Source organism: Guptibacillus hwajinpoensis (genome assembly GCF_020171785.1).
Taxonomy (GTDB): domain Bacteria; phylum Bacillota; class Bacilli; order Bacillales; family Guptibacillaceae; genus Guptibacillus; species Guptibacillus sedimenti.
Map to the genome: position 1 here is coordinate 461,374 of NZ_JAIVAE010000003.1, position 57,671 is coordinate 519,044.

58 protein-coding genes, 1 pseudogene, 1 riboswitch and 2 other annotated features (2 of these 62 only partly in view) are annotated in these 57,671 nt (G+C 39.3%); of the genes and pseudogenes, 21 read left to right on the plus strand and 38 right to left on the minus strand.

Annotated elements, in window-relative coordinates; genetic code table 11:
- From LCL91_RS22210 to LCL91_RS06385, 5 genes are all read right to left on the minus strand, one after another.
- Positions 1-1,008 carry the 5' portion of an FUSC family protein gene (locus tag LCL91_RS22210; RefSeq protein ID WP_224880963.1) on the minus strand. Its footprint begins 1,227 nt before the window's first position, so only the first 1,008 of its 2,235 coding nucleotides appear in the window; its start codon is at positions 1,006-1,008; the stop codon falls past the left edge of the window.
- A 198-nt stretch (positions 1,009-1,206) separates the two neighbouring features.
- A complete protein-coding gene (locus LCL91_RS06370) occupies positions 1,207-2,736 on the minus strand; it encodes a glycine betaine uptake BCCT transporter (RefSeq protein ID WP_224880965.1) in 1,530 nt (509 codons plus the stop codon).
- Between the two features lie 257 nt (positions 2,737-2,993).
- Positions 2,994-3,755 (minus strand): anti-sigma factor, encoded by a 762-nt coding sequence (locus LCL91_RS06375; RefSeq protein ID WP_224880967.1) that lies wholly within the window; start codon positions 3,753-3,755, stop codon positions 2,994-2,996.
- Positions 3,739-4,311 (minus strand): RNA polymerase sigma factor, encoded by a 573-nt coding sequence (locus LCL91_RS06380; protein WP_224880969.1) that lies wholly within the window; start codon positions 4,309-4,311, stop codon positions 3,739-3,741. Before LCL91_RS06380 ends, LCL91_RS06375 begins: the two co-directional genes overlap by 17 nt.
- A gap of 186 nt (positions 4,312-4,497) precedes the next feature.
- Complete coding sequence (locus tag LCL91_RS06385) at positions 4,498-4,743, minus strand: HPr family phosphocarrier protein (RefSeq protein ID WP_224880971.1); 246 nt, start codon at positions 4,741-4,743, stop codon at positions 4,498-4,500.
- Between the two features lie 195 nt (positions 4,744-4,938).
- Here LCL91_RS06385 and fabL point away from each other — a divergent pair, with 195 nt between their 5' ends.
- Positions 4,939-5,694 carry an enoyl-[acyl-carrier-protein] reductase FabL gene (gene fabL, locus LCL91_RS06390; RefSeq protein ID WP_224880973.1) on the plus strand — a complete coding sequence of 252 codons (756 nt, stop codon included), beginning with the start codon at positions 4,939-4,941 and terminating at the stop codon, positions 5,692-5,694.
- A 76-nt stretch (positions 5,695-5,770) separates the two neighbouring features.
- Here fabL and LCL91_RS06395 read toward each other — a convergent pair whose 3' ends face one another.
- Positions 5,771-6,685: a phosphatidate cytidylyltransferase gene (locus tag LCL91_RS06395; protein WP_224881237.1), complete on the minus strand. Its 915-nt coding sequence runs from the start codon at positions 6,683-6,685 to the stop codon at positions 5,771-5,773.
- Between the two features lie 73 nt (positions 6,686-6,758).
- Between LCL91_RS06395 and LCL91_RS06400 the strand changes: the two genes are divergently transcribed.
- On the plus strand, positions 6,759-7,310 hold the full coding sequence (locus tag LCL91_RS06400; RefSeq protein WP_224880975.1) for a hypothetical protein: 552 nt from the start codon (positions 6,759-6,761) through the stop codon (positions 7,308-7,310).
- A gap of 99 nt (positions 7,311-7,409) precedes the next feature.
- Here the strand turns inward: LCL91_RS06400 and LCL91_RS06405 are convergent, their stop codons facing one another.
- The 3 genes from LCL91_RS06405 to LCL91_RS06415 form a co-directional block, all read right to left on the minus strand.
- Positions 7,410-8,339, minus strand: coding sequence for a manganese-dependent inorganic pyrophosphatase (locus LCL91_RS06405; protein WP_165996479.1), 930 nt, complete (start codon positions 8,337-8,339; stop codon positions 7,410-7,412).
- A gap of 143 nt (positions 8,340-8,482) precedes the next feature.
- A complete protein-coding gene (locus tag LCL91_RS06410) occupies positions 8,483-9,127 on the minus strand; it encodes an SDR family oxidoreductase (protein WP_224880977.1) in 645 nt (214 codons plus the stop codon).
- 61 nt (positions 9,128-9,188) lie between these two features.
- Positions 9,189-10,364, minus strand: a complete 1,176-nt coding sequence (locus LCL91_RS06415; RefSeq protein WP_224880979.1) for an MFS transporter — start codon at positions 10,362-10,364, stop codon at positions 9,189-9,191.
- A 152-nt stretch (positions 10,365-10,516) separates the two neighbouring features.
- Here LCL91_RS06415 and LCL91_RS06420 point away from each other — a divergent pair, with 152 nt between their 5' ends.
- Positions 10,517-11,275 carry a TrmB family transcriptional regulator gene (locus tag LCL91_RS06420; RefSeq protein WP_224880982.1) on the plus strand — a complete coding sequence of 253 codons (759 nt, stop codon included), beginning with the start codon at positions 10,517-10,519 and terminating at the stop codon, positions 11,273-11,275.
- A 147-nt stretch (positions 11,276-11,422) separates the two neighbouring features.
- On the opposite strand, the gene LCL91_RS06425 is transcribed toward LCL91_RS06420, so the two are convergent.
- Positions 11,423-11,728 (minus strand): AbrB/MazE/SpoVT family DNA-binding domain-containing protein, encoded by a 306-nt coding sequence (locus LCL91_RS06425; protein WP_224880986.1) that lies wholly within the window; start codon positions 11,726-11,728, stop codon positions 11,423-11,425.
- Positions 11,729-11,997: 269 nt separating this feature from the next.
- On the opposite strand from LCL91_RS06425, the gene LCL91_RS06430 reads away from it, so the two are divergent.
- On the plus strand, positions 11,998-12,450 hold the full coding sequence (locus LCL91_RS06430; RefSeq protein WP_224880988.1) for a MarR family winged helix-turn-helix transcriptional regulator: 453 nt from the start codon (positions 11,998-12,000) through the stop codon (positions 12,448-12,450).
- On the plus strand, positions 12,447-15,092 hold the full coding sequence (locus tag LCL91_RS06435) for an MMPL family transporter (RefSeq protein ID WP_224880990.1): 2,646 nt from the start codon (positions 12,447-12,449) through the stop codon (positions 15,090-15,092). Before LCL91_RS06430 ends, LCL91_RS06435 begins: the two co-directional genes overlap by 4 nt.
- Positions 15,093-15,155: 63 nt before the next feature.
- Here the strand turns inward: LCL91_RS06435 and LCL91_RS06440 are convergent, their stop codons facing one another.
- From LCL91_RS06440 to LCL91_RS06455, 4 genes are all read right to left on the minus strand, one after another.
- Positions 15,156-16,085, minus strand: coding sequence for an aminoglycoside phosphotransferase family protein (locus tag LCL91_RS06440; RefSeq protein WP_224880992.1), 930 nt, complete (start codon positions 16,083-16,085; stop codon positions 15,156-15,158).
- 15 nt (positions 16,086-16,100) lie between these two features.
- Complete coding sequence (locus tag LCL91_RS06445; protein WP_224880994.1) at positions 16,101-17,474, minus strand: hypothetical protein; 1,374 nt, start codon at positions 17,472-17,474, stop codon at positions 16,101-16,103.
- 317 nt (positions 17,475-17,791) lie between these two features.
- Complete coding sequence (locus LCL91_RS06450; protein ID WP_224880996.1) at positions 17,792-18,256, minus strand: NUDIX domain-containing protein; 465 nt, start codon at positions 18,254-18,256, stop codon at positions 17,792-17,794.
- Positions 18,257-18,271: 15 nt separating this feature from the next.
- On the minus strand, positions 18,272-18,829 hold the full coding sequence (locus LCL91_RS06455; protein ID WP_255639918.1) for a M15 family metallopeptidase: 558 nt from the start codon (positions 18,827-18,829) through the stop codon (positions 18,272-18,274).
- 235 nt (positions 18,830-19,064) lie between these two features.
- Here LCL91_RS06455 and LCL91_RS06460 point away from each other — a divergent pair, with 235 nt between their 5' ends.
- Positions 19,065-19,340, plus strand: coding sequence for a hypothetical protein (locus tag LCL91_RS06460; RefSeq protein ID WP_224880999.1), 276 nt, complete (start codon positions 19,065-19,067; stop codon positions 19,338-19,340).
- Here the strand turns inward: LCL91_RS06460 and LCL91_RS06465 are convergent.
- Positions 19,329-20,039: pseudogene (locus tag LCL91_RS06465) on the minus strand (nucleotidyltransferase domain-containing protein). The gene LCL91_RS06460 and the pseudogene LCL91_RS06465 sit on opposite strands and share 12 nt — an antisense overlap.
- Positions 20,040-20,402: 363 nt before the next feature.
- A complete protein-coding gene (locus tag LCL91_RS06470; protein WP_224881001.1) occupies positions 20,403-21,275 on the minus strand; it encodes an HAD family hydrolase in 873 nt (290 codons plus the stop codon).
- Between the two features lie 1,461 nt (positions 21,276-22,736).
- Between LCL91_RS06470 and LCL91_RS06475 the strand changes: the two genes are divergently transcribed.
- On the plus strand, positions 22,737-23,273 hold the full coding sequence (locus tag LCL91_RS06475; protein ID WP_224881003.1) for a topology modulation protein: 537 nt from the start codon (positions 22,737-22,739) through the stop codon (positions 23,271-23,273).
- A gap of 87 nt (positions 23,274-23,360) precedes the next feature.
- Positions 23,361-23,822: a hypothetical protein gene (locus LCL91_RS06480; RefSeq protein ID WP_098444103.1), complete on the plus strand. Its 462-nt coding sequence runs from the start codon at positions 23,361-23,363 to the stop codon at positions 23,820-23,822.
- A gap of 40 nt (positions 23,823-23,862) precedes the next feature.
- On the opposite strand, the gene LCL91_RS06485 is transcribed toward LCL91_RS06480, so the two are convergent.
- From LCL91_RS06485 to LCL91_RS06495, 3 genes are read right to left on the minus strand one after another with little or no spacing between them, the layout of a single operon-like run.
- A complete protein-coding gene (locus tag LCL91_RS06485) occupies positions 23,863-24,294 on the minus strand; it encodes a GNAT family N-acetyltransferase (protein ID WP_224881006.1) in 432 nt (143 codons plus the stop codon).
- Positions 24,291-25,526 carry an MFS transporter gene (locus tag LCL91_RS06490; protein ID WP_224881008.1) on the minus strand — a complete coding sequence of 412 codons (1,236 nt, stop codon included), beginning with the start codon at positions 25,524-25,526 and terminating at the stop codon, positions 24,291-24,293. The genes LCL91_RS06485 and LCL91_RS06490 overlap by 4 nt, the downstream gene beginning before the upstream one ends.
- A gap of 29 nt (positions 25,527-25,555) precedes the next feature.
- Complete coding sequence (locus tag LCL91_RS06495) at positions 25,556-27,184, minus strand: SLC13 family permease (protein WP_224881010.1); 1,629 nt, start codon at positions 27,182-27,184, stop codon at positions 25,556-25,558.
- Positions 27,185-27,470: 286 nt separating this feature from the next.
- Here LCL91_RS06495 and LCL91_RS06500 point away from each other — a divergent pair, with 286 nt between their 5' ends.
- On the plus strand, positions 27,471-28,148 hold the full coding sequence (locus LCL91_RS06500) for a hypothetical protein (protein ID WP_224881012.1): 678 nt from the start codon (positions 27,471-27,473) through the stop codon (positions 28,146-28,148).
- A 68-nt stretch (positions 28,149-28,216) separates the two neighbouring features.
- Here LCL91_RS06500 and LCL91_RS06505 read toward each other — a convergent pair whose 3' ends face one another.
- From LCL91_RS06505 to LCL91_RS06520, 4 genes are all read right to left on the minus strand, one after another.
- Positions 28,217-29,524, minus strand: a complete 1,308-nt coding sequence (locus tag LCL91_RS06505; protein ID WP_224881015.1) for a Na+/H+ antiporter NhaC family protein — start codon at positions 29,522-29,524, stop codon at positions 28,217-28,219.
- 65 nt (positions 29,525-29,589) lie between these two features.
- Positions 29,590-29,693: riboswitch (SAM riboswitch) on the minus strand.
- Positions 29,694-29,863: 170 nt separating this feature from the next.
- Positions 29,864-30,703 (minus strand): alpha/beta fold hydrolase, encoded by an 840-nt coding sequence (locus LCL91_RS06510; protein WP_224881017.1) that lies wholly within the window; start codon positions 30,701-30,703, stop codon positions 29,864-29,866.
- A gap of 149 nt (positions 30,704-30,852) precedes the next feature.
- Positions 30,853-31,182 (minus strand): YolD-like family protein, encoded by a 330-nt coding sequence (locus LCL91_RS06515; RefSeq protein ID WP_224881018.1) that lies wholly within the window; start codon positions 31,180-31,182, stop codon positions 30,853-30,855.
- A 13-nt stretch (positions 31,183-31,195) separates the two neighbouring features.
- The gene (locus LCL91_RS06520) at positions 31,196-32,473 is read right to left on the minus strand and encodes a DNA polymerase thumb domain-containing protein (protein ID WP_224881241.1); all 1,278 of its coding nucleotides are present in this window, start codon (positions 32,471-32,473) and stop codon (positions 31,196-31,198) included.
- Positions 32,474-32,760: 287 nt separating this feature from the next.
- On the opposite strand from LCL91_RS06520, the gene LCL91_RS06525 reads away from it, so the two are divergent.
- Together LCL91_RS06525 and LCL91_RS06530 are read left to right on the plus strand one after the other, a co-directional pair.
- Entirely contained in the window at positions 32,761-34,413 is a 1,653-nt protein-coding gene (locus tag LCL91_RS06525; protein WP_425589661.1) for a M4 family metallopeptidase, read from the plus strand.
- 112 nt (positions 34,414-34,525) lie between these two features.
- Positions 34,526-35,329 carry an SDR family NAD(P)-dependent oxidoreductase gene (locus LCL91_RS06530; RefSeq protein ID WP_224881021.1) on the plus strand — a complete coding sequence of 268 codons (804 nt, stop codon included), beginning with the start codon at positions 34,526-34,528 and terminating at the stop codon, positions 35,327-35,329.
- Positions 35,330-35,414: 85 nt separating this feature from the next.
- Here LCL91_RS06530 and LCL91_RS06535 read toward each other — a convergent pair whose 3' ends face one another.
- From LCL91_RS06535 to LCL91_RS06560, 6 genes are all read right to left on the minus strand, one after another.
- Positions 35,415-35,975 (minus strand): GNAT family N-acetyltransferase, encoded by a 561-nt coding sequence (locus tag LCL91_RS06535; protein ID WP_224881023.1) that lies wholly within the window; start codon positions 35,973-35,975, stop codon positions 35,415-35,417.
- Between the two features lie 110 nt (positions 35,976-36,085).
- Complete coding sequence (locus LCL91_RS06540; RefSeq protein WP_098444115.1) at positions 36,086-36,433, minus strand: DUF805 domain-containing protein; 348 nt, start codon at positions 36,431-36,433, stop codon at positions 36,086-36,088.
- A 108-nt stretch (positions 36,434-36,541) separates the two neighbouring features.
- Positions 36,542-37,078 carry a GNAT family N-acetyltransferase gene (locus LCL91_RS06545; RefSeq protein ID WP_224881025.1) on the minus strand — a complete coding sequence of 179 codons (537 nt, stop codon included), beginning with the start codon at positions 37,076-37,078 and terminating at the stop codon, positions 36,542-36,544.
- Between the two features lie 50 nt (positions 37,079-37,128).
- The gene (locus LCL91_RS06550) at positions 37,129-37,767 is read right to left on the minus strand and encodes an NUDIX hydrolase (protein WP_224881028.1); all 639 of its coding nucleotides are present in this window, start codon (positions 37,765-37,767) and stop codon (positions 37,129-37,131) included.
- Positions 37,768-37,945: 178 nt separating this feature from the next.
- Positions 37,946-38,737 carry an SDR family NAD(P)-dependent oxidoreductase gene (locus tag LCL91_RS06555; protein ID WP_224881030.1) on the minus strand — a complete coding sequence of 264 codons (792 nt, stop codon included), beginning with the start codon at positions 38,735-38,737 and terminating at the stop codon, positions 37,946-37,948.
- Between the two features lie 12 nt (positions 38,738-38,749).
- Positions 38,750-39,715, minus strand: coding sequence for an MBL fold metallo-hydrolase (locus LCL91_RS06560; RefSeq protein WP_224881032.1), 966 nt, complete (start codon positions 39,713-39,715; stop codon positions 38,750-38,752).
- A 158-nt stretch (positions 39,716-39,873) separates the two neighbouring features.
- Positions 39,874-40,086, plus strand: a binding site (T-box leader).
- Between the two features lie 37 nt (positions 40,087-40,123).
- On the opposite strand from LCL91_RS06560, the gene proC reads away from it, so the two are divergent.
- Positions 40,124-40,957: a pyrroline-5-carboxylate reductase gene (proC, locus tag LCL91_RS06565; protein WP_224881034.1), complete on the plus strand. Its 834-nt coding sequence runs from the start codon at positions 40,124-40,126 to the stop codon at positions 40,955-40,957.
- 52 nt (positions 40,958-41,009) lie between these two features.
- On the opposite strand, the gene LCL91_RS06570 is transcribed toward proC, so the two are convergent.
- Positions 41,010-41,273 carry an HPr family phosphocarrier protein gene (locus LCL91_RS06570; RefSeq protein ID WP_098444121.1) on the minus strand — a complete coding sequence of 88 codons (264 nt, stop codon included), beginning with the start codon at positions 41,271-41,273 and terminating at the stop codon, positions 41,010-41,012.
- 261 nt (positions 41,274-41,534) lie between these two features.
- Between LCL91_RS06570 and LCL91_RS06575 the strand changes: the two genes are divergently transcribed.
- Entirely contained in the window at positions 41,535-41,843 is a 309-nt protein-coding gene (locus LCL91_RS06575) for a MerR family transcriptional regulator (RefSeq protein ID WP_098444122.1), read from the plus strand.
- A gap of 108 nt (positions 41,844-41,951) precedes the next feature.
- Positions 41,952-42,338 carry a DUF302 domain-containing protein gene (locus tag LCL91_RS06580; RefSeq protein WP_224881036.1) on the plus strand — a complete coding sequence of 129 codons (387 nt, stop codon included), beginning with the start codon at positions 41,952-41,954 and terminating at the stop codon, positions 42,336-42,338.
- Between the two features lie 320 nt (positions 42,339-42,658).
- On the opposite strand, the gene LCL91_RS06585 is transcribed toward LCL91_RS06580, so the two are convergent.
- Positions 42,659-42,970: an MGMT family protein gene (locus tag LCL91_RS06585; RefSeq protein ID WP_224881038.1), complete on the minus strand. Its 312-nt coding sequence runs from the start codon at positions 42,968-42,970 to the stop codon at positions 42,659-42,661.
- 141 nt (positions 42,971-43,111) lie between these two features.
- Between LCL91_RS06585 and LCL91_RS06590 the strand changes: the two genes are divergently transcribed.
- A complete protein-coding gene (locus tag LCL91_RS06590; RefSeq protein ID WP_224881040.1) occupies positions 43,112-44,758 on the plus strand; it encodes a BCCT family transporter in 1,647 nt (548 codons plus the stop codon).
- An 83-nt stretch (positions 44,759-44,841) separates the two neighbouring features.
- Positions 44,842-45,044: a binding site (T-box leader), on the plus strand.
- Between the two features lie 71 nt (positions 45,045-45,115).
- Positions 45,116-46,459: a sodium-dependent transporter gene (locus tag LCL91_RS06595; protein ID WP_224881042.1), complete on the plus strand. Its 1,344-nt coding sequence runs from the start codon at positions 45,116-45,118 to the stop codon at positions 46,457-46,459.
- Between the two features lie 40 nt (positions 46,460-46,499).
- On the opposite strand, the gene LCL91_RS06600 is transcribed toward LCL91_RS06595, so the two are convergent.
- Together LCL91_RS06600 and cls are read right to left on the minus strand one after the other, a co-directional pair.
- The gene (locus LCL91_RS06600) at positions 46,500-48,545 is read right to left on the minus strand and encodes a peptidoglycan D,D-transpeptidase FtsI family protein (protein ID WP_224881044.1); all 2,046 of its coding nucleotides are present in this window, start codon (positions 48,543-48,545) and stop codon (positions 46,500-46,502) included.
- 221 nt (positions 48,546-48,766) lie between these two features.
- On the minus strand, positions 48,767-50,212 hold the full coding sequence (gene cls, locus LCL91_RS06605) for a cardiolipin synthase (protein WP_224881045.1): 1,446 nt from the start codon (positions 50,210-50,212) through the stop codon (positions 48,767-48,769).
- A gap of 213 nt (positions 50,213-50,425) precedes the next feature.
- Between cls and LCL91_RS06610 the strand changes: the two genes are divergently transcribed.
- The gene (locus tag LCL91_RS06610) at positions 50,426-50,563 is read left to right on the plus strand and encodes a hypothetical protein (RefSeq protein ID WP_224881047.1); all 138 of its coding nucleotides are present in this window, start codon (positions 50,426-50,428) and stop codon (positions 50,561-50,563) included.
- Positions 50,564-50,740: 177 nt separating this feature from the next.
- Positions 50,741-51,376 (plus strand): FMN-dependent NADH-azoreductase, encoded by a 636-nt coding sequence (locus tag LCL91_RS06615; protein ID WP_224881049.1) that lies wholly within the window; start codon positions 50,741-50,743, stop codon positions 51,374-51,376.
- Between the two features lie 48 nt (positions 51,377-51,424).
- Here LCL91_RS06615 and LCL91_RS06620 read toward each other — a convergent pair whose 3' ends face one another.
- The 3 genes from LCL91_RS06620 to LCL91_RS06630 form a co-directional block, all read right to left on the minus strand.
- Positions 51,425-51,631, minus strand: coding sequence for a cation transporter (locus LCL91_RS06620; RefSeq protein ID WP_098444130.1), 207 nt, complete (start codon positions 51,629-51,631; stop codon positions 51,425-51,427).
- A gap of 102 nt (positions 51,632-51,733) precedes the next feature.
- Entirely contained in the window at positions 51,734-52,129 is a 396-nt protein-coding gene (locus LCL91_RS06625; RefSeq protein ID WP_224881051.1) for a DoxX family protein, read from the minus strand.
- 70 nt (positions 52,130-52,199) lie between these two features.
- The gene (locus LCL91_RS06630) at positions 52,200-53,816 is read right to left on the minus strand and encodes a M20/M25/M40 family metallo-hydrolase (protein ID WP_425589662.1); all 1,617 of its coding nucleotides are present in this window, start codon (positions 53,814-53,816) and stop codon (positions 52,200-52,202) included.
- A 225-nt stretch (positions 53,817-54,041) separates the two neighbouring features.
- Here LCL91_RS06630 and LCL91_RS06635 point away from each other — a divergent pair, with 225 nt between their 5' ends.
- Entirely contained in the window at positions 54,042-54,827 is a 786-nt protein-coding gene (locus LCL91_RS06635; RefSeq protein ID WP_224881053.1) for a glycerophosphodiester phosphodiesterase, read from the plus strand.
- A gap of 74 nt (positions 54,828-54,901) precedes the next feature.
- Positions 54,902-55,921, plus strand: coding sequence for an NADPH dehydrogenase NamA (gene namA / locus LCL91_RS06640; RefSeq protein ID WP_224881055.1), 1,020 nt, complete (start codon positions 54,902-54,904; stop codon positions 55,919-55,921).
- A 33-nt stretch (positions 55,922-55,954) separates the two neighbouring features.
- On the opposite strand, the gene rnz is transcribed toward namA, so the two are convergent.
- Positions 55,955-56,887, minus strand: a complete 933-nt coding sequence (rnz, locus tag LCL91_RS06645; RefSeq protein WP_224881057.1) for a ribonuclease Z — start codon at positions 56,885-56,887, stop codon at positions 55,955-55,957.
- A gap of 90 nt (positions 56,888-56,977) precedes the next feature.
- Between rnz and LCL91_RS06650 the strand changes: the two genes are divergently transcribed.
- Positions 56,978-57,574: a CPBP family intramembrane glutamic endopeptidase gene (locus LCL91_RS06650; protein WP_224881060.1), complete on the plus strand. Its 597-nt coding sequence runs from the start codon at positions 56,978-56,980 to the stop codon at positions 57,572-57,574.
- Here LCL91_RS06650 and LCL91_RS06655 read toward each other — a convergent pair.
- On the minus strand, positions 57,542-57,671 hold the end of the coding sequence (locus tag LCL91_RS06655; protein WP_224881062.1) for a DUF4129 domain-containing protein. It continues 1,091 nt past the right edge of the window; only the last 130 of its 1,221 coding nucleotides appear in the window; its start codon lies off the right edge, out of view — the gene reads right to left on this strand; the stop codon is at positions 57,542-57,544. The two genes, LCL91_RS06650 and LCL91_RS06655, sit on opposite strands and share 33 nt — an antisense overlap.

Genomic DNA, 57,671 nt, shown 5'->3' on the forward strand with positions numbered 1-57,671 from the left:
ATCTTTATTTTGATGATCGGAATCCCTCAGTTCAATTAACTGATTTTTAAGCTCTTCTATTACGTTCTCTGTTTGCTTTAAGTTTCCGACAATGTCATGACTTCGCAACACTTCCGCATCTCGGACCGATTCTACCAGTTGATACAGCAGCTTTCTAACTTCATTATGCTCTAGCGCGTGAAGTTCTTTCATTCTTTTAACTGCTGGATAAAGAGTTTCAATTAACATCTCAGCATCGAATACGTACATTCTTAATTGCTCTGCGTCTATACCTGGCCATACTTCTCCTGGATCTGTCGTTGTTAATTGGCTAGAAATGACCTGGGCATATTCATTTAACTTTTTGACATCACGTTTTAATAGAAGTGCCCGATAGCGATTTGGAGTAGGATCTGCAATTGCATCAAGAACAAGATCAAGCGTAAGGTTTGTTTGGATGTGGAAAGAGTTCATACTGCGACTTAGTTGTCTTTTCGGTTTGTTTTTGAAAAGGATAAAATGATACAGATAAGAAAACCCGCCACCTACCAGTATCCCGATAATAAATCCAGCCAAATCAGATGGCTGAAGATTTAAAAGGGTAGAAAAATAAATCGATAAAAAGGCAATCATAAAGATACCAAAATACCGAAAACCATAATGCTGTAAATAGTAAGCAAAAAAGATCACGAGCAAAAACAATCCATCTGTCATAAAGGGGATTGAACTAAGATAAGTTCGCACAGTTAACCAGATCATACTTGAAATAACTAGCAAAAGCGCAGTGATTTTTTTCTTTTTATCTGTGTCATCATTCACAAGCAATAATGATAAAAGACTCACGACACCTGCAAGAATTGCCGGTGTAAACGACATTTCGAGTATTGCCGTCAACCATAGCATGAACATAACAGATGTAAAAACACTAATTGTAATTCTCGCTGCTTGATGTAACCTTGTCCTGCCGGGGTCTGCAGCAGCTAAACGAGCCCACCAGCTTTTTATAATCGATTTTTTATTTTTAGTCACCATAAGTTAATCATATCGAAAATACTTTCGTTCTGCCAACTATGAGTATCGAATCTTTACTTTTTTCTTCTTTTAGCTAGTTGGTCTTATCGCCTTGACCACTTGCTATGCCCCCTTTTTGATCAATAAGGAGGCTATGTTTTTGTTACTAGTGTGTAATAGAAAAACCTTTGAAGAAAACTCTTCAAAGCTTTTTCGTTAAACTGTTTTTAAATCTTTCTTCGCTTTCACTTTCTTATCCGTAGTCTTCTGCTTTCTAGGAACTTCTTCATTAAAAGATTTAAGCATTCCCCAACACGTAAATAGAAGGATGATGGTTAGTGGAAAGGCACTGACAATAATCGCCGTTTGCATGCTCTCAAGACCACCTGTCACCATTAAAACGACTGCAGAGGCAGATAAGATGAAACCCCAGCTGAATTTCACGAAATTTGGAGGATTTAAGCTTCCATTCGTCGTTTGCATACCTAAAACAAACGTTGCGGAATCAGCTGATGTGATAAAGAAGGTAGAGATTAACAATAACGTTACAACGGTTAAAATGCTTCCCAAAGGAAGTTGCTCATATAAATAAAACAAACCAGTTTCAAGACTTTGACCTGCTATATCGGTTCCCTGTGTAAAATCAAAGAATATGCCCGAGCCACCGAAAATACCAAACCAAAATGCACAAACAACCGTAGGTACAACCGTAACAGCGACCATAAACTCTCTAATCGTCCGTCCTTTTGAAACCCTGGCGATAAACGTTCCTACAAACGGTGACCAGGCAATCCACCACGCCCAATAAAAGATCGTCCAGTTCTGAATCCATGATTCATTCTCCGCGTTCATCGGTGCTAATCTCATTCCCATTGCAAATATGTTTTGTACATATTCACCAAACGTGGTCACAAAAAGATCTAATACAAATTTTGTTGGACCTAGAATGACAAAAAGAATAAGAAGGACGACAGCAAGAGCCATGTTGGCATTACTTAAATATTTGATTCCTTTTTTAATACCTGTCCCAGCTGAAATTGTAAAGAGAACCGTAATAATAGCGATAATAATCAATTGTATTGTAAAGTTATTCGGGATATTAGTTAAATAGCTCAACCCTCCGTTGATTTGCTGAGCACCAAGTCCTAACGAAGCAGCTACACCAAATATTGTTGCAAAAACGGCTACGACATCAACCGTAATCCCGATCGGACCTTTCACTTTATCGCCTATAAGTGGATAAAGAGTGGCACTCATTAATCCAGGCGCCCCCTTACGAAATTTGTAATACGCTAACGCTAAAGCAATCGTAGCGTAAATGGCCCATGCATGGAATCCCCAATGTAAATATGTATAGCGAAGGGCCAGGTGTGCGGATTCAACCGTTCCTCCTTCACCATATGGCGGGGTAGAAAAGTGGGACATCGGTTCTGATACTCCAAAGAACAATAGCCCTATTCCCATCCCGGCGCTAAAGAGCATGGCAAACCAGGTAAGTCTACTGTATTCAGGCTTATCAGTATCTTTTCCTAACTTGATATGCCCGAACCTGCTAAAAATTAAATAAATGGCAAATACTAAAAAGAATGTTGCAGCAAGCTGATAAAACCATCCAAACTGATCTAAAAAGAAATTTTGAGATACCGTCATAACCTGGTCTAGATTGCCTGGAGAGATCACACCCCAACTGACAAAAGCCATTGCAATTGCAATTCCAATCCAAAAAACTTTTGTAACTTTGTTCATTTTGTCCACTCCTATTAATGTTTATGTGGATCTAAAAAATATTTCGAAATAATAACCACATGTTTTTTATCATAAGCATAAACGAGAGTATTTTCAAATTTTTATAAGAATTTAGTATAATATACCCCGTTCGTGTTTACTACAAACAATTGTGTGTTTCCACGTATGTTGTATTCTCTTACGAATATCAATTAACACCTTCCTTCCCTATTTTTCTCAATAAAAAAGCAGAGGCGACCGCCTCTGCTTTTTGGAAATTATAAACCTGAACTTAATACGATTTTTCCTTTAGGTGTTTCACTTTTACTATCCGGCTCCAGTGTAATTGCAACAGCATCCCATTCGTGCTCTCCCTCATATTCAACCTGGTAGGCAACTTCACCTTTACCTTCTTGATTTGGGGTAAAGAAACCAGCTCGATAAGGCTTATCATCTTCAAGCAACCAAACTTGGTACACTTGATCACCTTCTGTTTCTGCCACGTCGTTAACCTCAACCACTAAATTCATTTTTCCATCTTCATTCATTAGAGCAGCAGAGCCTGCCGATGCTTCTGCTTCAGAAGGCTGTAATTGAACCGCTTTGATCAAGGAGGAGATTTCTTCTGGCTGTGTAGCCTCATCTTCACCTTCATTTACGAATGTATAAACATTTCCTGCTAGAGAAAGAAATAGAGCTGCTGCTAAAGCTGGGGCTACCCACTTTTTTTGTTTTGACTTTCTCTCTGTTTGGAGATCGGTTACGTTATTTTTTTCTTCAACTGAAAGACTTTCATTTGTAATATCATTTGATTCAACCATATCACTTTCAAAAACGCTTGCCAGAACGCGTTCTTTCATTCCGGCAGGCGGCTCTTCCGGGATGGAGAGATAAGGAAGGTCACCTGTCAATTCTTCCAGCTCCTTTAACTCCTCTCTGCACTCTTCACATGATAAGAGATGAGCTTCGAACTGATCTCTTTCTTCGTTTGATAAGGTTCCATTAAAATAATCGAGCAGTTGTTCACAATTTCCTTTCATCTGAGACCCCTCCTTTCTCACCGAGACTGGTTTTTAAATGTTTTAACGCTAGCCGAATTCGGCCTTTCACAGTACCCAGCGGGAGGTCGAACTCTTCCGAAATTTTTTTATGGGTCATGCCTTTAAAATAAAACATTTCAATTATTTTCTTTTGATCACCTTTTAGTTTAGACACAGCTGTACGAAGTATCTGACCTCTTTCTTTCCACTCAACCTGGTCCTCCACTGATGCTTCATCACTATGCAATGCGTCACGTTCATCTAATTCAAAGTCTGGCTCTTTCGACTGCTTACGTAAGAGATCAATAGCTGTATGTCTCGTCATTGTCAGTAGCCATGACGAAAACTTTCCTTTCTCTTCACTATACTGAGCCTTTCCTTTCCATAGCTTAATAAATACTTCTTGCATCACTTCTTCAGCAAGTCCTCCATCTTTTACAATTCGGTATGAGAAAGAATATAAAAGTTTTTCATATCGATCGTAAAGAGACGAGAGAGCTTTTTTATCCTTTGCCTGAACCTTGTCATACAGCTCGGCATCGTTAAGTTCTCTCATATCATTCTCCTTTTCATTAAAACTGACGCTAGCCTGAAGAGGCAGAAAAGCTTATGTATAGCTAACGTTACTCAGTCTACTTTAGATGTGTTTTTTTGAAAAAATTTCTTAGAACGCATGAAACCGTTTAATAAATCAACAAAAAAATTAGACTCTCCCCTTTAAAAAAGCCTTCCAATGGAAGGCTCACGCTTCTTCAAATAACCCTAGTGAAAGGAATGCATCTTTAACGGCTGATGACTGACCACCTTTAACATCCAATTCGAGCGTCTGATCAGGTTGTAATGAAAGCGCTAGGACACCTAGAAGACTTTTGGCATCGACTACCCAATGTTCTTTTTTCAATAAGATCGTTTCCTCAAAACGACTTGCAGAATTCACAAGTTGACTAGCAGTTTCAGCAAAAACTGGTTTTAACACTTTTAACTTCATCTCCGCTCTCCTCCCACTTACTCGTAATTCTTTATCTAATTCGAATTATAACATAACTGTCCGTGTCGATAATCTTTAAGCTTTTTAGAGTGCTATTTCGAGATCAATCTACCCGCTTTTTCATTTGCGAAACTTTTCACTTGATGCATGTTCCTGTATGATAGGAATGATTAGATAAAAAAGAGGTGACGTAAGATGGCGAATAAGGTAGCACTTATAACAGGAGGCACACGTGGCATTGGCAAAGCAATTGCTCGGAAATTTGCTTCTGAAGGATACAACCTTGTACTTAACTTTATGAGAAAGAAAAAAGATGCTGAACAAACGAAACGAGAATTAGAAGAAAAATACGGCATTACTGTACATATTGTTAAAGCAAATGTTGGTGAGGTGAAGCAAATTACTGCTCTCTTTCATGAAACAGAAGAAACCTTTGGCCGACTAGATGTTTTCGTTAATAATGCCGCATCAGGTGTATTAAGACCGCTTATGGAGATTGAAGAAAGCCATTGGGACTGGACACAAAACATCAATGCAAAGGCTTATTTATTTGCTGCACAAGAAGCAGCTAAAATAATGGAGAAAAATGGTGGAGGAGCGATTGTAGCCCTTTCAAGTCTAGGATCTATTCGAGCACTTCCAAACTATGTTGCCGTTGGTGTATCGAAGGCATCCGTTGAAGCAATCACACGATACTTAGCGGTTGAGCTATCACCAAAAGGGATTGTCGTGAATGCTGTGTCGGGCGGAGCGGTTGATACAGACGCACTGAAACACTTCCCGAATCGAGAAGAATTACTAGATTCAGCTAAGAAAAGAAATCCAGCAGGACGCCTTGTTGACCCAACAGACATGGCCAATACTACTTACTTTTTAACAACTCCAGAAGCAAGTATGATTCGTGGCCAAACCATTATTGTGGATGGTGGACTATCTTTACTTGGTGAATAATGAGGTGAAAGACAGCGGTCGTTCCGCTGTCTTTTTATGGTTATGTACATCCTAGGCTACAATTGCACGAGTATAGTTACATAAAATCGAAAAAGTAACGAATCACGTGAAAGAAAACAGGCGAAGTATAGGCAAGGCTGTCTACCCTACTCAAATAACTCTCTTTTAAAGCTTTCGATTTTTTGCTATCTCCTAGTAGCAGGTCGCGTTTCAAAACTGAGATGGTTAAACTTCCAAGAAAACCAGCAACGCTAATTAATACCCCACAAAAAACGCCGAACAATGAATCAAACGGTGTTAAATATGGAAATAGTGTATAAGCAAACGCAGTTGTTGTGAGTAACGAACAGAAAAAACCTTCTAACGTAATGTAAGGATTTGATGAAGGTACAACTTTTCTCTTTCCTGCATATAGCGATACCACATAATGAACCACATCATTTATTTGAGTTAAAAGAACTAGGAACAAAACGAGATTTGCTCCATATAGAGGAGAAGCAATCTGGAAATAAGCTAGATGACTTAAACCAAAAACCATCAGCATTAAGCCCCATTGCGTCGAACTTACTGATCTCAGAAATCCGAGTGTACCCTTTCCAACTATACGAGGCAGTGGAAGTAATAAGAAAACGTATACGGGAATAAAAACGATGAACATACCATACCAATCAATGAATATCCAGTAAAATTGAATAGGCACCGCCACATATGACCATAAAAAAATTCTTCGATCAGCTTTTCTTGTTTTCATCATAGAGAAGTATTCTTTCAGCGCAAAGAAACTTAGAACCATTAACGAAAACAGAGAAACGACTGGGTTAAATAATGTGGCCAAACAAAAAACTCCATACATCCCCCACCATGTTTTCACTTTTATTGTAAGCCCCGTAAAATCCTTTTCAGGTTGTTTTTTTCTCACAATAATAAAAATCGTCTGTGCACATATCAAAGCAAACAATATAACGGTCAGAGTCCATACTGTACTTTCCAGAAAGGCACCTCCTTACCATGATTGAAATGTTATGTATAATGAAAGAAAACGTCAAAATAATGAGGAGGCGATTATGACTCAAAAAGTATACATTTTACTTTCTGATACAGGAACTCTCTTTACAAAATCGATCAAAACATATACCAAAGCTCCATATAATCATGCCTCTCTTGCATTCGATGATCAATTGCATGATATGTATAGCTTTGGAAGAAAAAAACCGAATAACCCTCTAAAAGGCGGGTTTGTAAAAGAAAATGTCCTCACAGGAACATACCGCCGATATCCAAACACAACATGTGTGATTTACGAATTAAATGTTACCGAACGTGATGTAATTAAAATGAAGCGGTTACTAACAATCTTCATTAAAAATAAACAACGGTTTCTTTACAACATTCTTGGTGTTCTCGGTGTCTCAATGAATGAACCTATTGAGTTTAGTAATTCTTACTTTTGTTCGCAGTTCGTAGCTGAAGTCCTTCATCGATCAGGCATTGAACTTTGGGATAAGCTCCCAGCCCTTGTTACGCCTGACGATTTTCGAAAATGCGAACGGCTCTCCCTCATTTACGAAGGAAAACTATTTGATTATGAACCTATTAAAAAGCAATTATTGAAGTAATCTCACTCTTTATCAGTTTCCTTATATGGGTAATTTTTACACATTTATTTATTAATAAGGACAGATTCCGATAGAATCTGTCCTCGCTTGGAGCGTATATTACGATGTAAACGTTTCTGTTAAAACAGGTACAATTTGTTTTTTACGAGAAACAACACCTTCAAGTACTGCCAGATTTTCGATTAACGTTACGTTAAACGCCTTTTCTACTTGTCCAGCTTGCTTTCCTAATGCAAGAACTGTGGAGTTGTTTGTCAAAATGTCTGTTACTACAAGAAGGAATAGATCGAGCTCTTTTGCTTCAATCGTTCTTCTCATCTCTTCTTCCACCACGTCCTGACGTGCAAGTACATCGAGAGTATCAACAACATTTACCTGAGCTACTTCAACCTTAGCAGGTCCCATTCCAAATTCTTTTGCATCGAGTGAAATGAGTTCTGCTGGCGTTTTGCTGCTCATATCTGCCCCAGCCTTAAGCATTTCAAGACCGTAAGTTTCTGCATCAACGCCTGCAATTCCTGCCAGCTCACGAGCTGCAGCGATATCCTCCTCCGTACATGTTGGTGATTTAAAAAGAAGAGAGTCAGAGATAATCGCAGAAAGCATAAGACCCGCTATATTTTTATCAATCTGAATGTTGTTTTCTTTATATAGCTTGTTAAGGATTGTCGCCGTACAACCAACCGGTTCTGCGCGATAATAAACAGGATCAGCTGTCTCAAAGTTTGCGATTCGGTGATGATCAATTACTTCTAAAATTCGTACTCTTTCGATGTCTTCAGCACTTTGTTGACGTTCATTATGGTCAACAAGAATAACTGTACTCGCTTCGTTAGAAACCGTTTGAACCATACGAGGAGCTTCAACATTGAATTGATCTAATGCATACTGTGTTTCACCATTAACTGCACCAAGACGGACAGGCTCTACATCCATACCTAGTTTACTTTTTAAGTCTGCATAAACAAGTGCAGAAGTGATCGTATCTGTGTCAGGATTTTTATGTCCAAAAATCAATACTTTTTCCATTGTTCGACTCCTTTTGAATGAAAAGATTTATGTACTCAATACATATTGTAAAGATCTCTTCCTATAAACTCAATATTATTTCATATTATTCTAACAAGAAAAGTAAGGAAACGGATCCCCACTTAGGAGAATCCGTTCTTATCTTATAAAGAATCAATCGCTTTACTAATCTCATCATCTCCTGAAATGAGGTCAAACGAGCGACGAATCGTATTCTCTTTTGTAAGTGAAGAAACCACCACTTGAGCTACATCTTCACGCGAGATTGACCCGCTACCGAGGTTTTCAGCAATTGATACCTTCCCTCTTCCTGGTTCATTTAATAGTCCACCTGGACGAACAATTGTATAGTCTAATTTACTCACTTCTAACAATTTGTCTGCGTAATGTTTGGCTGCATAGTACGGCAGGAGTGACTCATGCCAATTTTCTCGATTGTGCGCCTGAAGTGCACTAATCATAACATACCGTTTAACCCCTATCTTTTCAGCAGCTTCTATCGTTTTTACAGCTCCATCTAAATCCACTAATAGCGTTTTATCTGATCCCGTACTCCCACCTGAACCTGCGGCAAAAATTACCGCGTCGCTCCCTTTCATAGCTTCAGAAATAACTTCAACTGAGTCTTCAAGACTTGCCACTACAGATTCAATTCCCCTATTGGCTAATTCATCTGCCTGCTCTTGTTTTCGAACCATTGCTTTCAAGGAATGGTCCTTGTTGCTATGAAGAAGATTAACAATATTTTGGCCAACCTGGCCGTTTGCTCCAATAACGAGTACATTCATCATAAAACGCTCCTTTCGAACAATCTATGCCCATTATTTCAAACCCTTTTTACTATCGCAACTAACTAGCTTGCTTTTTCAACAGGGACGACACGGTCCGACGATCTCTTGTCATAGAAAATACCGCTGAAGCTAACGCTAGTAGTATAAACATTCCTCCAACTGTTGCGTTCATTTCCACTGTGTATTTTTCAATAGCATAGGCACCAACAGAAGATCCGAGGGCAATACCGAGATGAAGAGCCGAGTTATTTAAACTTTGTTGAATATCAGATGATTCAGGTGCCAATTCAATTAAATAACTTTGTTGAGCCGGTGTGATCCCCCAGCTTAGCATACTCCAAATCACCATAATAATAAGAAAAAGCGGGAAAGAGAACGTGGTATAAGGGATGACAAACATCGCCACTGCAAAAACTATAATGGATATTAGTATAGTTGGCCTTGTACCAAACCGATCGGAAGCAACTCCGCCTAATCCTCCTCCAGCAACAGCTGCTACTCCAAAGATTAGATAAACAATACTTACCCAATTTCCCGATAATCCAAGCGTTGTTTTTAAAAACGGGGTGAGGTAGCCATAAAGTGTTAGATGACCAGTTAGAAACAGAAAAGATGTTAATTGAGCAGTTAAAATACGCTTATCCTTAAGTGTTCTGATTTGCTTACGAATTGGAATGGCTGGTTTTGGCTGGATTTTTTCCATAAACAAAGCAACCCCAGCCATTGCTAATACTGTAAGACCAATAATCAGAATAAATGGTGCCTTCCATCCAAAAGCATTTCCTAGCATTAAGCCAATCGGGACACCTAAAACGAGTGATGCACTGATTCCCATAAAAACAACACCGATTGCTCGTGCGCGATATTCCTGTTTGACGATGTTTGATGCCATCGTAACGCACAGAACAACTAAAAGAGACCCACTTGCTGCAGAAATGATCCTTGCTGCCATTAACACCGGAAATGTTGTACTTAATACAGCGATGAAATTACCTACAAGAAAAATAACAAGCGATAAGAGCGTCAGTTTTTTTCGTTCTATTTTTGCGGTCATCGATAATAGGATTGGCCCCATTATCGCAAACACAATGGAGAAAACACTAATTAGCAGGCCTGTTTTACCTAGACTAATCTTTAAATCATCTGCTACCAGATCAAGAATACCGCCAATAATTAATTCAACCATACCAACTACAAACGAAACGATGGTAAGTAAGTACACGCGTTTATTCATTATTCCTCGCACTCCTCATTAAAAAGTTACCACTAAAAGGGTAACTCTTTTCAAATGATTAAGCAATAGGAAAATGAAGGTTACTTTTACCCACTTAAATGGTTGTGCTATCATTAAAAGAAATGACCAGTAGAAGCAAGGAGAATAGTGACATGTTACAGCAGTTTGGATTTACGCAATACGAAAGCCAGGTCTATGAAGCACTTATTACAATCGATGAGGCTCTCGACGCCACTGCCATTGTCAAACGTTCAGGTGTTCCACGATCTAAAGTGTATGATGTTCTGCGGCGTATGAGTGAAAAAGGAATGGTATTGGAATCAACAACAGAAAAAAAACGGCTCTATGCTCCTCTTCCACTTGAATCAGCAATTAAGAAACTTCAGCGTGACTTTAACGAAAATATAACCCAATTAAAAACCATTCAATCTCGTGAAAAAAAAGCTGATGATCGTGTTTGGACACTTAAGGAAGAACAGTCCATTCACTCCCTCGTCTCAGAACTCCTTCATTTATCATCTTCTTCGATTATCTTTTCTGGTTGGTCGGATGATATTGAGCAACACCTTTCTATACTGGAGGAAAAAGAAGCTGAGGGGATATCTGTGGAAATTCATACAATAGGAAAGATACATTCTAACCTTAAAAATGTTACTACACTAATACCAGACACAGATCATCAAAAACTGGAGCGAAGTCGAATTGTCGTCATTGATCATCATGAAATCTTGTTTGCTGGAATTGAAGAATCGAATTGGCAAGCGATCCATACGAAATCAAAACCACTCGTTACTTTCTTCACTGAATTTTTCTATCATGATATTGCGCTAACAGAAATTACCCGAAAGTTTGGGTCCACAATGATGGAAGATTCCCACATTCGAGATGTACTGTTGAAATTACGTTATTGACGGTGTACCACTATCTTATCAAGTAAAATTAACAACTCTTCTCATGGAAAACATGACGCACATGCCCTTAAAGACTTCTTTCACTTCTACACCTTCTAACTTCAAAAAAATCCCCTTCCATGATTATGGAGGGGATGTAACGATCGCTTATTCGGCATTTAGCATTTCTTCCCTTTTCTTACCTAATTTCATTTCCAATTCTTCTTGTAGTAAAGCCATCCCTTCTTGACTGAGCACAATGTTACCATTTCCGAAAGTTTGGTTATTGTCTAGAATTTCACCTGTAATCATACAGGCCATGTCTGCTTGATACTTCTGTAATATGACCTTGTTTTCACTTGTGAAGATTTCAATAGGATCTTTCACATTAATATCTAACGTACGTCGCAGTTCTTTTGGAATGACAATTCGGCCTAGTTCATCAATTTTCCTTACCACACCAGTGCTCTTCATCCTCATTCCTCCCTTTCGTTTTAGCGAACGTCTCTCTATTTCTTTTATCATAATATTGATAACATTTTAATGCAACGTTTATTGTGCCAAAATTCTGTAAATTTTCATTATTTCTTACTATTTCACAGGACTTTCCTTTTAATCCTGCTCCTTCAAAATATTTGGTTGAAGTTCACTATCTTTTCTACATAACCTTTAATAGTTGCAACCATCTTCGTTTAGGGGGTAAACTAATAATGTTTAGACGGTAAACTAGTGGAGGTAACGAAATGGATAAAAAATTATGTGAAGCCGTTGAGCTTTTTGAAGAAGTCATTATGTATGGAACTGAGCGCATTATACGATCTTTCGAACATCAATTATTTGAAGAATACTCTTCTGAACAGCTCCAGATGCTTCAAATCATCTCGAAATCTGGTCGTATTTCACCTGGAAAACTCGCAGCCTTACAAGGTGTACATAAAAGCGCGATTTCCAACCGTTACAAAAAACTTGAAGCGAAAGGACTTTTAACGACGGTCGATTCAGAAAAGGATTTAAGAGGAAAAGCGATCACGCTTACGCAAAAAGGGAATGATGTTGTTGCTTTATTTAATGAAGTTATCTATGAGCATGTGGAAAATATCGTATTAAATGATTTTCACGAAGAAGAAATAAATGAATTCTTGCGTATCTTTCGCAAGTTAAGTTCAATTTTAAAAACAGAAGGAGATGCAAAATGAGACAAATTTTAAAATTTAAATGGCCAATTGCTATTGCCCTTATTGCGTTAACCGCCGTTTTATTTATTTTATCCCCCAACCTCACAAAACAAGCTGAAGAAGCCGGAACGTTTCAACTACCAGAAAACGCTGATTCTAAAATTGCAGCAGACTTACTAGAGGAAGCTGGTGCGGGAGATGAAACGATTTCTGTTGTGTTTACTTATGATCAACCCGTCGAAGATAAAGCGCAACAGACGGTTTCTTCTATTGCAGAAGAACTCGAAGGAGAAGGATCCCTCATTAAAAATGTGCTCGATCCTTTTGGAAGTGAAGAATTAACAGAACAACTCGTTTCTGAAAATAAACAAACGGTTCTATTGCCTATTACGGTGGACGGCACAGATGAAGAAGTGAATGATCTAGCAAATCGGATTCAGGAAGACATGATTCCAGATGACACAACGGCATATGTCACTGGAGAAGCGATTATTAATCACGATGTGAACGAAAGCGCCCAGAAAGGTCTTGAGCGTACTGAAATAATAACTGTGGCTTTAATTTTCGTTTTATTACTTGCTGTTTTTCGTTCCATTACAACTCCCTTTATCCCATTAGTTGCAGTTGGTATTACGTATCTCCTTAGTCAATCGATTGTTGCGTTTCTTATCGATTGGATTGGTTTTCCTGTATCCAATTATACGCAAATTTTTCTAGTTGCCGTCTTATTCGGGATTGGCACAGACTACTGTATCCTCTTGTTGAGTAGATATAAAGAAGAATTAGCTGAGGGGCATTCTGTTGAAGATGCGATTGTAAATACGTACAAGACTGCCGGACGTACTTTATTAATAAGTGGATTAGCCGTTTTCATTGGTTTTGCTGCGATCGGCTTCGCTGACTTCCCTATCTTTAAATCTGCTGTTGGGGTTGCTGTCGGAATTGCTGTCTTAATGCTCGTTTTATTTACAATTGTTCCATTCTTTATGGCATTGCTAAAAGATAAACTGTTTTGGCCATCTAAACAATCAGCGTCTCATAAAGATAGTAAACTATGGACCAAGTTCGGTCGTTTCTCTATAAATAAACCAATTTGGTCGATGCTCGTTGTTGCTGTTATTATGGTTCCACTCCTTTTCACATACGACGATCAGCTGTCGTTTAATACTGTAAATGAGATTGGTAGTGACTATGAATCTGTGAAAGGCCTTGATGCGATTGAGGAAGGCTTTGGTAAAGGAGATTCGCTTCCTGTAAAGGTGATTCTTCAGCAAGATGACGCGATTGTAACTGAAGAACTGCTTCCTTATATCGAAACAATCAGCAATAACATTGAGAAAAATGAAGACGTGGATTCTGTTAGATCAATTACAAGACCCACCGGAGAGGTTATTGATGATTTCTATGTTGATTCACAACTTTCCCAGGTTGGTGATGGTCTAAATGAAGCAACGAGTGGACTAAATGAAGTTCAAAGCGGATTAACAGAAGTACAAAACGGATTGGACCAAATTAACGGTCAAATCCCTTCTGATAGTAACGCTGGAGGCCTTGAAGAGGCAGTAAACGGATTAGGGCAAGTGAATGATCAGCTTGGTTCCATTTCACAGGGGCTTCAACAATCACAAAATGTAGCTGCAGCTTCAGAGCAGCTCGGTCAAGTTCAACAACAACTTGGACAAATTCAACAGGGGCTTGCTGGTGCCTCTTCCGATCTGCAAGGTCAGTCAGGTCAGGTTTCTGAACTAAGCGGGGGCATTTCGGATCTATCAAAAGGTGTTGGGTCATCAATTGATGGACTGAATGAAATAAAGAACGGCTTACAGGACGCAGCAGATTTGGTAACCAATATGGGGAATTCGAACGCACTTCGAGACACGGGTGTTTTCATTCCAAAAGGTACGCTTGATAATGAAGAGTTTGAACCAGCCATTGAACGGTATGCATTCGATGAACAAAAGGCTGTTACGCTTGAAGTGATCTTAAAAGAAGATCCTTATTCAACTGAGGCTATTCAAACCGTTCGTGAGATAAAAGAGACCGTCTCACGATCAATCGACGGAACACCACTTGAAGATGCTACTGTTGCTTATAGCGGGGTTTCAAGTATTAATAGCGACTTATCAGACATTTCAACGAGTGATTTTACAAGAACGGTTATCATCATGCTTGTTGGTTTATTTATTATCCTAACTGTCCTTTTCCGCTCCATGATTATGCCGATTGTGATGATTGGATCACTTCTACTTACGTACTTTACATCAATGGCGATTTCTGAATTAATCTTTATTAATCTACTAGGCTATGACGGAATAACGTGGGCCGTTCCATTCTTTGGTTTTGTTATGCTCATAGCGCTTGGAGTCGACTATTCAATTTTCCTACTTGACCGATTTAATGAAGAAGCTTCGATTGGCATTATGGAAGCCATGCATCGATCCATGGCTAAAATGGGTACGGTTGTCATCACTGCTGCAATTATATTAGCAGGTACATTTGGTGCAATGATGCCTTCTGGTGTACTAAGCTTAATGCAAATTGCTACAATTGTTATTACTGGATTGTTACTTTACGGTCTAATCGTTCTACCTCTTCTCATTCCTGCTATTGTGGTATCATTTGGGAATGGCATTTGGTGGCCTTTTAAACCTAAAAAGCGATAAGTTTCACCATACAAAAGCTCAGAGCAAACCGCTCTGAGCTTTTTAAATCTATTTACCACTACTTCACCTTGCATACTGGCCTATTTCTCTTCCATACGTTTTTAAATACAACTTCTCAAAAATCTCAATCATTTGATAAAAACGCTTATCATAGTTATCGCCTTCTACTGTCCATGAGGTCGCCAGTACGGTATGACAATAGCCCCAAAGTAGCAACCGCTCTTTATCTAGATTAAGATCCTTAGTGAAGATGTCTACTCGTTTTTGGGTCACTTCATAGACGTCTTTTTCCGGTAGCTTATTTAAAAGAAATTGAATTAAATCATACTCAGTTTCCCCCAATAATCCTTTTGGATCAATCGCAACCCAGTCAGTGTCCTCTGAAGCAAGCACATTGTAGTGATGAAAATCTCCGTGTAGTAACTTGTACTGAGCGATTGATTGATTCAGTTTCGTAAAAAGGCTTAGGGAAGTCCTAAGGACATGCGAAGAAAGTGGTCCATATCCATCCACATTCTGCATTACAGTATCTCGAAGCAACTTCTCTCTAACGGCTGTTGTTTGTAGCCGAGTATGACTTGGAGCAGGTATTGATAACTTTTTCATCACTAATCCAGCCTCGCGACAGGCTAGCTCATCGTTTTCTACTGTCGCAAGCGTGTGACCAGGAGATAATTTTTCTAAAATGATAATGCCTTTTTCTTTATCAAAGGCATTAACTTTAACCATCCCTTGGTGATTACACAAGCGCAAAGATTCCAGTTCATCAAGAAAGTCTGCTCCTGGTATACATAGTTTCACCACAACTTCTTTTCCACTCTCCAGCTTAGCTGGAGCAACATAGTTGATCGAGAGATGATAAGGATCCTCCATTTTCAGAGACCATTTTTGTTCACAATAGCGGATGATTTCCGGTAATTTCTGTAGCCATACTTTTCCTTCTTCCTTAAAATAAAAACAAACGGATTGAACAAACTGCTCTTGAAACTTCATTCTACACCTCCCCTTCTAATAAAGAAATAAAGTACAGTATGCGATCAAAACGCCGATAAAACCACACATCAAACTATACGAGATGTTTTTCAAAACAATTTTATAAGGATTCATTTTCAAACCTACGGAAGTTAGTGTAACGATAAGGCCATAAGGAGCTGATGGAACAGTTGCGATCGCGCTACTGGCGAGCAGAATCGTTAACGTAACAGAAGGAAAAGCACTTAACAACAGCTCACTTACGCCGCCAAAGATCCCCATTGTTGCAATGGGATGAACGCCTAATAATGTCATTATTAAAAAAGTAGCCTGGATGAAAAGCATAATGTAAACTTGATGCCCCTCAAGTGCCACAAGGGGGTCCTGTAAATATCGTAGGTATGGAGACGCGTTTAACGTTTCTGTGAAAAAAGATAGCGTTAGCAGTAAAACAATGAAATTATGTAAATGGTTTGTTTGCCTTTTCCAATTGGGCCAGCCAATTTGAAAGAAACTTCTTTTTCGTTTCAACAATAATGCCCAAATGTACGCAAAGGGAAAAAGGGCGATCGTAACGGCAAACAAAAAGTTGAACTGAATAACATTGGTTAGAAAAACGACAACCATTAAGAACAGAACCAGCGCCACGATAAATTCCATTAACTTCTTCTTACTACTTGCTCCTAACTTTGTAGGCGTACCAACCTCTTCTACCACTTCGTTGCGAAAGGTGATTTTTCCAATAATAGAATCAAACGCAAAGCCTAATAAAGCAACGAGCAACATCCAAGGTAACACCTCTAAGTAATTAGCATTTGTAATAAAGATTGATGTAGCGAGTAAAATTTCCAATGGACTCCAAAGTAACGCTAGAGAATATCCCCTTAAAGTCGACATGGCGATAAAACGGTTTCTGACGTGTGTTTTGGATTTTTTTAATTGATTTTTTAAAAGATCTTGAGAAATGGTTGCGGACGATAAATTCAAAAAGGCAGCTAGAGAAACCATGGTCGCTTCTCCTCGCACATATAAATCTCCCATTTTCTTCACATTGCCCCCGAGTAATGTTTGCAATATCTTATTATATCTCCCGGCTTTTACAACGCTATTCATCCATGGAAGCATGGATAAAAGAAACAACAATCCTATATTCCCTGCGAAAAAGGATGGAATCTGAACGATACTCATATCGCTTGAAAAATAAAAAAAGCCCCCTGCACTTAAAAGAATAATGCCAAGTATTTTAAAAACACGATCCGCTTCTTTGAAATTAATAACGATCATCACTATTGCTAATAGTCCAATTGTTGTATAAAGAGAAGCGTTTGACCAAAAGAGGTAGATCACATCCAATAGAAAAACGAATAAATAAAAAACGTAAATATGTTGAAACAGTCTAGTATTCCACATGTTATTCTCCTATCCTATAGGCGAACGATGAGAGAATGTGATCAGTTCGTCTACTTTCCCATTGTTAGTTTGCTTCCCTTATCCTATCGATAACCTCTCAAATTTTCAAGAATTCAAAATTCTTAAACTGCTAAAAACTCATTTTCAGCTAACTGATGATCTCAAACACTGAGCATTCTTTGTCTTTACTTTGTTAAACTGTAATCAAAAAAAGTACCGCCCGATTTAACGGACGGTACAAAAGGGGGAAAATTATGTTAGTTTAAATTTACCCCTTTTTAAAATACCTAAACCTTTTTTTCTAAAAATCTTTTCATTTATTTCTCGCTTATGATTTGACTCCTGTTTCTAGTGACAAACTCTTTTGATTCGTCGTGTTCTAAAAGACTTAATAACGCTTGTTCATGAACAAAACAAATTTGATTAATTTCTTTGTCATTCGCTTCAAGGTCCTTACCGTCGCCAACATATTCGAAATGAAACATTGTCGTTATTTGGTTATGATAACCGATTTTCGTTTGCATTTTTTCTGGAAATTCAAATGATATCGTTTCATTAAATCGCTTCTTTAACGTGTAGGCGACGGACCCCGTTTCTTCTAATAACTCTCTTCTCATTGAGGCTTCGACTGTTTCATCTTCGTCTTCAACGCCACCTTTAACAAAATCCCACGTTCCATTTTGAAGCTCTTTCCCCATTCTGGTGTTTATCGTGACTTTGCGAACGATGAGAAAGCGATTTTTGTGCGTAACAATTGCCCCAACAGCCTTCCTAGTTTTCATAACACTATCTTCTCGCTAGTTTGTCGCATACTCACTTTCATCAGGTCTTTGACCATTCTGTAATTGGCGCATCGTTAAACCGAAATCCATTTGCAAGTGAGGATAGTCTTTAAAACTACTCCAGTCTCCTCCCCAATCAAAACCAAGATCTTTCGCAATAGCGACTACTTCCATCCAATCTGATTTTCCATTCTCGTTATCGTCTCGCTCCATATCCCATACAACATCACCATCATCTAACTTCAAAGCAAAATCGATCGCTAGACCATAATTGTGATAAGAACCGCCCCCGGCAACATTTGTAACGACTTGCCCTTCGGTTGACCGTCCTTTTTCATAAAGAGCATCCTGTTCTTCTTTCGTTCGGTGTGCAGCTGTAATCACAATCTCAACTCCCTTATCGGCAGCTCGATTGATCAACGTATCTTTCGCTTCACTTACCGTTGGATGCAGCTCCGTTGGCAAGGGAACATCCTTTTGAATAAACATTCCCTCTAGATCTTCCTTAAAGTTGATGAAGATAAGACCAATTCCTATTATGAAAAGGAAGGTTATAAGATTGAATCCTTTCAAACCGAAACCTCCCACCTTATTAATCTAATATTTTGATCATAACATAGGTGGAGGTTAGGCATTCCAAATGGAGGCTTCATAGAATTTGTAAGCTTCTCCACAGAGGTTTACATTATTCTTCTTAAGAAATCAATTACTTCGTTTCGTCACTCTGCATACCGCTAACTGCACAATCCTAGTATAATAAGAAGAACATAACCGCTTTTTATCCATTCCCTAGCAAAAGGAGACGCTTATGAAAAGATTAGTAATTGCAAATTTTCTTCTTATAATCTCTCTTATTTATCGCATTACGAAACCAAACTTATATCTCCCTGCATTCTCTATTGAAGCAGAAAATCCTGTCAAACTTACATTCACTACTCTCACCATCGATACTGGTTTCGTTACCGGTAACAACGGCCTCCAACTACTCAATTTGGTTAAGTCCAATCTACCTTCTTATTTCAATCGCATGCGTCTTAACGATTTCTCCCTTGATTTCCAAGAAGCGGTAAGACTATTTCCCTAATGAAAATCCTTCAAACAAGCGACCACCGTATGGTTGTAAAACGTCATCAACAAACGTAATGACGCTTTCCTTTTCACGTGTTTCATAATAATGATCAAACACTTGTCCATACCTATCCGCCAGTGTTTGATCATAGATTTTTAATGCACGGACTATCCATTTAGATGAGCCGATCCACTGTTTATTCGTCCGAAGAATGAATTCATGAACTTGCTCTGCAAGAGTAGCTGCACAGCACATTTCTTCCCCTCGATCGGTAGCGCCAATAAAATCTTCTAATACATCTGTAAGAAAATAGCGTTTTAGCGTCATCTCGTTTTCTCCCCATGGAGACGGCCCCTTTTTCAGGATCATACCCGCCTCATCCTGCAGTACTTTTCCCTTCCCCTTGTCATTAAGAATTACGCCTTCAGACACCATTTTCGGAAGTGATGGTTTTGCTCGGGTACAGTCACTCTCATAAAAGGCATAATAGCTTTCTAAATTATGAACATACCATTAGATCGGCCACCCCTCATAGAAAAAGGTCTCCCGATACGAAACAGTTACCGATGAATCAAAGACGACTATATCAAGATCAGATGTAGCTGTCGCTTCCCCTCGAACAACGCTTCCAACTAGAAAAGCAGCCTCACATTCGGGGGATCTTGTTTGTACTAGATCCTTAGCTATAGAAACGATGAGTTGTAATGATTCCATTTTCCAACCTCCATTTCGATTTTTTATATTTTGAGGAAATAGTAGGCCCAGCTTAGGTAAAAACGATAGCTTTATTATCCAAATAACTAATAGAATGACAGCTAAAACAAGCCAGCAAGTTACCCCTACTAGTTCTTCTTTGACGTCAAAAAACACCATTCTGCATTCTCAAAATGCAACTAACTTTAATTAAAATCTTCGTTAACGTATCTCGTGAAAATTTCTAGTCCTCCGCTACCAATTTTTTCAAATCAGTACGGATATCTCAATCTTTTTTCACGTAAAAAGGAGCTTACCTTATTTAAGATAAGCTCCTTTTTATTAGAAGAGAGATAGCTTTTTTTCTTTTAACTCAGCCCTGATTCATGTGCTTTTTATTGACGATGGGACGATTAAAGACTTTAAATAATGATAGACTCCATCTTCATCACATGTAAATTCCGTTACATCGTCGACAATTTCTTTTATTTGATCCGATGCATTTTTCATTGCTACTGCATAATCAACAAACTGGAACATCGGTAAATCGTTGTTACTATCCCCGACCGCCAATGTTTCTACATCCGACAAATCAAAATAGTGCAACATTTTCTTAATACCAGTGGCTTTGTTTACATTTGCTACCATTACTTCAACATTATGAGCAGAAGAGATTGAGGTTGTAAAATCGATATCTTGCTTTATTTTTTCTAACTCATCTTTCCACCGATTGATATTGTCTTTTGTTCTAGCGAAGAAATAGAATTTAGAAAACTTATCTCCTTCGATGTGACTTTTCCAGTCGATCGCTTCTTTGATCGCCTCTTGACGTGAAAGCCATTCATTAAGCCCAACACTTTCTGGCTTTGGATCTTTCACCTCATCTTCCATAAATATACGATCTTGTTGTAAAGCGATACGGTCCGCTCCATATGGGAAAAGTTCATAATAAACTTTATGTTCTCTCGCTTTTTCGATAACCTGTTCTACTAATTCAAGAGGGAGTGAATGTTCAAATATAGCCTCGCCCTCAACATACCCGGCCATCCCATTTGAAGAGATGATCCCATCGACCTGGAATCCATCCGGTACAAGATCGCTTATTTCGTCTGCAGCTCTGCCTGTCGCGATAAAAACATAAAGTCCATTATCTCTTAACTCATCAATAATTTGCTTCGTAAGTCCACTTACCTTATTGTTGTGATTTAAGATCGTACCGTCCATATCTAAGAAAATAGCCTTTGGCTTTGTTACCATCATGACTCCCCTTACTGTAATAAATTCTACTTTTAATTTTTTTACATCTTATCTCTCATTTTAATAGTAACCAGTACAATTATTGTTACAAATCGAAGCCAATTGCAATTGTTGTTTATCAACAAATAACATGTTACTCCTCTTCACTTAACTTGTTCAAGTTATTGATACCAATTTTCATAAATTGGCATCGTTGGTTTGATTCGTTCTTTCAATTTAAAAGAGCCTATCTAATTGCAGATAAGCTCCAACATAATAGTGAACGCAAAATCAATCGATTTTTTCTGTATGTTATTCATGTACATTCTTTCTTCCAATCGTTAAAACCATCAGTACTGAAAACCTCATTTAAACACTGCTTCTTCATACAAATATTGTCTCTATTTATAGCAATAATCAGACAGAAGTTCACTTCATTTCTTCTTAAAATAAAAGATGAGGTGATAAAGATGTACAAAAGATTATGGCGAAACAAAAATATACGGTATTACTTACTTGCTAGAGGAATTTCTCGACTTGGCGATGTTCTTCCGGAATGGCCTTTTTATCTTTAGCGTACGATTTAACTGGTTCCAATCTTCACACTACACGAATGGCTATGGCTGAGACCTTACCATACCTTCTTTTTGGATTAATAGGTGGTGTTATGGCTGATTGGTTACCTAAAAAAAATTATTAGTCTATCTGGACTTAGCTCGCATCCCATTCATTCTTTCTATCGTATTTTTGCATTATTTGGATGCACTTACTTACACATATCTATTAATCGTGAGCTTTCTGACCCAGAGTATAGGATGTTTCTTTAACCCGACCCATCGATCTGTCCTACCTTCTATAACGACGGAAGAGGAACGAACGGGATGCGGCTTTAATGCCCAATCGATCAGCTGTCTCTTGCAGAAAAGATGGCTTTATCTCCACGAGAAATTTCTCATTTGTAGCCATAAGTTGTTTATGATCTTCATATGGGTTAAATATTAGAAACTCTCCTTTATCAATGGAGATGTCACCATGATTTGTTTGATAAGATCCTCTCCCGAATAGAGAAAAGATTAATTTATAACATCCATCACTTCTTCAAATCCGCTCACCTAATTGGTCATTACGGATAAGTAATAGTCCGTTCTCGTTATCTAGTATCATTAGTTAAGCTCCTAGTACAATAATGAGTTTTCATTCGTTTATGACAATAAACCCTTCACTTAATTATGAGACCTTGGGAACATAATTAAGAAATTCCTTCTACATCTGATTCACTTATCAATACTTAATTCTAATTTTAACATTTTACGGAATTTGTTTTGTTTCAAAATCCGGAATCAGCTTATTAAAAGCTGATTTTAGAACTAACGGTTAAAACAAAAGTACGTTATCTCCTTATTACACAAAGCAATTCTTACGTATCCATTCATTTTTTGGTAAACTTTTGAAGGAACGCAATACCTTAAGGGAGGCACGAATGTGAACCGGATTATGGTAATGGGCGCTTCAGCAGGAGCAGGTAAATCGACATTTGCAAAGAAACTCGGTGACATACTAGACTATGAGGTTCACCACCTCGACGCTCTGTTTTGGAAACCGGGTTGGATTGAAGCGAGTCTTGATGAGTTTCGCACTTCCCAGGAGAAGATTGCTTTAACTTCTAGATGGATTATTGAAGGAAATTATAGCAACTCCTATGATATCCGAGTGGCGCAAGCTGATACGATTATTTATATAGATGCCCCGCGACTCCTTTGTCTTTATCGGGTTTTAAAACGCTGGATCACTCATCTCGGGAAGACACGATCAGATATGGGAAAAGGCTGTAATGAAAAAATGGAATGGTCTTTTTTAACATTTATTTGGACAACCTACTATCCTCGTAAGGAAAAGATGAAAAAGAGATTTGAAGAGATCCAACAAACTTCACCCGAAAAAAAGATTATTTTTTTACAAAACAAATCAGAAATAGCGAATTTTCTTCATGAACTTCAGACAAATCATACAAATTTGTGAGAACCCATGATAAGATAAAGTGCAGTACGTTTGAATCCTTATTTTCCTGTTTAAACTAGAAATACTACTGAAGCACATGGAGGCATTATGCTAACTTTTGAAGAAAAACTAGAGATTATTGAATCATCCTTTCCTGAACTGACCCGAAAAGACGTTTCGCTTGGACGTGTGAACTTTCACTATGAAGAAGCGGTTATCGATAAGAAAAATGTTGTTTATCATCTTCACCCGAATGGGAACGGCTATGTATTTGGTGACCTTATTGAAGGATATCCATTAGATGAAAGAGGTATGGTTAACATTCGTGATTTTTCAAGCAATGAGCTTCGAAAAATCATAGGTGAGTCCATCCAGTCTCTTTCTGTTCTTCCTGGGTCAGACATCGAAATCCAAACTTGGGTAAACGATGAAGATCAAACGCTTGAACTAATGTACGAGCCTGAACTCGAGCTATGGAATGTCTACGCTGGCGATATTCTTGATGGCACATTCCCTTCTCGTAATGAAGCGGTTCAATACCTTGATGAAGAAGGATTTACTAGAAGATAATGGCATTAGCCTTCCGCTTTTACGCGGAAGGCTTTTTTATTTAGCCAAGCGACTTATAAAACCCCGTTGATTTTCCCAAATAACCACACGCTTCATAGAATTGATGTGCAGCTCTTCGTTCTTCGCGGTTCCCACTGTTTAACACAACTGTGGAAGCCCCTTTCTCATTGGCCAATCTCTCAGCTTCACGAATTAACTTCCTTCCGATTCCTTGCTGGCGATATTTTTCTGCTGTTACCATCGTAATAATTCTTGCGATAAGAATGTTAGCGACATACGAACGTTCATAATGCATGCCAAGCATCCCTAGTAGTTCCTTTTTTTCTTCGACTACAAGGGTGACATACAGATCGTCATTCATAATCGGTATTAGTCGTTCTTGCACTTCATGTACAGATGTTTCATAGCCCATATCTGAAAGTAAAAGAGTGATTCCCAGTTCATCACCCCTCCTCGCCTTCCTCACGTTCATCTTGCCTTCTCCTCTCGGAAATCATTCTTTCGATATCGTTTTGAAACTTGTTTTTGTGAAAACATTGCAAGGAGCGGTACGACGAGCACAAGCAAACTTACTACTCCACCCCATCCAAAACGGTCCCACAATACACCAACACCTGAACTGCCTGCAGCGACACCTGCATAATAGCTAATTAAATAAAAGCTTGAGGCTCCACTTTTGTGATGTTCGGCTGTCTTAGCTACGGAAGCAGATGCCATTGAATGCGCGATAAAAAACCCAGCACAAATGATGCAAAGCCCAATCATGACAAGCGTTATTGATTGATGAATGGTTAGGACCACTCCTACTAGTAGTGTGAATAGCCCGATGATCATCGTTCGTCGAAGACCGATACTTGAAGAAATTCTTCCAGCCATGGGAGGAGAAACCACCCCAAGGATATACGCAGAATAAGTAAACGATATCCATTTCAACGAAAGTGTAAAAGGTTCTGCTTCCAAGTAGAAGGGCAAATAGGTCCAAACACCTGTAAAGATCACTTGAATGAGAAAACCAAGTGTAAAGAGAGACAACAATCGCCTGTCTTTAAGATGGACGAACATTCCTTTCATATCATGAATCATACTTCTACTCCCCCCGTTAAAAAAACGAGAAGCAGGCAAAAGCAAGTAAAAACACACTGTTACGACAAGTCCAAAAGCCGCAAGAGAGAGCAAGCTTATTTTCCAGCTATATACATCCGTCAAATAACCTGTTGTTACGCGGCCGCTAAGGCCTCCCATTGCATTACTAGCAATGTAAATACTTGTGGCTAGGCCGATGTTGTAAGGCTCAACTTCATCTGCTAAATAGCCCATTGCTGATGCTGGTATACCTGCAAGAAAAAATCCCTGGACACATCGAAGAATTAAAAGAAGTAGAAACGAATTCATCAATGGCATGAGAAGTAGTAATCCTAGAACAAAAAGCAACGATACTTTCATCACCATTGTTCGTCCGTAGCGATCTGATACAAACCCTAGAATAAGAAGACCAGGAATCATTGTAATGACCGGCAATGACATCAGTAGACTTGATGTTGTAGGCGTTATTTGAAATTCTTTCACAAATATAGGAAGAAGCGGTTGGAAAGCATATAAGGAAGAAAAAACTAGCAATGCTCCACAACCAAGACTAGCTGCCGCTTTCCAAAACCCTGCATCTTTTGATGTATAACGCTGCTCCCAATTTACTTGATCGACCACTGTATCATCACCTTTATCCTTTGATCTGTTTATTTAAATTTAGTAGGAATGTGCGTTAGATCGATGCTCCACACGATTGGCATATAAAAATAGATCGCTAGCGTGATGATCACCACAGATGTTGCGTTAAGCCAGAACCCTGCTCTTGCCATGTCAGGAATCTTTAAATACCCCGACCCAAACACGACTGCGTTTGGCGGCGTAGCAACTGGAAGCATGAATGCGCAACTCGATGCAATGCCTGCCCCAATCATCAAAGCATACGGATGTACACCAATCGCTGCTGATAAAGATGCCATTATTGGAAACATCATTGTGGCTGTCGCCGTGTTCGATGTAATTTCTGTTAAGAAAATAACGAGCGTCGTAACAAGAAGTAAAATAACAAATAAATGGATACCTTCAAGAACAGTTAGCTGCTCACCAATCCACTTCGCTAGTCCTGATTCTTGAAATCCAGAAGCAATTGCAAGTCCGGCCCCGAAGAGTAAGAGAATCCCCCACGGCAACCCTTTCGCGGTATTCCAGTCCAACAAAAACGATCCTTTGTTAGAAGGTGCAGGAATAAGAAACAACAAAATCGCTGCTGTCATCGCAATAATCGTATCATTAATGTTTGGATTAAGCTCATTTAGAACAAATGAACGACTAATCCACGCAAGTGCTGTTAATGAAAAAATCAATAAAATAACTTTTTCTTCAACCGACATTTTTCCTAGATCCGTCTTTTCCTTATTGATAACTTCTTTTCCACCTGGTAATTCTTTAATGTTCATTGGAAAAGCCATTTTCACAAGGTAATACCAACATCCAATTAAAAGTAAAACGGTTAACGGTACACCAAACATCATCCAACGAGCAAATGAAATTTCAATGCCATAAAGTTCATTCACAACTGCTGCAAAGATGGTATTAGGTGGCGTTCCAATTAATGTCGCAAGACCCCCAATCGAAGCGCTATAAGCAATACCTAACATAATTGCTTTTCCGAAATTAAATCTCGGAGCTCCCTCTTTCGTATCCAGATCAAGCTGTTCTGACACCTGATAAATCACCGCAAGTCCAATTGGTACCATCATCATAGCGGTCGCGGTATTCGAAATCCACATCGATAAAAAACCTGTCGCCGCCATAAAGCCAAGTACAATTTTCTCCGTACTCGTTCCGATTGCTGATATAATAAAAAGAGCAATGCGTTTATGTAAATTCCATTTCTGCATTGAAAGCGCAATCAAAAAACCACCCATAAAAAGAAATATCGTATTGTCGCCATAAGCAGATGCTGTTAAATCACCTTCAAGTGCACCCGTTAGCGGAAATAGGATGAGTGGCAAGAGAGATGTTGCAGGGATCGGGATAGCTTCTGTTATCCACCACGTTGCAATCCATGCGGTACTTGCTAATACGGCTAAACCAGCTTCCGAAAGACCGTTCGGATGAAAAAAGAGCATAAGACAAAGAAATAATGCCGGTCCTAAAACTAACCCAGTAATCTTTCTCTTGTCGTAGGCTGGTCCTGGTCCTGAAGTAAGCGTAGGATTTTTTTGTGAACTTTGGGAAGGGATTTCAGGCGTGTGTGAAGAAGCGAATGTTAAGAGATTCTTTGCACGATAATGTTCTTTCCAAAAATAACTCCAAAATAGACGGGCTTGTTCCATAGTGATACCTCCTATCGTTCATTTCACTCTAGTGTAGGATTCGCCAGGTACACCTGTCAATATTTTCACAATTTTGGGTATATATTACTCTTTTAAGAAAAGGACTTTTGCTCGATTATTGGTTTATCAATCACATTAACGCTTCCAAACCCCCTTATATTTCCAATGAGGGCGAACATTATAAGTTGATAGTGTGATTTTTAATAATTCAAACAATATATTACAGGAATTAGCGTTTCAATTCGATTGACAACAAGTTGCTCAAAATCGATCCAGGGGGTATATGATGAGAAAGATACAGCAGACGACGATTAATTCGGTTGTAAAATATGGACAAACGAAGCTTCCAAAATCAGCGAATACAGAATGTCCTGAATGTGGAAATGATGCCGCATTTCAATTAAAATTTGATTATCAAATTAACCAGGCCGTGTTCTCAACGCTTTCTCGCTGTTCCGTTTGTAAAGAAGCGGTGCTCTTCATTCTAATTAAAACTTCACACGGTGATCGAGGTGAGGAAGTCGAACTTTTTGTTCATCAAACGTCCTTTACACGTGAACCACTCGGTAGACTAACGAGTTCTGCTCGACTGCCTGATGACCTTGAACGTGTTTACCGCTCTGCCGTAAATGTACATAACATGAAAGACTGGACGGCAACAGCTGTAATGGCTAATCGCGTCCTCGAAAGCATTACCGGCAGCTTTCTAGCCGAGAATGAATTAGGACAGCCGCTATCCAAACAGCTCGAAACGCTGGCAAAACAAATTGATTTAGAAGAACCGATTGTAAAATTAGGTCAGCTCCTTGGAAAAGGAAGTAATCTAAACGATCTCCTTTGCCTCGAAAAAGCGACAAGCGAAGAAACCGCAAATCTTATTATTGATCTACTTGATTCATTAATAGAATACTTATATATTCTTCCTCAGCGAATTGTTCATCTTCAAAAACAAATTGAAGGATAATAAAGAAAAGCAGGTAGCTCATTGGAGCTACCTGCTTTTCTTTATCTCGTTTCATTTAACAGCTACTTCTAACCGTTTGCTTCCTCTTTCTTTTGAAGAGAGGGATAGTTAATGGAAATCGCAATCACTCCAGCAACCGCAATAAGAATAGGATAAATCGAATATGGTAAGAGGGCAAGTGGCGAGATCGATGCAAGTCCTGCAACCGCTAGAACCTGAGCACCATATGGGAGCATCCCTTGAATACTACCTGAGAAAATGTCTAGAATACTAGCTGATTTCCGTGGATCCACGCCATACTTTTCAGAAATGTTCTTCGCCAGCGGCCCACCCATGATGATTGAAATCGTATTATTCGCTGTCGATAAATCAAGCACACTAGCCAAACCAGCTATACCAAATTCCGCTCCTCGACGTGAGTTTACTCTACTTAAAATCTTATCTAGCACGTACTGAATACCGCCATTATGCTTGATCACTTCGATCATACCACCGATTACTAGGGCAATCATCGCAAGGTCTTCCATTCCTTTAATCCCTTCTGTAACGGTGGAAATAAGTCCACTCATTCCAAATGAACCGTTAAATAGACCGACTATTCCAGCAAATAGCGTTCCGCTCACAAGGACAACAAGAACATTAACCCCAGCGATCGCTGCGATTAGAACACCTAAATATGGAAGAATCGTGATCAAGTCAAAAGCACGTTCTCCACCAACTGTTGCCTGTTCTCCGATCGTTAACACGCCATATATAACGGCAGTGACAATAGCAGCAGGCAATACGATAAAGAAGTTTACTTTAAATTTGTCTTTCATTTGCGTATTTTGTGTTCGAACTGCTGCAATGGTTGTATCTGAAATCATGGAAAGATTATCACCGAACATCGCTCCACCAATAACTGCAGACAAGGCAAGTGCTGGCGCAACTCCCGTTTGTTCTGCGATTCCAATTCCAATCGGTGCAAGAGCTACGATGGTTCCCATTGACGTTCCCATTGAAATGGAAATAAAACATGCGATCAAAAATAAGCCAACGATTAACAAATTCGCTGGAAGAATGGATATTCCAAGATTCACAATCGAATCTACCGCGCCAATTTTTTCAGCAGTTCCAGCAAAAGCTCCTGCCAATAAGAAGACAAGAATCATTAATATAATATTGGTGTTTCCTGCTCCTCGGCAGAACACTTCCACTTTCTTCATAAAGTTTTCTTTTCGATTCATTGAAAGAGCTACACCCGCAGCAATTAATGAAGCAAGTATAACCGGCATGCTATAAAAATCCTTTGTCACAATCGCCGTGCCAATAAAGAGCACAATAAAAATGCCAAGAGGAAGTAACGCCAGGCCATTTCCTTTAATTTCTTTTTCCATTCTCTCTATCTCCTTTTACTTTTCTACAGCATAAAAAAACCCACTTCAAGAGAAGAGGGCTTTTGCTCTTATCTCTCAAGATTTCTCTTGCTGGAAGCAGCACCTTTCTGAATGTCAGAGGTTGCTGAAGCTTCTTCGGGCCAGATCCCTCCACTTCTCTTAATAAGAAATATGCAATTATTAATGAGCATAAGCTCAAATTTTATTTGATTTGAATTCACAATCGAATGAGCTTTACTTTATCACGCATGATTCTGCTGAGTCAACTCTTTCTACCTGCATGAAAATAAACTCCTTGCTTAAAGGAGTTTATTCTCTACCATTGACACTTGCTTTTATTTAACGAGTTAAAAACTGTTCTATGTCTTTCATAATCGATGCTGGTCGCTCCTCAGGAAGAAGATGACCCGTTTTTTTATAGACAATCAGCTCAGCATTTGGTAAGTCGCTGCTTAAACGTTTCCCAATTTTCAATGGCACAACCCTGTCATTTTCTCCCCATATTAAAAGGCTGGGTGTATGAATTTGTTTTAGCTCCGCTTCGGACAGGTCACCTTCTCGATCACGGATCATACGAACCAGCGATCTAAAAATCCCTTCGTTAAAGAAGGGTTGAATATAGCCATCCATCATCTCTTCATCGATAAGCGCTGGGTCATAAACACAATTGAGCAAATTCCCCCTAACTCCTTTTCGGTAAAGCCAACGTTTTAAGTAGACAGAAAAGAAAGGTAAGTAGGATGTATAGACGAGACTCTGTTTGGCTTTCTCGAGATATCCTGAGCTACATAGCAAGATATTTTTACTCACAAAATCTTCTTTTAACACTGATACTCTCATAGCTACCTGTCCGCCCATGGAATGCCCGATTATGACCGTGTTTTCAATCGAAAGTCTTTCCAATAGCTCAACAACCACCTCTGCATAATTTTGGTAAGAGTGAACAAAGCGATGAGACTTCTCGCTTTTCCCAAACGGCGGGAGGTCGATTGCAACAACGGTGTAGACCTTTGTTAATAATGGAATTAGTCTTCTAAAACTAAAGCTTGAAGACAAAAAGCCGTGAAGCAGGGTTATAACTGGGCGATCAACAGCTTCTTCATTTCTGTAATACTCATAATGAATGTCAATCCCTTTAATTTTCTCCGTATTTTCTTTTAAATTTTGAGCTAATAACATCTGTCATCTCACTCCGGATTTTGATTTTGCTTGTTCTGATGATAGTGGTTTTCCAGTCAAAATGTCTTGGCAAAGTTTGCGTTATACGTATTTTACCCCAATCAAGAAATGAAAAACTTTTTACCCCCCGGAGTGTACATCCATTTTTTTCATTCTAATTCAACGTGAATAAGGTTCAACAATTTAACGTTTCTCTTTTGATTCTTATGGTCAATGATGCGTAGCTCCTTCGTCAATGGCTCGATATAATGGACGTAGCCCGTGAAGACGTGTGTTTCACCGTTTTTAAAATAGTGAAGGCGCAGCGGCCAATGGAATTCCATAGCCTCGCAGATCACTTCATTCATTTCCTCTATTTTTTGCTCATCCAGTACCGGCATCTGATTTCTTTTCTCTTCTTCTTTCCAATCACGTAGCTCTTTCACATGCTCAGGTAACATCATTGACGTCCACTTTATATTTCCGCGATCACGAATCATCTCTATCCCCCCTTTACGCTTTATGCCCACCGACAAGCTTACTTCTGTGTAAAGCTGTACCAGCTTTTGTGTACGAAACAGCGCGTAGCAGAGCATCCGATCCGTATTTCTCTCTAATGGAATCCATCACATAGCCAAGGTCTCGCTGCTTCGGCCGAGCAGTATTAAATAAATCCAACTGCACTTCCTCATCATTACAAATATTCGAAAGAGTGATGGAAATTTTCCGTACCGTTTTTCTTTCATAAAATTCATCAAATAGCTGAAGACAAACGCGATATACTTCAAGCGTAATCGCCGTCGGACTGTTGATGCTCCTTGAGCGGTGAAAACCACCGCCGCCTTCTTCTTTGCTATAACTAATTCCTAGACTAATCGTACGACCTGCTTTCCCGGCTCTTCTAGCACGTCTCGCCACTTCTTCACTCATTTCAAGAATAACGTGTTGAATTTCTTTTTGATCATGATAATCCCTTAATAAGATCTGACTTTTCCCAAAACTAATCTGTCCCTGCATAATGGGAGCACCCATTTCAGAAAGGTCGACTCCCCACGCATGATGATAAAGTTGATTCCCCATGACACCAAATTTCTCTTCTAATAAGTGAAGCGGATAGTGAGCCAGCTGCTTTACATTTCGAATCCCCATTCGATTTAACGTACGTTCCACTCGTGCGCCAATTCCCCACATTTGACTAAGTGGGGAAAGCGGCCACAGTTTTCTAGGAATGTCTTCATAGCTCCACTCAGCTACCCCTTTTTCTTTCGCCTCAAGATCCAGGCAAAGCTTAGCCATCAGAAGATTTGGTCCAATTCCAATCGCGCTTGGCAAGCCGAATGTCTCACTTATTTCATTTTTAATCTTATGAGCCACTTCAAATTTATCTCCCCATAGTCGTTCTGTCCCATCAACCTGCAAAAATGATTCATCAACGCTATACGTATGGATACATTCTGATGGTACATAACGATGAAAAAGCCTCGTTATTTCCATTGATTGTTTTAAATAAGAGGACATTTTCGCATTAACAATATGGATTCTTTTGTCATTTGGAATTTCAAACAACCTGCTCCCTGTACGAATCCCAAATTCTTTTTTTAGGGCTGGGGAAGCTGCTAGCACAACACTCCCCTGCCGTTCCACGTCTCCTACTACCGCAAGATAACACGTCAGCGGATCAAGCCCCATCTCTACCGCTGAGCAGCTAGCATAGAAGCTTTTCATATCAATACATAGAATTGTTTTCTTTGGAAATTGTGAATAATCCACTTGTATCCTCCTCCTTTTCATCAAACAGAACATTTGTTCTCTTTATCTATACCCGTATTTTACTCGAATATACGTTCTCTTTACAATAAGTACTTTCTTCCAATCAAAAAAGTTACGACTTTAACTATTGATGTTGTGATAAAAAAAGATCCAGCCTAATGAACTATACGGTCATGATCTTCCAGGTAATTAGTCCTGTTAATACATACAAAAGGATAGGTCATTACTATCAATAATTATTAAAATAGTTTGAATATTAAAACTTTCGTGATAAAGTAAGCACATCTTAATTACGAGGGGGAAATGAAATGGGAAAGAAAAAGAATTTGCTTTCAATTGGTTTATCAGTGGGGCTTGTTAGCACCATGTTTGCTCCATCCTCCACATTCGCGGCAGCGGATACGAATATGAATAAAGAAACCGGGACGCCATCTTTTGTTTCCGGGAAATTAACAAAAGCAAGTTCTCAAAATCCTAATGAAGTGTTGTTCGATTACTTAAATGACCAAAAAAACATGTACAAATTTAGTGGATCATCAGCACAGGAGGCTTTTCAAATCATTTCTAAAGAAAAAGACGACCTTGGCTTTACGGTCTTTCGTTTACAGCAGCTTCATGAAGGAACACCGGTTTACGGCTCCACTCAAACCGCACACGTTGATGAAAGCGGCGTCTTAACTGCTGTATCCGGTACAGTTATTCCGGACCTAGGATCGAAGAAAGAGCTTAAAAAAACAACAAAATTCAAGAAACAGGATGCGATTAAAAAAGCAGAAAAAGATCTAGGCTTCTCTCCAACTTACGAACAAAAACCCGAATCAAACCTTGTCGTTTATGCAGAGGGAGATTCTGCGACATACGCTTATCACGTCACATTAAACTTCCTTTCACCTGAACCAGGGAATTGGCAGTACATAATTGACGCAACAAGTGGTGAAGTACTAACAAGCTTCAACGCCCTTCACGAAGCTAAAAAAGAAGGTGTTGGTAAGCCAGGCGGTGGCGCGATTACAGGTACAATTCAAACAGCCAGCGGAACGGGTGTCCTTGGGGACCAAAAGACGTTCAATACGCTTCTTTCCTCCTCAACCTATTATCTGAAAGATACAACGAGAGGCGGCGGAATTCTTACGTATGACGCAGCTAACCGGACAAGACTACCAGGTTCATTATGGGCGGATGCGGATAACACCTTCAACGCAAGCTATGACGCGGCAGCTGTCGATGCTCACTACTATGCAGGCGCAACATATGATTATTATAAAGATGTATTCAACCGCGATAGTTATGACGGAAATGGGGCACCACTAGAATCTACTGTACATTATGGTCGTAACTACAATAATGCGTTCTGGAACGGTAGCCAAATGGTCTATGGTGATGGAGACGGCTCCACGTTCGTATCTCTTTCTGGCGGTGAAGATGTTGTAGCACATGAATTAACACACGCTGTTACAGATACGACAGCGGATCTTATTTATCAAAATGAATCAGGAGCGTTGAACGAATCAATGTCCGACGTGTTCGGAACACTTGTGGAATATCATGATAATAATAATCCTGACTGGTTAATTGGCGAAGACATTTATACACCAGGAACTTCTGGAGACGCTCTTCGTTCGATGTCTGACCCTGCGAAGTTTGGCGATCCTGATCATTATTCTGTGCGCTATACTGGTACACAGGATAACGGTGGTGTTCATATTAATAGCGGAATTATGAATAAAGCCGCTTATCTTTTAAGTGAAGGTGGTACATTCTACGGAGTAAGCGTATCTGGAATCGGGAAAGACAAGCTTGGCGCCATTTACTATCGTACGCTAACGCAATATCTAACCGCGTCTTCGAACTTTAGTCAAATGAGAGCCGCAGCCGTTCAAGCTGCAACAGACCTTTATGGCAGTGGCAGCTCGGAAGTACAGTCAGTAAAACAAGCATTTAATGCCGTTGGCGTTCAATAATAAGGTAGTTAAGACAGGTAGCCCGCTGGCTACCTGTCTTTTCGTTTGTTGAAGGTTTTATAAGTCTTCAAACGGGAAAGAAATGGCTAGAACAAAAAAGGAGGAAGGAATCATGGCGATTTTTAAAGAAGACGCACTAAAGCAAGAGCACGTGTTGATCACTGGAGCGACTGGTGGTATTGGATTTGAAACGGCAAAAGCCGCTGTTCAAGCCGGGGCTACCATTACGATTACAGGAAGAAATAAAGAGAAATTAGAGACGTTAAAGAACGAGTGCGAAAAGCTAGTTGCAGATGCTAAAATTACCGTGCTTCCAGCAGACTTAAACAGTGAGCAAGATCGTGCTACCTTAATCGAAAATGCGATAAAAGAAAGAGGAACGATTACAGGGTTAGTTAATTCAGCGGGAATTGGTGGCGGCGATACGCTCGATCAGTTACAAGAAGAAGACCTTCGTAAGGTGATGGAACTAAATTATTTCTCAACGGTTTTACTCACACAGCTCGTTTACAGTAAAATGCGTGATGATAAGAAAAAAGGTTCCATTGTGAACCTCTCTTCTCTATCGGGGCTTCGAGGAACTTTTGGAAATACCGCCTATAGCGCTTCAAAGTTTGCCATTACTGGATTTACACAGTCATTTGCACATGAAGCGATTCGTGATGGAATTAGAGTGAACGCCGTCTGTCCAGGCTTCGTTGACACAGAAATGGGAAGAAATAGCATTGAGTCAAAAGGAAAAAGAGAAAACAAAAGCTTTGAAGAAGAATTAAAAGCAGTAGAAGAAGGAATGCCTTCAGGTAGAATCACACAACCCGAAGAAGTAGCGAACAGTATCATTTACCTCCTATCAAACGCATCTGAGAACATTATTGGAGAATCTTTAAAGATTTCAGGCGGAAGTGTAATGCGTTAAGCTTCCTTCATTCATTGCAAAAAAACTCATGGCCATTCGATCCATTAAGATCAAGCAGCCATGAGTTTTTCTATTAGCGATAAATTCAAATGATACTTGAGTAGATACATGTATCCGTTATTTTCGTCCCATCAATGGCCAAGTCGTCATTTTTGAGCGTTCCTTCAAGAAGATAACCCAAGCGTTCAGGAATCGCTCGACTCCGCGCATTCTCTCGATCACACTGAATTTCAACTCTTCTACAATCCAGTCTTTGATGAGCATATTGAGTCAGCTTTTGAACAGCCTCCGTCATATAACCATGTCCACTATGCCCTGTCGCCATCCAATACCCAATTTCAAGCTTCGGAACATCCCAATGAATGTTATGAAAACCTGTTGATCCTACAAACTCATTTGTTTCTTTCAAAAAAACAAGAAACCGCAAACTTTCACGCTTTAGGAACTTGATGTGCGCTTCTCTTATATTAATTTCCGTTTCCTCGGGAGTAGGTGTTACCCGCGCAAAGCCTAGCCACGGCCTTAGTTCCTCAATAGACGTTTGAATCGCTTCATTCACTATTTTCCCATCACCAGGCTGAGGCATTCTTAGCAGCAATCGTTCTGTTTCAAGGGACGTTTCAATTTCCATTAATATCGGATTCACGATCATCTCTCCAATGTGTTGAATAATTAAGGACCAAATCTAACTAGAAGATAAACCGCTAATCAGGTGGATTAGCGGTTTACATGAAAACACCTTCACATTCCGACAAATTAAACGGCTTTAGGATTGGGGCCGAAGCGATTTTCTTCTCGCTCACTTTCAAGACAGGTGAAAACAAGAATAACTATACTACCAATAAAAGGAATGAGTCCAATCAATACCCACCAGCCGCTTCGGCCTGTATCATGCAATCTGCGAACCGTTACAGCAAGGCCCGGTAAAAGGATGAATAAAGAATAAATCCCTGTTAGAAATGGAGTAATATCAGCAAGCGATTCGATTAGAGTTAGGACAACTGAGAAAATGATGTTAAAAAGAGTAAACATCCAATATTCTTTACGCCTTGCTCTCCCTTGAAAGTTCACATAGTTCTTCAACACTTTCAAATACCAATTCATACAACTTCTCCTTTAGCGATTAGATTAAGTTTAGTAGAATAATATCGTGATTCACATGATAGTATAGCACAAAACATGACAATAATAGGCAAAAACCTCAGTAATTGGTTAGATAAACTCTCTCCTTAAGAGACTCATTCTAAGTCGATCAACGTAATGCCCTTCTCGGTAGCGATCTTCTCGCAATATACCTTCTTCCACAAAACCGCTTTGCTTGTAAGACTTGATAGCCTTCTCATTATCCATTTCCACTCTGAGCCAAATCTTATTTAATTCCAATTCAGTAAAGCCCCATCTAAGCATCGCTTTCATAGCACTTAAGCCATATCCTTGTCCCCAATAACGTTTATCTCCAATCGCAATCCCTAGTTCGGCATGGCCATTGAGCTGATCGATATTTTTCAGGTCCACCCACCCTATATGTTTCCCTTCCTCAGTTACAATCGCTCGCTGCTCATACCCGTTTTTTCGACTAATGCATAATTGAATCCAGCTGCTCGTTTCTTCTCGGGTAAACGGTGGATATTTTTCTGGCATATTCAGATGCTTTGTCACTTCAGTATCAAGACACCACTGATAACGGTCTTCTGTATCCGAAAGAGAAAGTTCTCTAATTGTCACAACTGGCAACGGCTTTCCTTTCATGTTTAGCTCTCCTACTTTCCATCTTTTTTCCTACTTACACCTAATCCCTATTAACGATCCTCTATTTGATTGAAGTATTTCATCATTTCTTTCACAATCGTTTCATAATAAGAGGATTCATGAGGAACAAAGTGACGTTTACTTATTTTTTGATTCAAGTTCTTTCGTCCTCCCTCATGATTAAACCAAAAACCTTCCACATGAAGATCGGTTTGTTTTCCCATCCAGAGATCATAAAACGCTTCAAAATCAGCCTGAACAATTCCTGCGACCTCTTCTTTTTGAAGAGCAAATGTATCAAACGATTTATTGTGTTCAAAAAGGAAGATATTTGCGATTTCATTATCAAGAAAATTACCTTGCTGGATCGATGCATTCATTACAACCAAAGGGTGCAATTCTTCATAAGAAACAGGAACTCCAAGTTCTTCCTCAATTTCTCGCACTCCATCCTTCACTGATTCGTCTGCCATTAAGTGACCAGCTGCAGTAATGTCATAAAGACCCGCAAAATCTTTTTTCAAAGAACTTCGAAGCTGCAAATACACTTGTTTAACCCCTTCTTCTCTCCGAACGAACCAGCATTGAAAAACCTCATGCCAATGCCCTACTCGATGTGCCTCATCTCGCGAAACTACTCCAATCGGGTTTCTATTTTCATCAAAAATTCTTACTCTCTCATCTATCATCTTGTCACCTCACTTTTTCTCTCAGCTCGTCTCTTTGATTCACAAGGCGTATCTTAATTTAGCGTAAACCTCTCTAGTCTTCCAAAACAACTTCATTTCCTTAAAAAAATGATGAAAAAACCCCAACAAATATTATAGAGCAAAAAAAGAGCACCGAAGTGATGCTCTTAAGACAATTTTATTTTTGGTCAAAAAACTTTCCAGCTATTTTTTCCACAAGGCCTGGAGCCGTGTGATAAAGTTTGGCTCCAGCATTCATCCATCCTGGAAGGTTCACTTCGCGCGTGCCCTTTTCAATAGCAGAAATAATTTCTCGCGATACCTTTTCTGCTGAGAGCATCATCTTTTCAACGTTTTTCGTATAAGTGCCACTACTATCTGCCGTTTCAAAAAAGTTTGTTTTGATTGGTCCTGGATTTACCGTTGTTACTTGAATGTGGTGTTCCTTCATCTCCATACGCAAACTGTTTGAAAATCCAAGAACTGCGTGTTTTGAAGCTGAATACCCCGAAGATTTTGGCGTAGCAAGCTTTCCTGCCTGAGAAGCAATGTTGACCACATGACCCGATCCTGCATCTATCATCCCTGGTAGCACATGTGAAGTAAATCGCATGAGTCCAATGACGTTCACATCAAACATTGCTTCAATATCTTTCATATCGGCATCCACAAACGCGTCAAATTTTCCAAACCCAGCATTATTAATCAAAACATCAATCGGGGGCATCTCTTCTAATAGCATCGGCAGAACATGCTCCACTCGCTCTCCATCCCCGACATCAATCGTCCATACGGCTGGCGCATAAGCCCCGCTTCGTTCAATTAACCCTTTCACTTCCATTAACTTTTCTTCTGAACGAGCTACAAGGATTAGTTTAGCCCCTTTTTTAGCTAAATCGATTGCCAACTGTCGTCCTATTCCGCTTGATGCTCCTGTAATAAGAACAACTTTATTCTTTAAATTTTTCATGTGCTTCACCTTTTACGATCTAGATCGATAAACCGTTTTTTCCTTTTCTTTTATTTTAACTATCACATTCTCCGATTCAAGATAATCAAGATGCCCGATTGTTTCGGAGAGAGTAAGACCTGTTTGCTTTTTATAAACTCCTGGAAATAATTGCTGACAAACTTCAAAGGCGGTCATTGGACGATTTAAAAATGATGCAACCTTCTCTGAACGTTCCTCTTGTTTTTGTAATCGTACCTTGATTAACTCGTCCGGATTTAAAATCGGCTCCCCATGACCGGTATAGACGTACTGAAGATGGGCATCTAACGTTTTACGATAAGAATTCCTCTGCTGAAGAAGCGGTTTAGGTCTCTCCGTCCCTTTCACATAGGGCGGCTCAAGTAAAGGGTTTGAAGAAATCTTCTTAATAAGATGATCGCCTGCAATCATCATTCCAGTCTCCTTATGCCATAAAGAGATATGACTTTGGGCGTGACCAGGTGTTTCCATCACAGTCCATCCGCTACAGCCTGGTACGTCATCTCCTTCAGAGAGATGACGGTCGCATTTTGCACGGTCTGTATACGCAAGATAGCCTCGCGTATCACTTACATGATCAAAATATTGTTCAGGAACCCCAGCTTCACGGTAAATCCCCGTCATAAACGCTTCATTTTCTTTCAAAAAAGAATCGCTCATCTGTAACCATCGGTCATTCTTCCAATGCCCTAGAACGTTAACACCATTTTTCATCATTCTCCCAACAAGGCCAATATGATCAGGGTGGTGATGAGTGAGTACTACCTGATCAATATCTTCGAAAGCGACACCATAACTATGCAGCTGCTTTTCAAGTTCTTGTTGCGCTTCGGGTGTACGTGGGCCGGTATCAACTAGAGTCAGCGCATCTCCTTTTAATAAAAAACAATTTACCGGACCAACAGCAAACGGAGTTGGAACTGTCATTGACAGTACCTTTTCTTTCGTTAAATTCAATTTACCGCCACCTCTACTTTTCGTTACATTAACTACCTCTATTCTATCGCTGTTCGTTCTTTTTGTCATTATATCGAGATAGTTTATTTTGAATTTTTCGATATTAGAAGTTGACATTTTTTTATTTTCATAGCATACTATGTAAAATTAGAATGAACGTATTGGCTTTGAAAGGGAATAGTAGAAATTCTATTATGTGCCAGAGAGAGGGATTCATCGGCTGAAAAGTCCCTTCACCTTACTCATTTCGAACCTACCCTCGAGCCAGCTGTAGAAATACAGCCGCTTCCTACGTTATAAGGAACTAGAGGATATCAATGTTGATATCAAAAATAAGGTGGTACCACGGATAACGCCCATTCGTCCTTTCATAAGGATGAGTGGGCGTTTTATTTGGAAAGGATGAGGATGATGACAAGAACGAACATCGGTTTCATTGGTGCCGGATCAATCACAGAAGCAATTGTCGAAGGAATGATTTCTGAAAAGTTTGTTGACTCTAACCAAATTATGTTATTAAATCGCTCGAATTCACAGAGACTTGAGGAATTAAAAACAACATACAGCGTTCATGTTACTCAAGATATTCAGAAACTTTTGCAACAAAATAAAGTGATCATTCTAGCTATGAAGCCAACAGACGCGCCCGATGCTTTAGGCATGATTCAGCCATATATTCATAAAAACCATCTGATTATTTCTGTTTTAGCAGGCATTACAACTACTTATATCGAAGAAAAGATCCACACACGCACCCCTATTGTTCGTGCAATGCCAAATACATCAGCTACAATAGGCTTATCTGCAACTGCTATTTCAGGTGGAGCGTACGCGGATAAAAATGACTTGTTGTTTACAAAGCGTCTGTTTCAAACGATTGGAAGCGTCGTGTCCGTTCCGGAAGATAAAATGAATGCCGTAACAGGGTTATCTGGCAGCGGTCCAGCTTATTTCTATTATATGGTAGAATGTATGGAAAAAGCCGCTATACAAAATGGACTTGACGAGGAAACAGCACGTGAACTCATCTTGCAAACCATTCATGGAGCTGCCATGATGCTTCGTCAAACGAAACAACCAGCAGAACTTTTAAGAAAAAAAATTACGAGTCCAGGAGGAACGACACAAGCTGGAATCGCCACTCTTAAAGAGTATGATTATGAAGAAGCTCTTTTAGCATGTATTACAGATGCAACGAATCGATCTCAACAGCTAGGTGAGCTTTTCCAAAAACAAAACTAATTGCGCCCGGTCATTTTCTACAATGTCCGGGCACAAAAAACACCAATATATTTTACACACTCTTCTTCTGGACAACACTACACATTTTTTTTAAGTGGTTTAAAGCTTCTTCACTATCTAATCCAGTCGCAATAATAGTCATCGGTCCAAAGTGAGTTGTCAGTCTCCCCATACTTAAAATACTCTTAGCATTTAATCGTTTCCCTTCAACTTCTACAATAATGTAACTACTAAAAAGATTGGCATCCTTTACAAAGTCCATCAAGAAAGCCATTGTAACTTTACTCGTGATCAAAACGGTTTCTTTATATACCATCCTTACATCCTCCTCAGTATCTAATACAACCGTTTGCACATTTCTATTTTGACACCCTAGCTCCCTAAGCGCAAGAACTATGGCACCTTTCCTAACACAAACTTTACAACCGTTTCATATGTTATGTTAGATATTCTAACAATCCACCCGTGATTAATGAATAGCTATGATATAATGATAGCAGATTGCCAGTTTAGAAGACTTCAATAGTATATGTACGTGTAGCCACATTATGAATATGAGCATAGGGAGTGACTGGAGATGTCATATAAAGATAAAAAAGTTCTGCCCATCGGATCAGTCAGTGAATTAACCGGGCTATCTCTGAGAAAGATCCGCTACTACGAGGAAAGAGGCCTTATTCTACCTGATCGATCTGGTGGAGGTACAAGAAAATTCTCGTTTACAGATGTAGAAAAACTAATGGACATTGCAAATCAAATTGAAGATGGCATGCAAACATTTGAAATTAAAAAGCTCTATAAAAAAGAAAAGCAAAAAGACAAAGATAAAATTAGAGATGAAATGATTCGTGGACAGTTAAATGCAGCATTTAAAATGACAAAATAGAGAAAGAAGCAAGCGGTATTCGCTTGCTTCTTTTCGAGTTTCTTCGTTTAGAATATACGATGCAGGGTATAAATAAAAACAGAATGGTAATGAAAGGAGTTTTGCTCTATGAGTTTTCATTATACAGTGGAAACCTCTAAAACTGTCGATCAGGCAGTTTCCGACTTAAGTAATGAACTGAAAACAGAAAAATTCGGAGTATTATGGGATTTTGATCTGTCGGCCAAGTTGCAAGAAAAAGGAATGAACTTCGAAACTCCTTATCGGGTTCTCGAGGTTTGTAATCCAAAAGAGGCCGAGCGTGTCCTCAATGAAGATAAGTTAGTTGGTTATTTTCTTCCTTGTAAAATCGTTGTTTTTGATGATGACGGTCAAACGAAGATTGGTATGCCAAAGCCAACCACATTATTAAACTTAACAGGTAAAGACAAACTAAGTGAAATTGGATATGATATCGAGAAACGCCTGATTTCCTGCATTGAGAAAAGCAAATAACGTGACTCCCCCACTAGACCCTCCTCTTTCCTTTGAGAGAAGAGGGTCTTTTCTCTTACTAACACTACTTAACGGGGGATTATTAGTGATTCACATTATCGCAGCGGTATGTGAACTAGGAGCAACATTTGCTCTACCAGTGATAATGGGATTACTAAAACAGTAAGCAAAGGCTTCCGAAGGGGTACAAACGGATTGGAAAACAGATGGCGCCGAGTGTAATGAATGCATCTGCTATTATTCTCATTATTTTAATGACATTGAAACCCTTTTAAGAATTGATCATAAATAAGGCCGTCTTAGCGGCCTTATTTTTTATTTCATTGGGGCGGATCATAGCGATAGATCGTTAAATCTACTTTTGAATTCGGGAGAAAGACGATCCCTTCCCCTTCCAACATCATTTTCTGATCAATGTAACCATCTTCCGACTTTAACCCGATCTCACCTTTAGCGTTTATCACTCGATGCCACGGAAGTTCATGTTTTCGGCTCATAGTGTGTAGAACTCGAACAACTTGCCTTGCACCACGTGGACTTCCTGCACACTTTGCAATTTGTCCATAAGTCATCACTTTACCCGGTGGAATTTTTTTAATAATGGTAACAACGTTTTTAGTAAACTCTTCCACATTTCTCACCCTCTAAAGCAGTAGTTTATTTAGTTATTATATCAATTCCTACAAATTCTCCAATAATAAAAACTTTGTATAAAAATAGAGACATGCTAGAAACTATGCTTAGTTAGCTATTGCAAAGGAGTTTAAAAGGTCATGGATAAGCGATTAATTGATTGGCCTACATTTTTAGGTGCGTTGAGTTTATTACTGCTTGTAACTGTTCCGCTTGTCCTTTTTCCTGAAAAGGGAAAGGAAATTGTCAACAAAGCAAATGAGTTCGTCACCACACAATTTGGGGTTCTTTATTTACTTGTAGGTCTCGGGATTTTTTTCTTTTTGATTTATGTCGCCTTTAGTGATAATGGTAGAGTGCGCTTAGGGGAAGAAGACGAGCGTCCTGAATTTAACAACTTTTCATGGGCAGGAATGCTTTTCTGCGCTGGAATTGGATCAAGTATTTTATACTGGGGCACCATTGAATGGGCGTATTACTATCAAGGTCCACCATTTGGTCTAGAACCTGGAACGGAAGAAGCAATCCTATGGGCAAGTACATACGGCATCTTCCACTGGGGTCCGATCGCATGGGCCATCTATACGCTACCTGCTTTACCAATGGCCTATTTCTACTATGTCCGTAAAAAACCCGTACTAAAAATAAGCGAAGCAACAAGACCATTAATTGGAAAACTTGTAGATGGCCCACTTGGAACAATTATCGATGTGCTATTCATGTTTGGACTTCTTGGCGGGGCAGGTACAACGCTAGCACTTGGTACTCCAATGATCGCAGAAGGAATTGATGCTCTCACAGGTATTGGCGTAACAATGGTACTAAAAACGTTGATTCTCGTTCTTGTAACAGCCATTTTCGCCATCAGTGCTTATTCAGGATTAAAAAAAGGAATTAAAATATTATCTGATATTAACTTAGTTCTCTCAATTTTTCTGCTTCTATTTGTATTAATCTTTGGACCAACCCGTTTTCTCGTTGAAACCGCCACAAACAGCGTCGGTTTGTTGTTGGATAACTTCTTTCATATGAGCACTTGGACAGAGCCATTTAATGCTCTTGGTCCATATGATAAAACAGGCTTTCCGGAAAGTTGGACCGTGTTTTACTGGGCCTGGTGGATCGTATACGCCCCTTTTGTTGGATTGTTTGTTGCCAAAATTTCAAGAGGACGATCCATAAAGCAAATGATTCTTGGAACCATTAGTTATGGAACTTTTGGAAGTTTATTGTTCTTTGGTATTCTCGGAAATTATGGACTTCATATGCAATTAACAGGTGAGTTTGATGTCATTGGGGTACTTAATGATGAGGGGGCACCTAGAGCCATCATCGAAACCATTGGTCAACTTCCATTTTCATGGTTTATGATCTTCATTTTTGTCGTGTTAGCAATCATTTTTCTTGCGACGACGTTTGACTCAAGCTCTTATATTTTAGCCTCCGTTGTTCAAAAAGAAGTCAAAGATGAACCTCTACGCTGGAACAGACTGTTTTGGGCATTCGCGCTCTGCCTTATGCCGTTAGTCCTCATGTTTGTCGGGGGACTTGGGACACTTCAAACAGCGAGTATCGTAGGTGGATTTCCCCTTCTCTTTATTATGATTATGCTTGGTTGGTCATTTATGCGAGCTTCTACAGCTGATATCAAAGCTTCTGAACATTATGACCCTAAAACCTTTTCATTAAATTACAAAAAGATTTTACAATCAATCAAGCGCAAGAAAACGAAGAAACAAAAAGGACCTGTCGATGCTCATTTTGAAGAGGAAAAGAAAGACGAATAGCATGGCAGATAATTTTTCCATATCGAAAATTATATTGACACTTTCAGTTGGTCATGATAAAAATTGAATAACTCTATAAATATTGAACTGCTTTGAAGGAAAACAAGTAGCCACCTTTTCCCTATTGAAGAGAGCCGATGGATGGTGAGAATCGGTATATAAAAGGACGTGAATTTCATTTCTGGAGCTTCTTTTGTACTTGCAAAAGACGGTGAAGATCGTTACACAATGAAGAGGTGAGTTTTCTCACAACCAGGGTGGTACCGCGATAACAATCGTCCCTACGGATAACGTAGGGGCGATTTTTTTGTGGAATAACGGAATCAGCATTCAATAATAAACGAAAGGAGCAATAGCATGAGTCAAAATGAACAATGGTCTTCAAGACTTGGTTTTATTCTAGCTGCAGCAGGTTCAGCGATTGGTTTAGGGGCCATATGGAAATTCCCGTACACAGCAGGTCAAAATGGAGGTGGGGCTTTCTTTCTGATCTTTATTCTATTCACATTGATACTTGGTCTTCCACTTCTACTAGCAGAATTTTCAATTGGACGAACCGCTCAAAGCAACGCGGTAGATTCTTATAAAACGATATCGCCAGAGACAAAGTGGTATCGGGTTGGTATTATGGGGATGATCACTTCTTTCATCTTATTATCCTTTTATAGTGTCATTGGAGGATGGATTATCGCCTATTTGTATAAAGCTGTTACAGGAGAGTTAACAGGCCTCTCCTCCGATGAGTACGCACAAGTATTCGGTACGACAATATCAAATTCGTTTATTAGTATTTTCGCGCAATTCATTTTCATTATACTCACTATTCTTGTTGTAGCTAGAGGTGTAGAGAAAGGGATTGAACAGGCAAGTAAAGTAATGATGCCGGCTTTATTTCTTCTCTTCATTATTTTAGTCATTCGGGCTGTTACGCTAGAAGGTTCAATGGAAGGCATTTTGTTCTTACTTCAGCCTGACTTCACAAAAGTAACCTCTCAAACAATCTTAGAAGCAATGGGACAATCATTCTTCACATTGAGCGTCGGAGTATCCGTTATGGTGACGTATAGTTCATACTTACCAAAAACACAAAGTTTACCACGCTCCGCTCTGTCGATTGTGATCATGAACATTTTTATCGTTCTTCTTGCTGGTCTAGCCATCTTCCCAGCAGTTTTCGCTTTCGACCTTGAAGCTGGAGCAGGTCCCGTTCTCTTGTTTAATGTGCTTCCGACAGTATTTGGTCAGCTGCCATTCGGAATGCTCTTTTTCATTGCCTTTTTGGTTCTGTTCTTGTTTGCAGCATTAACTTCTGCTTTTTCAATGCTTGAGATCATTGTATCGGTTATTTCGAAAGGTGACCTTAAGAAACGAAAAAAATGGGCATGGATCATCGGGCTTGCCATTTTTGCTGTTGGTATTCCATCAGCTCTCTCATACGGTGTTTTGAGCGATGTCACCTTATTCAATAAAACGATTTTTGATTTAGCCGATTACGCTGTGAGTAATGTACTTCTACCGATTGGAGCTTTGTTAATATCCATTTTTGTTCCTTTAAAAATGAAGAAATCTGCCCTATTTGAAGAATTGAAACGTGGAAGTGGGTTAAAGAAAGGCTTGTTCGAAACATGGTATTTTCTTATCCGTTTTGTCGCACCGCTTCTTATTCTTTTCGTTATGTTAGATGTTCTTGGAATCTGGTAAACAAGAAAAGCCTCACCTTACGGCGGTGAGGCTTTTTACTTTATTCTTCTTTTTCTTCGATAGGTGCAGAAGGTTTTGGTTCATCTTTCAGATCGAAATAAGCTTTAAATAGTCGCCTTGCAATATCTTTGTTGACTGATTCATTGCGATCACTGCTCAAACTCGGAACCACGACCGCTAACGCAATTTCTGGATCTTCATAAGGAGCATAGCCTACAAAGGTTAAATTAAATCCTTCTACGCTATTATTTGGACCAAACTTTACTTCAGCCGTACCCGTTTTACCGGCATGAGTAAAATCTGTTCCCTTAAAATATTTCGTTGCTGTTCCGTTACTAGCATTTGTCACTCTCCATAATCCATTTTGGACTCTGCTAATATCACTTTGACTCATTTGAATGCGATTCATCACGTTTGTATCAAACTGATCCACAATAATATTCGATAAGCCATCGACATTGGAAGCCTCGTGAACTTCTTTTAAGAAATGAGGCTGAATTCTTTTTCCGTCGTTTGCAATCGTTGAAATGTATTGAGCCATCTGAAGAGGTGTGTACGTATCAAATTGGCCAATCATTAAGTCCATCAGGTTACCAATTTGCTCAATACCACCATTGATTCCTGTCGTTTCAATTGGCATATCAATTCCTGTCTTATTTCCAAGACCAAATTGGTTAAAATGATAGCGAACCTCATTATATGCCTTTGGATCCCACGGTATACCACTTGTGTTTGGAACATAATCATACCCTGCCATCATCATGGCAATACGAAACATATAGACGTTGGATGATCTTTCTAACGCTTCAACATCATTCACCCAGCCTAGGTTTGCATATGACGCCTTCTCATTGGTAGCAGGTATAGAGATCGGGGTATCAAATAAGGTCGTGCCGTGACTAATCACTCCTGTTTCATAGCCTGTTAATACAGATGCCCCTTTTACTGCTGAACCCATTTCATATGCTTCTGACAAGGTTCCATACGAATATTCAACATAGTCATTGTCTTTAGAGCTATATTTCGTTCCACCGAAGGCTAATATCTCACCTGTCTCTGGATCCAATCCAATCGCATAAGCACGGTCAGCATATGGGTTCCCACGCGCCCTTGCTTTTCTTAATTCTTCTTCAAGAATCGTTTCAAGCTCCTGTTGCAGATCAATATCGACTGTTAAAACAAGGTCATTTCCTCTTTTACCAGGAATCACTTCAGGTTCACCGATTGGCTTTCCTGATTTGTCTGTGACATACTTTTTCATCGACTTCTGCCCTCTTAATAAATCTTCATACTGCTTCTCAAGATAGCTGATGCCGACAAGATCGTTATTATCGTAACCTTTCATCGTATAAGCATCCAACGATTCTTTTGGAATTTGCCCTAAGTTCCCGAACATTGTTTCCATCGTTTCATCATAAGGATAAACCCGCTCAGCATCTGGCGATATGTCGACTCCCGGTAAATCTTCAAGGTTTTCACTAACTTGCGCAATTTCTTCACGTGTTAACCCCTTCTTAATAGATTGAGAAGAGAGTGCATACCCCGAGTCCATCTGGCGTTTGATTGCCGCAATTTTTAATTCATCTTCATCACTTGTAATTTCCTTAAGATCTTCTTCGTTGATGCGATCAATTTGTAGGCGATAAGCCTTTTGAGACTCAAGTTCTTCCCATTCTTTTTCTGATAATTTGGCCCTGGCTTTCTCTGGTCTAGTCATAATCCAGAAATCTTTCAAATCGCGCTCTGTCACCTTATCCGTATCCATCTCAATAAATGAAGCTAATTTACGAGCAACCTCAAGTCTTTCCTCTTGTTTCGTATTTTGATTTCGAATATAGGTTAACGTAAACGTTGGTTCATTATCGACAATCACTCTTCCATACCGATCATACATTTTCCCTCTAGGTGCCGTTGACTTCGCCGTTACATTCTCGGTTTGCTCTGATATTCGTTCAAAATCTTCCCCTTGTACAATTTGAATCATCCCAAGTCTAAGGATAAGAATAGAAAACAACAGAAAAACAAATAGAAACAAAATATTTAGCCGAAACGGCACATGTGTTTTCTTCATTTTTTCCTTAATCATTAACTTCCCCCCGTGCATTTCCTTATCTTCCCAACTATCATAACATAGGAGGATTAGGACTTTTTTCCTTATTAGAAAATAAATTCAAAACAATTCCGTTATTAGGACGGTTTTATTCTGTAAGTATGATTAAATAAGTTTTAACGAGGTTCCTTAAACGCACAACCTAGCCCACACGAAAAAAGCATGCTTTTATAGCACGCTTCAGGGGGATGAATCATTTATAAAATAGGAGACAGTAGTCTCGAGATCGACTCTTTGCATCTAATCCAGAGAGACCTTTCCAGGTAACCTTCTCCCGTTAATTCCAAGCACTTCTCCATATCCTTAATAAAAACATTTGCCAATTCTTTTGAGATTTCTTCGTCATAGATAAATGCGTTCACTTCAAAGTTTAACCGAAAACTTCGTACATCAATGTTGGCGGTACCTACTGAAGAAATTTCACGATCGACTGTGATGGTTTTTGCATGAATAAAACCATTTTGATAAATGTAAATTCTCGCGCCAGCTTTTAGTAATTCGCCAACATAGGAATAGGTCGCCCAATAAACAAAAGGATGATCTGGCTTATTTGGAATCATTAATCTAACATCTACACCACTAAGTGCAGCGATGCGAAGTGCATCTAACAGACTTGCATCGGGTATAAAGTAAGGTGTTTGAATAAAAATCGTTCGTTTTGCTGAGGTAATGAGCTTTATGTACCCATTTTTAATTTGTTCCCATTCAGAATCAGGTCCACTACTCACAATTTGCACACCGGCTTTTCCAATCGGTTCAATGATAGGGAAATAGCACGCTTCATAACCTACCTTGTTCCGTGCAGCGTGATTCCAATCTAACAAGAATCTCGTCTGCATAGCGAGCGTCGCGCTACCTTCGATTCGAAGGTGTGTATCTCGCCAATAACCAAACTTCGGATTTAATCCAAGGTACTCATCACCAACATTAAAACCACCAACATAGCCAAGTACGCCGTCAATAATCACCAGTTTTCGGTGATTTCGGTAATTTAGTCGTGTATTCACATAGGGGATACGTGAAGGGAAAAAGACTTCCACTTCTCCACCTGCCTCGATCAACTCTCTGAAAAAACGCTTCCTTGTTTTTCTTGATCCCATCTCATCATAAAGAACGCGAACCTTTAGCCCTTCGCGTGCTTTTTCAGCGAGCTTTTCCACAATCCTCTTACCTAGCTCATCTTTTTGGAAAATATAATATTGGAAGTGAATATGATCTTTCGCGCGACCGATATCCTGAATGAGAGCATTGAACTTTTCCTCACCGTCTGAAAAAATGCGTATGGCATTATCCTGCGTTAGTACCGCATCGTCATTTACAAGATGCATATAAATCAGGTCCTTATGTCGCGCAATTTCTTCATGTCTAAAAGGATAAACGCCGCTTTTAATTTCGCTAACCTGCTCCTCAATTAAATCCTCGATTCCAACTTTTTTTATGTTATCCCAATCAAATAACCTTCTTCTACTTAAGTTTTGCCCGAATACTAAATACATCACAAAACCAAGGAGAGGGATAAAAAGCAAGACCATAAGCCAAGCCCATGTTGCACCAGCGTCCTTGCGTTCGAGGAAAATAACAAGGGCTGCAAAAACAAGATTAAGTACAAATAAAATCCCTAGTAAAATCGAAATAATGTGCATAAATAATAGCTCCTTTAGCGTACACAACCTCAGATTAATCGTTTTTCACTTAAGTTTACATCATTTTTAGCTCGTTATTAAGATGATTAATAATCTAAAGATATCACACTTTCTTTTCAATCGAACCATTTCTTACCTGAAATCATAGAACCTCTTCCATTTCTTTGAAATACAAAGTAAACTAAACGTAACGAAAGACAAGGAGGAGTTCAAATGATTGGTAAACCAATTCATTTCGATGGAAGCTCTAGCATCCCTTCAGCCCCTAGTGAAAAAAAGCTGCCTTTCAAACTAACAGATGAAGTAAGAAGAAACCTCAGCGGCAACCCTTATCAGCTCCCTAAAAGTTAAGTTAAACCTGGCCTTGCCTAAAATGCAAGGCCTTTATTATGTCCCCACCTTTTTTGACACGTTACGAGCGGAAGCAAAATAGTTGAATTCGTTCCTCATCTCCTTTATAATTTGCCTTGAATTAAAAATAATTTAATTCGAGATAAATTGCGCATCAAGAAAGGAATGAATGTTGAAATGGCAAAAGTATTATACATCACGGCACATCCACACGATGATACACAATCTTACAGCATGGCAGTAGGAAAAGCTTTTATCGACACTTACAAAGAAGCGAATGTGAACGATGAAGTCGTTCATCTCGATCTATATCGTGAGCATATTCCCCAAATTGATGCTGACGTTTTTAGCGGCTGGGGTAAATTACAGTCCGGAAAAGGTTTCGAAGAACTATCTGCAAGTGAAAAGGAAAAAGTACAGCGCCTTAATGAACTAAGTGAAGAATTTATTGAGGCTGATAAATATGTGTTCGTAACACCACTCTGGAATTTCTCTTTTCCTCCAGTTATGAAAGCTTATTTTGACTCAGTATCCGTGGCTGGTAAAGCCTTTAAATATACTGAAAACGGACCTGTTGGTCTTTTAACCGATAAAAAAGCAATCCACATCCAGGCTCGCGGTGGCGTTTATTCAGAAGGGCCTGCGGCAGAAATGGAAATGGGTCATCGCTACTTTACAACAATGATGCAATTCTATGGCGTGCCAAACTACGAAGGACTTTTTGTAGAAGGTCATAACGCAATGCCAGATAAAGCCGAAGACATTAAGCAAAATGCTATTGCGCGTGCAAAAGATACCGCACTTACATTCTAATACTATTTACTCAACAAAAAACCAGCTGACTAACCAGCTGGTTTTTTGTTATGAAACAACGTATCCCTGATTTTTCACTATTTCTTGTAAAGCGGTTAGAGAAACTTTGTTTGAATCGAAGGTAACATCTGCATTTCCTTCTTTAAAATGAATTTCAACAGCCGATACACCACTTAATTCTAGTAAGGCGCTACGAATTACCGATACACAGTGATCACCAGTCATCCCGTTAATTTTCAAGGTTACTTGTTCCACTTTTTTTCTCCCCTCACGAACTTATTTTGCTATTATCCTTCCCGTTCATCAAAATACTATGACGAAACAAAAAGCTTATATTAATGAGCGGTCACAGCTAATTTAAATTGCCGAATCATTCTTTTGTTTTGCTGCCCATAGCACCCACCAAATTAAGAGCGGTTGAAAGAGTAACCTGATCCATAGCAATAACTCATTTGCTTCCTCCTGTCCAGGAGCTGGAATTCCAGCAATCGCTGCATAAATGTTGGCAGGAAAAATAACGACTAAATACACTGCCGTCCAAAACCTTGCCTGTTTACGTGTAGAAGGAATGAGGAGTAAAACGGCTAATACAATTTCCATAATCCCTGTTACATAAATCATCCCAAGCCTGAACGGCACCCATTCGGGAATCATTGATGCAAAACCTTCCCCTTGAATAAAATGAGCAATGCCTGCAAAAATAAAGAAAAAAGCAAATAACACAAGCGCAATTCGACGAATTGTTTTTATCATAAAGAATCTCCTTTTCAATTGGATTCTTCCATGATAGCAAACTATTCTTCTTTTTTAGAAGAAAAACGCTTTACCGAAGCAATTGTTTAATCGTATATGGAAGCATTTCATGCAGTGTTTCAAAGGAATACGTTAATTCAAGTCGCTCTGTCCATTTATGCGCATCTCTCCCCATCGGTCCAAGATTCATAACGGGGACCTTTAACTGTTCTAACGCCTCGAGAGGTAGTGTATAAGACTGTCCATATAAAGGCATGTTGCTCATTAATGGTTGAATGGTTTCTTTCGTACGCTCTAACCCAACGAAACTTAAATCCGAAAGGCCAGGAAAATAATGCTGTGGTTTTAACTTTACGTTATGCTTCTCGTCACTGTAGTTCATCACACGTTGAATCGTTTCCTGAATAAATGGATCATGACGAGAGGATACGGCCGGATAAAAAGGCGGATTATAAAAAAGAATAATCATTGGGCCATCATCTTTACAAAGCGCTGCAAGATCAAAGACCATTCTTGTGGAAAGATCGCGATCTCCAAGATCTTTAAAATTTGCTGAGATATAATCCTGGCGACGTTTAATTTCCGCTTCGCCAAACAATGTAACCGCCCGTTGGTGCAACTGTTCATAGGTTAACACGTTAACTTTAAATGGCTCAGGAACATAGCTTTGAAGCATCGAGAAAGCGGTGGCTTTTTCTAAGTAGTGGTGTTCAATACGCCTGGCAGCAGTTTTTACAGCCTTCATCAATTTATCTGTAATTTGTTGAATGCTACTTTCCATCCCAAGCACATTAAAAAGCGTGACGCCTACATGTGGAATTTGAACTGAATATCCTTCTTTTAAATCCTTTTGCATTAAATTTGTAGGCGGAGGGGTTACTTCTCCATCAACAACCTCACAAAAGTCAGCATTTAATTCTAACTCTTTCGTTACTTCTGCTGCCATGTAATTCGCATTCAAGCCAGAAAAGGGTTCCCCAACGTGAGTTTCTTGACCATAACAGAAAAAACCAGGAAGTAACTTGCCAATTGATCCTGAATAAAGATAGAGGTTTTGATCACCAGGATAATTTGTAAAAACAGGCTCAGAATTTAAACAAGCGGTATACGTAAGGTTATGTTGTTTTGCCATTTCAACGAGAACAGGAACGGCCTCGATCATTCCCAATGAATTGGCTTCTTCATCAGGAACCGTAAGGAATAAAATATTCCCCTCAAATTCACCAGAACTCGCTTTTTCAAGCATGCTCATCTGTAAGGCAATCCCTGCTTTCATATCCATCACGCCTCGACCAAATACCCATTCTCCAGTTTCCAGATCATTCTGAACTTCTAGTGGCATCTTATCCAGATTCTTATATACTTCTTCTGTCAGATCATATGGGCTAAAGGCCAGATTTTTAAACTGGCCGTAATCTTCTACATCGACCACGTCGAAATGACTTATTAATATAACCGTTTTTTTTGCTGTTCCATTCTTGATCAAACCAGTTACAAAAGAGCGTCCATCACTTGTTGGATGAAGAGCAAGCATTTGAGGGTTATCTTTAAAATAATCTAAATCCTGAAGCTGAAGATGAATGTATTCTGCAAGTGCTACTTCTGGATAAGATCCCGTTATACTCTGATGTTCGACAAGTCTTGATAACAAATACATAAGCGTTTCTTTTGTCTGCCATTTCTCCACCTCATAACCCCCTGTCTGTTTTTTTGCAAAATTCACCTGTTTTTGGTAGGTTTAATGAGAATAGACGGCATTTTTTGACCTGTTCACCGTCTCCCTACCTAAGCCATGTAGCCTTTCAATCTGTGTCGGTAGGGCTCAGCTTCCCTAAAGCTTCGAATGGAAGTTTCACTTTATCATATTTTATACATACAAAACCTGAAAAGACCAGTAGAAATGGGGAAAATCATGACAATCATATTTGCTCATAGAGGTGCAAGCAGACAATGTCCAGAAAACACATTAAGTGCATACGAACGTGCAGTAAAGCTTGGATCTGGAGGAATTGAAATTGATGTCCAACTTTCAAAAGATGGCATTCCAGTTGTCATTCACGACCGTACCTTAAAGCGTACTACGTCTGGAAAAGGAATTGTCACCGAAACAAATTTTGCTGATCTCAAAAAACTGGACGCAGGAAGCTGGTTTTCTCCGAAGTTTCAGCAAGAAAGCATTCCTTCATTAGAAGAAGTATTGATCTTTGCTTCTGAGTATCCTGATCTTTGGCTGAATATTGAGTTAAAATATTACCGTGAAGATGATGACAAACTTGCCAAAATTGCCATACCAATGATAAAAAAATTTCGCTCTGAGAAAAATACGCTGATCTCTAGTTTTGAACACGAACGATTGCTTGAGGTTCATAAATTATGGTCTAAAATAGAAACTGCTCCTCTCTACAAAGGGAACTTACACGAACCATGGCATTATGCAAAAAAGCTAAAAGCTAAAGCGATCCATCCTCACTTCAAATCCATCCACGCACCGCTTATTAAAACCGTTCAATCTCACGGCATAAACGTACGTCCTTATACGATTAATGAGGAAAAATGGCTGAGGCAATTCCTTGAGTGGGAAGTAGACGGACTTATGACAGATGTGCCTGATCTTGCGTTAAATATCATGCATAACAAACAAATGTCACAACAAAAAAAGTCCTGGTGGAAAAACATTTGGAGCATGATCACAAAGTAAAGCACGATTTGCGACTTCTTTTTTTGCACATGCTATACTCAGGGTCAGGAAAGAAGAAATAAAGGAGAGATTGCATGTCATCAGCATTATTTACACCCTATACCATAAAAAACGTTACATTTCCTAACCGTATTGTAATGAGTCCTATGTGCATGTATTCATGTGAAGCAATGGACGGGAAAGCAACCAATTTCCATTTCACACACTATACTTCTAGAGCAGTAGGACGAACGGGTCTCATTATTACGGAAGCAGCAGCTGTTACCGAACAGGGCCGAATCTCTCCACAGGACCTTGGCATTTGGAGTGATGACCATATAGAAGGATTGCAGAAGATTGTACAACTTTCTCAAGAGCAAGGAGCAAAAGTAGGTATTCAACTTGCTCATGCCGGTCGAAAAGCCGTATTAGAAGGTCCAATTATTGCCCCATCAGCAATTCCTTTTAGTGATAAGATGAAAACCCCTGAAGAAATGACGCTAGAACAAATAAAAGAAACGATTGTTTCCTTTAAAGAAGGCGCAAGAAGAGCAAAAAAAGCCGGCTTTGATGTTATCGAACTTCATGGCGCACACGGTTATTTAATCAATGAGTTTCTATCTCCATTAACGAACAATCGTAAAGATGAATATGGTGGTTCAACACAAAATCGCTATCGTTTTCTTAAAGAAATAATCTCAGAAGTGAACGATGTTTGGGACGGTCCACTCTTTGTACGTATTTCTGCAGAAGAATACCACGAAGAAGGGAATACAATGGAAGACTTCGTATATTTTTCAAGTGAAATGAAGAAACAAGGTGTTGATCTAATTGATTGTAGTACAGGCGGGGTTGTACCAGCGAGCATCGATGCCTTTCCTGGATATCAAGTAAAACACGCTGAACAAATTCGGAATGAAGCTAAAATTTCAACTGGCGCAGTGGGATTGATTACACACCCTCTTCAAGCAGAGGAAATCATTCATAACAACCGCGCAGACCTTGTCTTGCTTGCGAGAGAACTATTAAGAGATCCTTACTGGGCGAGAACCGCCGCAGCTGAACTCGATGCAGACTTAGAGGCACCGAAACAGTATGAACGTGGTTGGAATTAAATAACCAGTAAGTAGACTATAACAAAACCGAGCTCATTTTGAGCTCGGTTTTGTTATAGGTATATGGACTGTCATTTGATCTTCTACTATGTCCGTATTTGCAAATACGGCTCTTGCTTCCCTAATTAGATCTACCATATCTGCTTCTTGGTAACGTGAACTAATATGATTTAAAAGAAGTTTCTTTACGTTCGCAGTTTTAGCAATTCTAGCTGCTTCCTCCGTAGTGGAATGATAATACTCATATGCTAACGAAGCCATCTGAGCGGAAAATGTAGCTTCATGGATAAGAAGATCGGCATCTAAAGCAAAATCAATCGTCTTCTCATTAAACCGAGAATCCCCACAATACACAAGATGTCTTCCTTTTATCGGAGGACCTACTACGTCACCTGCATGCACCACTTTCCCATTATCTAGGGTAATAGAGTCTCCGTTCTTCAATTTTTGATAGATCGGACCGGGTTGTACACCTAATGATTTTAATTTTTCAACATTTAATGCACCTGTTTTATCTGCTTCTTCTATTCGATAAGCAAAACTATCAATTCCATGTTCTAACAAAGCTACCTTTATTGTAAAACCCTGCTCTTGCACTTGAAAGTCGTCTTCTATTTCTATAATTTGGAGTGGATAGCGTAGGTGCGTCCCACTAATTTTTACGGCCGTATCAATAAAATGAGCAAGTCCTTTTGGTCCATATATCTTCAGTTCTGATTCTCCCCCTTGAAAAGAACGACTTCCAAGAAGGCCTGGCAGTCCAAAAATGTGATCACCGTGTAGGTGAGTGATGAAAATTTTGGTCAGCCTACTAAGTGTAATAGTAGAAGAAAGAATCTGATGTTGTGTCGCTTCCCCACAATCAAACAACCAAACTTCTCCAGAATCCAACCGAAGAGCTGTCGAACTAACGTTACGTTTTGTTGAAGGAACACCAGCACCTGTTCCTAGAAATGTTAATTCCATATCAAATCTCCTTATCATCAGTTCAGTATCGCAAAGATCTTGATGATCAGCTACACTGTAAGTATGAATTTCATACAGGAGCTGTTTATCATGCTGTTAAAAAAAAGATTATTTCTTGCACTATTTCTCTCACATCTTCTATTATTTCTATCTTTCTATTTATTTAGTGACTTCTTTTGGCCACTTTTCACTGTATCTCTTCTTCTCCTTGGAGGAGTGTCAATTCGTCAAGTTAAATGGAAAAAGCCGTCATTTTCTCATCTTTTTATCGGAATTTTAAGTGGCGTGTCCCTTTATATTCTTTTCTTTCTGGGGAAAACCATTATGCTTGTTCTTTTCCCTCATTTTATAACACAGGTTAATGAACTTTATACCCTTGTGTCCCCAGATAAAGCTTGGCACTATGTTAGCCTTATTTTAATTGTTATTCCAGGAGAAGAACTTTTCTGGAGAGGTCTTGTGCAAACAGAGCTTAAAACACTTCAAATCAAATACCCAATTTTACTAGCTGCGCTTCTCTATATGAGCGCCCACTTTTACGCAGGTGCTTTCCTTCTGCTTGTGGCTGCTGTGTTAGCTGGAGCTGTATGGGGATATTTGTATGACCGAACCGGAAATATGGTCGTTCCGCTTCTTTCACACCTTGTATTTGATTTATTTCTTCTTGTTTTCTTTCCGCTTCTGTAAAGCATGCCTCTTTAACTCCCTAAGGAGGCTCTTCATATGCTGCATGTAGAGAAGAACTTCCTCTCGATCAGGACTTTCTGTACCGTATCGAACCTTC

What these genes read in the sequence shown, in the direction of transcription:
- LCL91_RS06625 (WP_224881051.1), bottom strand. Translation starts at nt 52,129, where the DNA reads ATGATAAAAACAATTCGTCGAATTGCGCTTGTGTTATTTGCTTTTTTC.
- LCL91_RS06590 (WP_224881040.1), top strand. Translation starts at nt 43,112, where the DNA reads ATGGATAAGCGATTAATTGATTGGCCTACATTTTTAGGTGCGTTGAGT.
- LCL91_RS06415 (WP_224880979.1), bottom strand. Translation starts at nt 10,364, where the DNA reads ATGAATAAACGCGTGTACTTACTTACCATCGTTTCGTTTGTAGTTGGT.
- cls (WP_224881045.1), bottom strand. Translation starts at nt 50,212, where the DNA reads ATGCACATTATTTCGATTTTACTAGGGATTTTATTTGTACTTAATCTT.
- LCL91_RS06430 (WP_224880988.1), top strand. Translation starts at nt 11,998, where the DNA reads ATGGATAAAAAATTATGTGAAGCCGTTGAGCTTTTTGAAGAAGTCATT.
- LCL91_RS06480 (WP_098444103.1), top strand. Translation starts at nt 23,361, where the DNA reads ATGCTAACTTTTGAAGAAAAACTAGAGATTATTGAATCATCCTTTCCT.
- LCL91_RS06515 (WP_224881018.1), bottom strand. Translation starts at nt 31,182, where the DNA reads ATGATTCGTGATCGCGGAAATATAAAGTGGACGTCAATGATGTTACCT.
- LCL91_RS06450 (WP_224880996.1), bottom strand. Translation starts at nt 18,256, where the DNA reads ATGAAAACTAGGAAGGCTGTTGGGGCAATTGTTACGCACAAAAATCGC.
- LCL91_RS06440 (WP_224880992.1), bottom strand. Translation starts at nt 16,085, where the DNA reads ATGAAGTTTCAAGAGCAGTTTGTTCAATCCGTTTGTTTTTATTTTAAG.
- LCL91_RS06370 (WP_224880965.1), bottom strand. Translation starts at nt 2,736, where the DNA reads ATGAACAAAGTTACAAAAGTTTTTTGGATTGGAATTGCAATTGCAATG.
- LCL91_RS06510 (WP_224881017.1), bottom strand. Translation starts at nt 30,703, where the DNA reads ATGTTATTAGCTCAAAATTTAAAAGAAAATACGGAGAAAATTAAAGGG.
- proC (WP_224881034.1), top strand. Translation starts at nt 40,124, where the DNA reads ATGATGACAAGAACGAACATCGGTTTCATTGGTGCCGGATCAATCACA.
- LCL91_RS06530 (WP_224881021.1), top strand. Translation starts at nt 34,526, where the DNA reads ATGGCGATTTTTAAAGAAGACGCACTAAAGCAAGAGCACGTGTTGATC.
- LCL91_RS06380 (WP_224880969.1), bottom strand. Translation starts at nt 4,311, where the DNA reads ATGAGAGAACTTAACGATGCCGAGCTGTATGACAAGGTTCAGGCAAAG.
- LCL91_RS06400 (WP_224880975.1), top strand. Translation starts at nt 6,759, where the DNA reads ATGACTCAAAAAGTATACATTTTACTTTCTGATACAGGAACTCTCTTT.
- LCL91_RS06580 (WP_224881036.1), top strand. Translation starts at nt 41,952, where the DNA reads ATGAGTTTTCATTATACAGTGGAAACCTCTAAAACTGTCGATCAGGCA.
- LCL91_RS06595 (WP_224881042.1), top strand. Translation starts at nt 45,116, where the DNA reads ATGAGTCAAAATGAACAATGGTCTTCAAGACTTGGTTTTATTCTAGCT.
- LCL91_RS06545 (WP_224881025.1), bottom strand. Translation starts at nt 37,078, where the DNA reads ATGAAAGGAAAGCCGTTGCCAGTTGTGACAATTAGAGAACTTTCTCTT.
- LCL91_RS06405 (WP_165996479.1), bottom strand. Translation starts at nt 8,339, where the DNA reads ATGGAAAAAGTATTGATTTTTGGACATAAAAATCCTGACACAGATACG.
- LCL91_RS06485 (WP_224881006.1), bottom strand. Translation starts at nt 24,294, where the DNA reads ATGAACGTGAGGAAGGCGAGGAGGGGTGATGAACTGGGAATCACTCTT.
- LCL91_RS06470 (WP_224881001.1), bottom strand. Translation starts at nt 21,275, where the DNA reads ATGGTAACAAAGCCAAAGGCTATTTTCTTAGATATGGACGGTACGATC.
- LCL91_RS06525 (WP_425589661.1), top strand. Translation starts at nt 32,761, where the DNA reads ATGGGAAAGAAAAAGAATTTGCTTTCAATTGGTTTATCAGTGGGGCTT.
- LCL91_RS06435 (WP_224880990.1), top strand. Translation starts at nt 12,447, where the DNA reads ATGAGACAAATTTTAAAATTTAAATGGCCAATTGCTATTGCCCTTATT.
- LCL91_RS06550 (WP_224881028.1), bottom strand. Translation starts at nt 37,767, where the DNA reads ATGATAGATGAGAGAGTAAGAATTTTTGATGAAAATAGAAACCCGATT.
- LCL91_RS06375 (WP_224880967.1), bottom strand. Translation starts at nt 3,755, where the DNA reads ATGAAAGGAAATTGTGAACAACTGCTCGATTATTTTAATGGAACCTTA.
- LCL91_RS06600 (WP_224881044.1), bottom strand. Translation starts at nt 48,545, where the DNA reads ATGATTAAGGAAAAAATGAAGAAAACACATGTGCCGTTTCGGCTAAAT.
- LCL91_RS06570 (WP_098444121.1), bottom strand. Translation starts at nt 41,273, where the DNA reads ATGGTATATAAAGAAACCGTTTTGATCACGAGTAAAGTTACAATGGCT.
- LCL91_RS06575 (WP_098444122.1), top strand. Translation starts at nt 41,535, where the DNA reads ATGTCATATAAAGATAAAAAAGTTCTGCCCATCGGATCAGTCAGTGAA.
- namA (WP_224881055.1), top strand. Translation starts at nt 54,902, where the DNA reads ATGTCATCAGCATTATTTACACCCTATACCATAAAAAACGTTACATTT.
- LCL91_RS06610 (WP_224881047.1), top strand. Translation starts at nt 50,426, where the DNA reads ATGATTGGTAAACCAATTCATTTCGATGGAAGCTCTAGCATCCCTTCA.
- LCL91_RS06500 (WP_224881012.1), top strand. Translation starts at nt 27,471, where the DNA reads ATGAGAAAGATACAGCAGACGACGATTAATTCGGTTGTAAAATATGGA.
- LCL91_RS06385 (WP_224880971.1), bottom strand. Translation starts at nt 4,743, where the DNA reads ATGAAGTTAAAAGTGTTAAAACCAGTTTTTGCTGAAACTGCTAGTCAA.
- LCL91_RS06410 (WP_224880977.1), bottom strand. Translation starts at nt 9,127, where the DNA reads ATGAATGTACTCGTTATTGGAGCAAACGGCCAGGTTGGCCAAAATATT.
- LCL91_RS06615 (WP_224881049.1), top strand. Translation starts at nt 50,741, where the DNA reads ATGGCAAAAGTATTATACATCACGGCACATCCACACGATGATACACAA.
- fabL (WP_224880973.1), top strand. Translation starts at nt 4,939, where the DNA reads ATGGCGAATAAGGTAGCACTTATAACAGGAGGCACACGTGGCATTGGC.
- LCL91_RS06420 (WP_224880982.1), top strand. Translation starts at nt 10,517, where the DNA reads ATGTTACAGCAGTTTGGATTTACGCAATACGAAAGCCAGGTCTATGAA.
- LCL91_RS06460 (WP_224880999.1), top strand. Translation starts at nt 19,065, where the DNA reads ATGAAAAGATTAGTAATTGCAAATTTTCTTCTTATAATCTCTCTTATT.
- LCL91_RS06555 (WP_224881030.1), bottom strand. Translation starts at nt 38,737, where the DNA reads ATGAAAAATTTAAAGAATAAAGTTGTTCTTATTACAGGAGCATCAAGC.
- LCL91_RS06520 (WP_224881241.1), bottom strand. Translation starts at nt 32,473, where the DNA reads ATGAAAAGGAGGAGGATACAAGTGGATTATTCACAATTTCCAAAGAAA.
- LCL91_RS06505 (WP_224881015.1), bottom strand. Translation starts at nt 29,524, where the DNA reads ATGGAAAAAGAAATTAAAGGAAATGGCCTGGCGTTACTTCCTCTTGGC.
- LCL91_RS06425 (WP_224880986.1), bottom strand. Translation starts at nt 11,728, where the DNA reads ATGAAGAGCACTGGTGTGGTAAGGAAAATTGATGAACTAGGCCGAATT.
- LCL91_RS06445 (WP_224880994.1), bottom strand. Translation starts at nt 17,474, where the DNA reads ATGTGGAATACTAGACTGTTTCAACATATTTACGTTTTTTATTTATTC.
- LCL91_RS06635 (WP_224881053.1), top strand. Translation starts at nt 54,042, where the DNA reads ATGACAATCATATTTGCTCATAGAGGTGCAAGCAGACAATGTCCAGAA.
- rnz (WP_224881057.1), bottom strand. Translation starts at nt 56,887, where the DNA reads ATGGAATTAACATTTCTAGGAACAGGTGCTGGTGTTCCTTCAACAAAA.
- LCL91_RS06540 (WP_098444115.1), bottom strand. Translation starts at nt 36,433, where the DNA reads ATGAATTGGTATTTGAAAGTGTTGAAGAACTATGTGAACTTTCAAGGG.
- LCL91_RS06650 (WP_224881060.1), top strand. Translation starts at nt 56,978, where the DNA reads ATGCTGTTAAAAAAAAGATTATTTCTTGCACTATTTCTCTCACATCTT.
- LCL91_RS06495 (WP_224881010.1), bottom strand. Translation starts at nt 27,184, where the DNA reads ATGGAACAAGCCCGTCTATTTTGGAGTTATTTTTGGAAAGAACATTAT.